Source organism: Novosphingobium oxfordense (genome assembly GCF_044029435.1).
Taxonomy (GTDB): Bacteria; Pseudomonadota; Alphaproteobacteria; order Sphingomonadales; family Sphingomonadaceae; genus Novosphingobium.
The window spans coordinates 495,001-552,671 of record NZ_CP147008.1; the positions used below are offsets into that span (position 1 = coordinate 495,001).

Below are 57,671 nucleotides of genomic sequence, written 5' to 3' on the forward strand. Positions count from 1 at the left end.
GTTCTGCATTGCCGACCTGTTCTGGCTGATCGCCGCCTTCCGTCCCGAACGCGATCCCGCGCTGATCCAGTTGTTCAACGACATGGCCTGGGTGACCTTCACCAGCCAGGTCGGCTTCCTGATCGCGCAGAGCGTGTTCCTGGCGCTGGCCATCTATCTTGACCGTCAACCCCGCCCGATCCTTCCGCGCTGGGTTGCCCACTTCAACCTGATCGTGGCCACCGGGATGATACCGGCGGCCTTCGCGCCCCTGGCCACGCACGGGCCGCTTGCATGGGATGGACTGCTCTCGTTCTGGGTGAAGAACGGCGCCATCGCTCTTTGGATCGTAGTCATGGGCGTGGTGGTGGCCCAGGCGATCCGGGATCAACGACAGGAAGCGTGCGCATGAGCACCCTCGCCGCAGAAGCGGGCGTGCAGCCTGCACCTTCCCTCATCGGAAAGATCGCCTGGAATTGGCGACACAACTCCAAGCTGGAACTCTGGCTCGCCTGGTACACGATCGTCGTTTTCTACAACATCTTCGGCATCGTGTTCTTCGTGGTGACCCGCACGCAGCCACCGCCGAAGGCATGGTGGAGCCTGCCCCAGATCGCCCAATGGTTTGCGGACAAGCATGACGGCCTGCTCGCCGGCTTCTGCGTGATCTTCATGATGGGCGCCTTCGCCACCGCATCGACCGCGCTGATCACCTATTCGATCCGGCGCATGTCGGTGAGCCCGGTTTTCGCCTATGCCTACCTCCTGCTCTATTCGCTGGCGGCGGTACCCGGAATGCTGCTGACGTGCATCGCCCTTGTCGTCGGCGCCATGCGGCCCGATCGCGATCCGCGATTGCTGGGCCTGCTTTACGATATGGGTTTCCTGTCATTCAGCGGAACGATGGGGATCTTCCTGGTCGGCTCAGTCGTCTGGGCCGTGGCCATCCTGCTCGATCGGAACGGCGTGCTGCCCAAATGGTTCGGCTACTTCAACATCTGCAACGCGCTGACCGAATTCGTGGTCGCCACCTGCTGCATCGTGAAGAGCGGCCCTTTCGCGTGGGACGGCAGCATCGCCTTCTACATCAACATGGTGGTCTTCGGCATCTACACCGGTGTGTTCATCACATACCTGAAAAAGCTGATCGAGCAGGAAGAGCCCGCGCGCGACTACCTGCCGAACCGTCCCTGATCCCATTTGCGAGACGCACCATGACGCAGCCAGCCATCTCCGCCGGATCGGCCACAAGAACACCGGGGCAGCCGGACATGTGGGTGCTCGTGATGATCGAGGCGCTTACATTCTCGGCCTATTTCGTGGTCTACACATTCTTCTATCGCCGCAGCCCGGAGGCGTTCCTGCAATCGCAGGCCCACCTCGATCTTGCGCTTGGCGTGTTGAACACAGTCATTCTGCTGACCAGTTCCTGGGCGATCGCGCGTTGCGTGGACAGGGCGCGCAATGGCGACTATGCCGCCGCGCTGCGGAACGCCTGGTTGACGGTTGCCGGCGGCCTCCTGTTCACAATGCTCAAGCTCTATGAGTGGAGCGTCGAAATCGGCAAGGGCTTCACCTTCACCACCGATGCCTTCTTCTCATTCTACTATTTCCTGACGGCGATGCACTTGCTGCACGTCCTGGTCGGCTTCATCGCGCTGGGCGTGGTGATCCACCAGATCAGGAGCCCCGCCCGCCGATCGCAGGAGATCATCGAGACCGGTGCCACCTTCTGGCACATGGTCGACTTCCTGTGGGTCATCATCTTCGCGCTGATCTATGTCATGAGGTGATCGCATGCCACTGTCCCTGCCGAACAGATTGCTCCTCTGCTGGTTTGTACTGACCGCGATCACCCTGCTCGCCTGGTGGATCGGCGCGCATCATGGGAAAGGACCGTTGAAACCCGACGCGGCGGTTGCGTTCGGTGTCATGGCGATCGCCCTGATCAAAGTGCGCGTGATCCTGCGCGAATTCATGGACGTTCGGCACGCTTCCGCCCGTCTGCGCTGGATCACCGATTCATGGCTGATCAGCTTCGCGGCCATGATGGCCGCCGCCTATCTGATCTGACGCGGATCAGTCCGACTGGGCGATAAGCTGGGCGACGAACAGGCGATCCATGATCTCTCCCACTTGTTCCGCCGAAAGCTGGCGCGCGCTGGACAGCCACCAGGTGAGCACTTCCACCGTCAGGCCGATCACCAGCGTCGTGCCCGCCCCTTCGGGCAGCCAGGCGCGCGCGGCGGGCCAGTCACCCGCGCGTTCCAGCGTATGCGCAGCGAGTGCATCGCGAACGATCCCGGCGGCGCCGCTGGTGAGCAAGGCGGACCAGACCCGGCGCTTTTCGTCGACATGGCGGCACAGCGCGATGCACGACGCGCGACTGTCTTGCGAGGACAGGAGCGGAAAGCTGAAGTCGATAAGCTCCGCCGCCTCGGTATCGGCAAGATCCGCCAACGCCGCTTCCTTGGAGGGGAAATGGCGGAAAAACGTGGTGTAGCCGATGTCGGCTTCGGCGGCGATGTCCTTGATCGTGATCTGTTCGATCGCGCCGTTCTGCAACAATGTCTGCAAGGCTTCACGGATCGCACGGCGCGTCTTGCGCATCCGACGGTCCATCGTCGCTTCACTGGCCGGTGCCGCCATCGCTGCCCTCCCTGTACGATACAACGGGCTGCGATCTAACACATATGCATCGCATCATCCATAAGGCATGCGGTGTTTCATAATGGCGCCGGTCATGCCTCAGCCGCAGTGCGCCGCACTTGATCGATCAGGTAGCGAAGGCCGCTGTCGGTAGACCGGGTGCGGTGATACTGGGCCACTTCCCACATCGTCGGAAACGCGAATGGCACTGCCGTATAGGCAATCGGCAATGCATGGCTGAGCACTTCGGCCAGCCGCTCATGCATCAAGGCCAGCCGCATAGTGCCGCGCAGCATCCAGGGCACCAGGGTGAAGGAGGACACCACCGCCTCGATCCGCCGCTCCCGCTCCAGCGATCGCATGTACTTGTCGGCGAAAGTGGTTTCGCGATGGGTGCCGATGGCGACCGCGACATGGCCGGCGGCGAAGAAATCCTCCTCCGTCATGCCGCGCGCGAAGATCGGGTTCTGGTCCCAACCGGCAACGACGATGCGCTCCTCGTACAGTTCCTCGGTCGGGTGCGTGGTCAACAAGTAGTCGCGCGGGCTGATCATCAGATCGACGGTGCCGTGCTTCAGCCGTTCCAGCGAACCTTCGTCGGGCGAAATGAACTCGAACCGCAGCAAGGGCGCCTCGTGCGCCAGCCGCTCCGCCACGCGGACCAGTACGGCGGCCACCACATAGTCCGATGCGATGATGCGAAATGTGCGCGGGGTCGCGGCCGGATCGAACGGCCGGGTGGAGGCCAGGAGCGAATCCGTCGCACTCAGGTAGACGCGAAGCGGTTCGGTCATCTGCTCCGCAAACGGCGTCGCATGCATGCGCCGGCCGTCCAGCACCAGCAGTTCGTCCCCGAAATACTGCCGCAGCCGGGCCAGCGCCGCACTGACCGCCGACTGGCTCAGGCCCAGACGATCTGCGGCGCGGCTGACGTTGCGCAGTTCGAGCAGCACGTCCAGCGCATGCAGCAGGTTGAGATCGAGACCCTTGTAACGCACCAGTCAGCCTTCCGTCCGCGTGAATAGGCGACGTTAGGCGGGCTCCGGCTGTTTGCAAACGACCTGCTGTTCAATGGCACCGAACGGCGCAGTGCCGTCGGCCGTGCGGCCTTCCATCCGGATGCTGTCGCCGAAGGCCATGAATGGGGTGCTGGGTTTGCCGTCGCGAATGATCTCGATCGCGCGGACCTCCGAAATGCAGCTGGAGCCGACTTCGGTATAGTTCGGGTTGGAGACCGTGCCCGATCCGATCACGGTTCCGGCCACCAGATCGCGGGTCAGCGCGGCATGGGCGATCAACTCGTGAAAGCCGAAGTCCATGGAGGCCGCACTCGCCGCGCCGAACCGCGCGCCGTTCCATTCGACGGCAAGCTCCATGTGGAGCCGCCCGTCGCGCCAATTGTCCCCCAGCGCGTCGGGCGTGACCGCGAAGGGCGCCATCGAACAGGGCGGCTTGGCCTGCACCCAGCCGAACCCGGTCTTCATCTCGACAGGAGCGATGGCGCGCAGAGACCAGTCGTTGATCTGGACGATCAGCTTGACGTGCCGCAGCGCGTCCTCCGCCCGTGTGCCCATCGGTACGTGATCGACGATCACTCCGAACTCGCCCTCAAAATCGATGCCATGCGCGGGATCGCCGAAAGGCACCGGATCGTTGGGGCCGTAGAAACGGTCCGACATGCCCTGGTACATCAGCGGGCGATCGCTTTCGACCGGGGGCAGGTTAAAGGCGATCTGCATCAGTTCGCCATGGGTGCCGAAGGCGGATCCATCCAGCCACTGCCACGAACGCGGCAAAGGCGCGCGCAACCGGGCGGGATCGAGATTGCCGCCGCCGCCCGCTTCCAGCACTTCCGTCAGTCGGCGCAAGTCCGGCTCCGCCACATCCCAGCGCTCGATGGCCGCCAGCAGATTGAGGCCCGGCGCGGCGAGATAGCGCGCGCCGTCGCGCGAGACGACGACCAGCTCGCCGTCCGGGCGGCCATTTTCCAACGTGGCAAGGCGCATGCTCAGTCCTCGAAGATCGCGACCGCGCGGGTCCAACCGGCCGAGGCGCCCTTGATCTTGTGCGGAAAGCACGAGACGGTGAAGCCGTGACCGGGCAGCACTTCCAGGTTGTGCAGCTTTTCGAGGTGGCAATAGCCGATGTCGCGCCCCGCCTTGTGGCCCTCCCAGATCAGCGAGGTATCGCCGGTTTCCTTCACCTTTTCGGCCGTATAGCTGAACGGCGCGTCCCACGACCAGGCGTCGGTGCCGGTCACGCGCACGCCGCGTTCGGTTAGGTACATCGTAGCCTCGTAACCCATGCCGCAGCCGCGATTGACGTAGTTGGGTTCCCCCAACGCCTTGCCGGCAGCGGTGTTGACGAGGACGATGTCGAGCGGCTTGAGGTCATGGCCGATGCGGGCGAGTTCCTCTTCAACGTCCTTCGCCGTGACGACGTAGCCATCGGGGAAGTGGCGGAAGTCCAGCTTCACGCCGGACTGGAAACACCATTCCAGCGGCACTTCGTCGATGGTGATCGAACGCTCGGGCTCTCCATCCTTGCCGTTCATGGTCGGGTGGAAGTGATAGGGCGCGTCGAGGTGCGTGCCGCTGTGGGTGGTCAGCTTCACCCATTCGGACGCGGCAAAACCGGCACCGTCGGGCGTGTCCTCGGCGGTGACGCCGGGGAAGAACATGTCCAGCTCCGGCGCGGTGTCCATGTGGGTCTGGTACGTGATCTCAGGCTTCAGGAACGGCGGATCGCTGACCACGTCGTTGCAGAGCGAGATCGAGAGGTCGACAAAGCGGCGTGTCATGCGGTTTCTCCTCCGAGCGTCTCGGCGAACCAGTCTGAAATCAGATCGCGGCCATAGGCCATGTTATCCGCGCCGACGTGCTCGACGCCGCCTTCGCGGTCCGTGAAGATCACCTTTTCGCGGCGGGGCGAGTTGACGAGCTGGTCGTAGAGATCGTCGGCGTAATCCACGCTGATCTGGCGGTCCTTGGCGCCGTGGGTGACGAGGAACGGCACCTTGACGCGATCCATGTGGCCGTTGAGGTTCATCGCTTCGGACTTCGCGAGGAAGTCCTCCTGATCCTCGGCTCCAAAGGCCCAGTGAACGTGCGCCCAGTAGTGCGGCACCGGATTCTCGCCCTCGCGCGCCATGCGCTTGTCCTGCACTTCGCGCCAGTTGTGGTTGGCGCCCCAGACCGCGCCCGAGGCGAAGCGCGGCTCATACGCCACTGCGCGCGGCGCGAAATGGCCGCCAAGCGAGATGCCGGTCATGCCGATGCGCGCCGGATCGACGTCCGCCTGCTGCTCCAGCCAATCCACTGCCTTGCTTGCCCAGCTTTCCGAATGCGGATCGACGGGCAGGTCCTGCAGGCGCAGCGCCTCACCCGATCCGGGCTGGTCAACGCAGAGCGTGGAGATGCCCCGACGCGCGAGTTCATGGGGCAGGCGCGTCCAGTAGAGCAGCTCCTTGCAGCTATCGAGGCCGTTGCAGAACACCACCACCGGCTTGCGCCCTTCTCCCGGCGCGCGGGTGAACAACGCTGGCATCGTGCCGTTTTCCAGCGGGATTTCCACGCGTTCGCGGTTCAGCTTGCCCAGCGCGGTCGATCGGTCGAAAGCATCACGCGCCCGGGCATAGGTTTCCTTGCGTCCGGGATGGCCGTGGCCCTGCATCCGCTCGGCAGTGATAAGATAGAGCGAGGCGCGCTCCAGCTTGTTCGAGGCCGAGAACTTGCGGCCCTTCGCCTCATCCTCGGCGGCAAGTTCCAGCAGCTTGTCGCCCATCGCCGCCCAGGCCTTCATGAACTGCGGCGTGCCGGCATCGGCGCCGTTCGCGGCCGCGTCACGGATCGGCTGGCACATGTCGATGATCTCACCGAGCTGCGCGCCCGATTCCATCGCGATCGATACCGAGAGGTTCCAGATGTAGTTCGGAAAGTATTCGAAGAGGGCCAAAGGGGGCTCCTGTAATCAGAAATAGGGGTGCGGATTGACGGTCTGCGTCTGGATCGGCTGGAGCACATCCCAGTGCTCGACGATCTTGCCGTCCTTCAGGCGGTAGATGTCGGCCACCGCCCCGCCCGGATTGTCCGGAGAGGGACGGCCGCGAAGGTGGATCATCGCCATGTCGCCATCGACGAGGATGCGCTTCACGTCGAACGAGGCGCCCGGCGCGGAGAACTTCGGCTCCAGCATGGCGATCGCCGCCTCCCGCCCGTCAAGAATGCCAGGATTATGCTGGATATAGTCCGCCGCGACGTAGCGCTCGAAGGCCGCGCGCACCTTGCGCTGGGTATAGAAGAGCCGGGCGAAGTCGGTCACGACCGCGCGGTTGCGCGCCGTCAGCGTTTCCGGCGTGCGCGCCGAAACCAGCGCGAGAGCGCAAGCGGCAAGCGCTGCGGCCGACAGGCCCCGCTTCATCAGGCGTCCGCCGGCTGGAACAGGCGCGCATCGGGTGCGGGATGCGGCATCGTCTGCGGGCCGCCGACGCCGATACCCCACTGGTCCATGACCTGCGGACCGGGAATATGAACCTTGTGCTGGTGCGTCTCGAAATCGACCTCTTCCAGCTCCGAGGTGTACTCGACCGCGAAGCCCGCCGGCGTCGTGAAGTAGCTGAAAGTGTTGTTGCCCGCCGTGTGGCGCCCCGGACCCCAGCGCAAGTCCGTGCCGCGCTGCTTCAGGCGATGCACACCCCGCATCATGTCGTCCACCGAGAGCATGTCATAGGCGACGTGGTTCAGGCACGGCGGCCCGGGCAGGATGGCGACGCGGTGATGCGCCTCGTTACAGCGCAGGAAGCACATGAAGTCGCCCAGCCAGTCGCTGATCTTGAAGCCCAGCACATCGGTGAAGAAGGCCACCAGCGCCGGGTGGTCGGGCGAGTGCATCACAATGTGGCTGATCTTTACGGGCACGCCTTCCCAGCGCTCCATCGCCCGCTTGTCCAGCGTCTCGACCCCCGCCGAAATCTCGAACGGCAGCCCGTCGGGCGAGAAGAAGCGGAAGGCATAGCCGCCGCCCGGCGCATCGAGTTCGCGCGGGGCGAAGATTACCTTGCAGCCGGCCGCGAGCACCTTGTCATGCAGCGCGTCCACATCCGCGCGGCTATCGGCGGCGAAGGCGATTACCTCGACGTGGTTGGCGTCCGACTTGTGGAGGCGCACGACGTGGTGCTCGTCATGCCCGTGGGTCTTGAACCAGGCGAAGTCGTCGTTTGCGTCGACTTCCACCAGCCCCCAGTCCTCGGTGTAGAACTTGCGTTCGGCGTCGAAGTTCTCGACACCATATCCGACGTAGCGGATTTCGGTTACTCGGCTCATTGCATTACGTCCTTGAATTCACGAAACTTCAGATCGGCTGGCTGACCACGGCGAACATCTCGGCAGTGGCCTTGTGATTGTCGACCGGCGGGCCCTTGCCGATCTGGCCGTGGCAGATCGCCAGCGATGCCTCCACGATGTAGCGGCACCGATCGTAGCGGCGGGCGCGGTAGGCCTCGAAGGCCTCCTCCGGATCAGCATGAGCGGAGAGTTCCTCGGCCAGCACGATCGCATCCTCGATAGCCATGCCCGCGCCCTGCCCCAGATGCGGCGTGGTGGCGTGGACAGCATCGCCCAGCAGCACCACGCGGCCCTTGTGCCACGGCCCATGCACCATCATGCCTTCCAGCGGGCGATAGACCACGCCCTCGTCATCGGTGATCGCTTCCGCCAAAGCGCGGATCTGCGGGGCTGTGGCAGCCAGCTTGCCGCGCATGGCCGCCGCGATACCCTGGGTGGGATAGCGCGGATTGTCAGGCTCCGGCGTGGTCACGTACATGTACATCGTGTCCGCCGAAATCGGCACCAGACCCGCGCCGATCGGGCCGTTGTAGACGTGCAGTGCGTCCAGATCGTCCGGCCGCGCGAAGTTGTAGCGCCACACCGCCTGGCCAGTGAATTCGGGCTGCTCCGCATCGGGCAGGATCATCGCGCGGGTCTGCGAATAGACCCCGTCCGCGCCGACGACGATATCGTAGGCGCCATCGCTGCCATCCGAAAAGCACACGTGGACGCCGCTCTGCTCCTGATCGAGCGTCGTCACGGTCAACCCCAGCCGGATTTCCACGCCCAGATCGCGCGCTCTATCGCCCAGCACTTTCTGCAAGGCGCGGCGGCCGATGCCGACATTGGACGGCTTACCCTCCACCAGTGCGGGCGTCGGAATCCGCGCAACACGGGTGCCATCGGGGATATAGATCTCCACCGCGTCGAACCCGCAGGCCGCGTCCAGAAAGGCGTCCAGCACGCCCAACTGGTCCATCGCCCGCACCACGTTCGATTGCTGGATGATGCCCACGCCGTAGACGGACCACGCAGGGTCTTTCTCGATCACCGTCACCGCATGCCCGGCCCGGCCCAATGCGATCGCCGCCGAGAGGCCCCCGATGCCGCCCCCGATGACCAGAATATTCAGCGACATTTTAGACATCTCTCCGCGCGTGCAAGCTCCCCGGCGGAAGCCCTGATCAACTGCCAGAGAGGATGGAAACCCATGCGCCGGGCCGTGCCCGACAGGTCGGATGCCGAAGCCGCGATTGTCTTCCGTGCGGCGCGTTGGAACTCCCGCGCCCGCTCCTCTCTCGATTATGCAACCCGGTCATCGTCCGGCCGGATGCCTTGAGGTCGCACAGGAGCGATCATGACGGAAGTGAATTGATATGATCGTTTTATATCAATATTAGTGATAGCTCGACGCAAGCGGCTATTGCCCCACGGCATCGATCCAGTCTCACCATGCCGGCATTATCGGGAGGGGTAGGCCGAGTAGAAGGCGTTCGGCCATACGAAGTTCGTGTGGGTGATCGTCACGCTGAAATCCAGCGACGTTACTTGATGCCACCAGCCCAGGGGGATGAACAAAGCTTCGCCGGGCTGCAGTATCACTTCATGAACCCGCAACCCGTCCAGTCCGGGAAATTTCCCAACGATGCCCGGTTCCAGTAAGTCACGAACGCGGCTGTAGACGTGGTGGTCGTTGTACAGACGCGGCGTTTCGGTGGGCGGCACCATCAGAACGCGCTTGCGGCCCGAAATCTGCAGCAGGAGGTTGTTCGTCAGGTCATGATGGAGCGGCGTAAACGTGCCCGCAGGGCCGATCCACATGAACCCGGACGGATGCCCTGCTTCGTACTTCAGCAATTTGGGGATGAAGCCAAGGTCCGGCTGAAGCGGGGCCAGCGCTTCCTGATTGGCTGCCGAATTATAGGCGGTGAGATAGCGGTCGTTCCCCGCTCCCGGCTGCGCGATGCTGTCGATGAATGCGTCGAACGGCATCGATGTGCTGTGCGCCGCCATGTTCCGCTCGAAATCGGCATCGGCGTTACGATCCACCTGTATCTGCACCGGACGCGGCCCGACTTTTTCGCGCAGATAGTCCGGCGTCCAGCGCTCCACCGCGGGCCAGCCCGCAAGTTCGCCCACCAGCAGCGCCGGCCAGTTCGCCGCATAGTGCTGGTGCAGGAACTCGTCACCGCCGATGCCTTCGCGGCGCGGGATCCTGGTCTGGGACAGGCCGCGCAGCTGTTCCAGCGAACTCATCAGCCAAGCCAGCTTTTCGGCCGGCGTATCCTGCCCGAGGGCGGGGGCGGGAGCGGGCCCGGGCGTGGATGCCGGCTCGGGCCGCTTGGCGACGGGGCATGTCGCGGGCGGCGTGCGCGTCTCCGATGGGTACGGCATCGCACCGTCGAACTCGCTCAACCGCAGTTTCGACTGGTGATCCGGTACGCCCGGCTCGCCGCGCGCGCCGACACCCCGGTAATAGAATTTCTGCCATTTGCCCGAAGGGCTTGCGGGCGGATCGGCGGCAATGCGCGCCTGGAAGGCATCGCGCGAAGCGCTCCAGTGTTCGAAACTCTCCTGAAGTTCCGGATCGTCCCCGATCGGCCGTACGTCCGGACGGATGCGCTCGATAAGGCCGCGCTCGACCGGGAAGATGAAGGCAAAGGGCTCGTTTTCCTCGAACCGGATCGGCTGGTGAGGACGGGTGAACCGCCAGTTCATGGTGAAACTGTAGGGCGACCAGTCCGTCTCGATGATGGCGCCCAGCGGGGCGATCCCGTCCTTGGCGGCATTCGGAATGCCCCCGACCCATAGATTGTAGCCGGGAGGAGTGCGGAACAGACCTTCGACATGGAAAGTCAACACGCCTTGCCCGAACAGGGCCACGGGCACCCGCTCCACGGGGCTGCCGGCATCCGGGCGAACGGTCACGTCATCGACGGCCGATCCGCCATTCCATTCCGCCTCGAAACCCACGGGGCTCAATATTTCCCAGCCATGGGCATTGGCGATGTCCAGCGGCAGGCAGCGATACGGGAAACGCTCCGGCGCGGCGTCCATCCATGTACGCCTGGGCACGCCCGGCCGCAGACGCGGCTCCCAACCGGGATAGACGTAGCAAGTCAGGTCAAGGTCCGATCGTTGCGTCACCGGCAGGCCTCCGTCTCGAAGCCCATTTCGATCCCACCGGACGTCATCTGTCAATGCGAACGGCCAAGGGGCACCATCTGCCGGATTCTCCATGATCGGGAACCGAGGCTAGCAATCGCACTTGCGCCCGCACATCGGGGAAAACCCGCGCGAACCGCCGCGCGGACGAGCGCCAGGCAAGCGACCGGCAAGGCGGAATGGGGCGGGGGAGAGTTCCGCCCCATTCCGCCGCCCGGGCGGCTACCGACAGGGACCAAGGCCCCGTCCCGCCGGCAGCGGGCCTCGGGGAATTATTCCCCTACATCGTCGGCCGAGACGAAGCCGTCGTGATTGCTGTCGTGGCGCAGGAACATCGCCCAGCCCGACGCGTCGAACTCCGCATGGGTGATCCCGCCCGACTTGTCGCTGTCGAGCACGCCGAAGCGCACTTCGGCCTGGCGCATCTGACGCGTACGCTCTTCCTCGCGTTCGGCGGCGGGCTTGGCGGCCAGTTCCTTTTCCAGCCGCTCATGATAGTCCCCGACATATTCGTCGTGCGAGAGAACGCCGTCATGGTTGCGATCCATCCGCGCGAATTCGGCGTCGCGGCCGCGCTGGTATTCGTCCTTGCTCACTTTGCCGTCACCGTCGAGGTCTTGCTCCTTGATGAAGGTTGCACGGTCGTGGGAAGCGGCGTGGGCCGTGCCGACGACGGCCAGCGATGCGGCAAGCGCAAGGGCAAACTTGCCGGTGTTGTTCAGCGTCTTCTTGGTCATGGGTTTTCTCATTCGCTAACGGAATAGGTCAGGGCGTACGTGTAGCTGCGGGCCGGATCGCTGCCGGCGGCGTTCACGCGGTGGCGCGTCATCGCGAAATAGAGGCCCGGCTGCGGCGCGGTGATGCTGAAGCGGCCCTGCGCATCGCTGGTGATCAGCGGCAGGCGGCGGTTCTCCACCTCACCCGGCCGGGCTTCCTCCACTTCCACATCGGCGTTGGCGAGCGGCTTGCCGTTGAACAGTACCTGGAATTCGGCCGGCTTTCCGGCACGGATCTGCGCCGGATGGGTGATCGCGCGATATTCGATGCCCTTGCCGGTGGGCGCCAGCGCGGCCGCCGTCGGCGTGCCGCGGCTGACGTAGGCCTCGGCCTTGGTCAGGCTCTGCATATCGACCGGTGTAACCCCGGCGGGAAGCGGGCGGCGCGGATCGATGAACTCCCACTCGCCGTCGATCAGCGCGGCTTTGGCGATGCGGCCCTGCCGTTCGCCGCTGCTGATGCGATACGTGCCGTCGGCCGGCGTCGGCACTTCCAACACCGCCAGATCGCGCAGCATCACCGGCTTCAGCGCCGTCGCCTGCCCATCGGGGCCGACCACCTGATAAGCGTCCGACGGCATGGCGATCGCGGGCACGAATACGTGCTCGCTGAAGGCAGCCTCCACCGTCACATGATCGGCCTGCCCCAGCGTAAAGGCGTTGGGCAGCAGATAAGGCGAATGCGCAAGCGCAGGTGCCGCCGCAAGCATCGGAAAGGCGCAGCCGGCCAGCATCAACGCAAGCCGGGATCGGTTGAAACGAGTCATGAAATCCATCCCCTGAAAAGCGAATGCGCGGCTCGTCTCACAAACTCTATTGCGAATCAATAGCAGTAAGATAAATGGGCCGCATTGGCGCTCTCGGGGATGCGCCTGGGGCTCTCACTTTTCGGCGGAGAACGGTCAATCGCGCCGCTCCGCCTCTTCTTATTGCTATTGCCTCGCATTCGTGGAAAGGAATCATGTGATGGATAAGGGTCTGCTGACAGGAACGAGCAAGGCGAGCATCGGCTGGGCCGCTGCCGCCATGATGCTCGCGATTCCCTGCGCCCCGGCCTTGGCCCAGACGGCCGACGCCGCGAAGGGCGATGCCGTCCGACTGGGCAGCTTTCCGGTCAAGGCGAACGCAGAAGCCGACGATGCCGATGCCGATCGCAGCAGCACCGGCAAGCCGCGCGTCCTGACCACCACGACCACCGCGGAAACCCTGCGCGAGCGTATGGTGGACAGCCTTTCGGACTATGCGCGCCGTGTCGATGCCGGTGTGAACTTCAATCCGAACAACAACTCGATCAACATTCGCGGGCTCGATTCCAACCGCGTGCTGACCACGATCGACGGTATCCGCACCCCGTGGCTGGAGGATGGCGCGCGCGGCGTTCAGGGCGGCGTGGCCTCGTTCGATTTCAACTCGCTGAGCGCGATCGACGTGGTGAGAAGCGCCGACTCCAGCTTCTTCGGCACGGGCGCGCTGGCCGGAACGCTGGCGTTGCGCACGCTCGATCCGGAAGACCTGTTGGTGGACGGCAAGACCCAGGCCGGGCTTGGCAAGGTAACCTATGACAGCGCCAGCGACAGCGTCTTCCTCAACCAGGCGGCGGCCGTGCGCAGCAAGGACACGCTGTTCCTGATCCAGGGCGGCTACCAGAACGGCAACGAGACCAAGAACCAGGGCAATACCGGCGGCACCGGCTCCACCCGCACCGATCCGAACCCGGCCAGCTACGACCAGCTCAATCTCCTGGTAAAGCTGCACCAGTACCTGCCCGGCGGCCACAAGCTGGGCCTGACCGGCGAGATTTTCTCGCGCGATTACAACGAGAACACGCTGACCAGCGTGGGTTCGACCTATTCGACTTACCTCACTGACGAGAAGACCAAGCGCAAGCGCATCTCCGGCAGCTACGACTATCAGGGCGAGGGCGGCACGATCCGCGAGGCGCATCTCGTCGGCTATTGGCAGCGCAGCAACCTGCAAACCTACACCGACGGCACTCGCAAGACCGCGCCGATCGGCCAGTACATTCGCGACAGCGACCTTCAGGTGGAAATGTATGGCCTGAACGGCAACATCACGGCGGACTTCCAGACCGGCCCGATCTCGCACGCGGTGACGGTGGCGGGCGAAGCCTATCGCACCAACACCAGCCAGTACGCCGCCGGGCAGGACAACTGCACCGCTGCGATCCGCGCCTGCAGCTACTATCATGTGAATCAATCGGACATGCCCACTGTCCACAGCACCGATCTCGGCCTTGTCATCCAGGACCGCATTGGTTTCGGCGCGGCCGAGTGGCTGCACGTGACGCCGGGCATCCGCTACGACCACTACAGCCGGTCTCCACAGGACACGCCCACCTATACAGACAACGCCGCCTATGACGGGCTGCCGGCAAAATCGTCAGATACCCACTGGTCTCCCAAGGTGCTGGTGGAGGCGCAAGTGCTGACAAAGCTCACGCTCTACGGCCAGTATTCGCAGGCCTTCCGCGCGCCCTCCGCCACCGAACTTTACCTGACATACGGCGGCACCGGCAGCTATGTCAGCATCGGCAATCCGGACCTGAAGCCCGAAACCAGCAAGGGCTACGAATTCGGCGCCCGCTTCGGCGACAACAAGCGCGGGCTCCGCGTGGCCTATTACCACAACAACTACCACAACTTCATCGACACGCAGACTTTCACTGCCACCGAGGCCGGCCTCCCGGACAACTATCCCGCGGGCGTGTTCAAGTACATGAACCTCGACCGCGTGCGCATCTACGGGATCGAGGCGAGCGGAAACTGGGAATTCTCGAAGAACTGGCGGACCTGGGCCTCTGTCGCCTATGCCAACGGCAAGAATACCGAGGACGACTATCACCTGAACTCCATCCCGCCGCTGCGCGCGGTGCTGGGCGTGGGCTACAGCCACGAGAACTTCGGGCTGGACCTCTCCGGCACGGTCGCTGCGGCACGCAACAAGGTCGAAAATCCGGCGTCGGACCTCAACAAGACGCCCAGCTATGGCATCATCGATGCAACCGCATGGATCCGTCCTGCGTTCGCGGAGGGCTTGCGCATTCAGGTCGGTGTCTACAACCTGCTGGACAAGACCTATTACAATGCGCTCGACCTGCCGGACAGCGGCAGCATCGGTAAGCTGTTCTATTCCCAACCCGGTCGCACCGTGAAGGCGACCGCCCTGATCTCGTTCTAAATTCCGTACTGAAAGGCCCGCCCAGGATCATGACCCAATCTGCTGACAACGCGCTGGCACCGACGCTGGTGCAATCGCTCCGCGCCGGTACGCACGATATGCATGATCGCCTAGACAAGGCGATCATGGCCGCAGATCCGTTCTCCAGCCTGCCGGGCTACACGCGCTTCGTGGAGATGCAGTACCTGTTCCACCGGGACATCGCTGCACTCTACGATAGCGAGGCACTGCAATATGTCCTGCCGGGCCTGGCCAAACGCCAGCGCCTGGACCTGATCGCGGCAGACCTTGCCGATCTGGGCGGCAAGCCGCCGGCGGCCGACCGGGCGCCGGCTTTCGCGCCGGGCACTCCGATCGACGTGCCGACCGCGCTCGGCTGGCTCTATGTGGCCGAAGGATCGAACATGGGCGCGGCGCTCCTGCGCAAAGAAGCGGCCAAGATCGGCCTTTCCGACCACCACGGCGCGCGCCACCTCGCCCCGGCACCGGAAGGCCCAGCGGCGCACTGGCGGGCGTTCGTGGCCGGGCTGGATGCCGCGCAGCTGACGGACGAGGAAGAGGAACGCGCCGTGGCCGGTGCCAAGGCCGCTTTCGAACGCGTCCGGGCGCTCGCCGATGCCCGCTTCGCCTGAGCGGACCGACACTACCGACGACCTGCTCAAACGCGGTCGAGCGGCGCGCATGGCCTGGCTGGTGCTGGGCCTCGCGCTGGTCGGCGTGGGCATTATCGGGATCTTCGTCCCGCTATTGCCCACGACCGACTTCATGATTCTGGCGCTGCCCTGCTTTGCGCGGTCATCGCCAAGGCTGGAAGCGTGGCTGCTCAACCACCCGCGCTTTGGCCCCGGCCTGCGTGCGTGGCGGGCGGAGCGGGCGATCCCCCGCCACGCCAAGATCGCTTCCTGGATCGGCATGACCATCGGCTTCACTTCGTTCTGCCTGCTGGCACGGCCGAGCCTGATGGTCGCGATCCCGGTCGCCGCCGTACTGCTGGGCTGCGCGATCTGGGTGGGACGGCGGCGGGAGCCGGGGCAGATGGCTGCAGAGGCGGAAGCCGAAAACGCCTAGAGCCACCCTTTCACCGCGGAGTGCTATTCGGATATTGCAGGCTTCACCGATGAAGCCCGGCAGATGCGGTCGCGGCCGGTGCGCTTGGCATCGTAGAGCGCTTCATCGGCGCGATGCAGAGCTTCTTCGATATCCTTGCCATCCCAACGGCACAGACCCGCCGAAAAGCTGATGGGCCGCCCCTGAACCATGCCGATCGGCTGCGCGCGGAATCGGGCGGCGATGCGGGAGAGGATCCATTCCGCCTCATCCTCGTTGCAATCGTGGAAAAGTACGGCGAACTCCTCGCCGCCCCAGCGCGCAACGATGTCGGCACGGCGGACCTGTAGAGACAGCCGATCGGCGAAGGCGCAAAGCACGCGGTCGCCCTCATCGTGCCCCAGCTTGTCGTTCACTTGCTTGAAGAAGTCGATATCGACGATGGCGATGCAACCGTCACGTTCGTGCGCGGATAGGCCATCGATCTTTTCCAGAAAGCCGCGCCGGTTGGCGATCCCGGTCAGCGGGTCTTCCAGAGCGGCAAGGCTCAGGTCTTGCATTTGCGCACGGGTTGCGGAGGCGGCCTGATAGACGCCTGCATACAGCGTCTGGATCACGTCTCCGACCTGCGGAAGCGCGGGGGCATCCTCCTCCCCGCTATGAAGCGCCTTGGCGAGGGCGTGGATGGGATCGAGCAGGGCGCCGATGCCGAACAGGGCGAGCGCGGTGCCGATCACCGTCGCCAGGGTCAGCAGGACGAATTCGTAGAGGGCTATCCGGCCAGTGGCGAGGCCCCAGGCGCAATAGCCAATGAGCGGCAGGTGCGTGGCTACGAAACAGAGCGCAAAGAGCCTCAGCCGTAACGATCGCGGAAAGATGAATGACGTTGCGAGGTAGAACTGCATTGGCATCCCGGATTTTGTTGAAATTTCGACAAAAAATTCGAGGGCAATTCTGAATGAGGCTTAAACCAATGTGGTTAATTTACGGTGGCAAGACGAGTCGTGCAACGTCCATGACCGGCAGTGGCAAGACCGCTCTCGGAGTGGGCGATCAGGCGGAATTGCGCGCGATGGCACTCTCCGGAAAAGCCCTTTGCGCGCATTGGGACTCCCACTGGAGGCGCGTCCCTATATCCGCTCCGCATGGAGGACATAGCGCCAGGGCCCGCGCCGGACGGCGTCAAAGGGCCAGCAGGTGACGAGCTCCAGCCGCTCGCCCGCGGCCAGTTCAGGCACGGCGTAGCCGTCCCAGCGGACCACATCCGATCCGATGACGCGATAGCGGCGTTCCAGTCCATCGCGCGTCTGGACGGTGATCACGTCGCCCTTGCGGAGATAGCGCAGGAAGCTGAAGTGCGTGTCGCGGTGGGCGGCGACGACGGCGGTTCCAGGCTCTCCGAACGCGGCGCCGCCCGGAAGCAGGGTCGGGCCGAAGGCCATGGCCTGCCCCGATCCGCTGTCCAGCACGACCCGCGTCACGCCCAGCCGGGGAGCGGAAATCCGGGCAACCGGGGTCATATCCGCCCAGGCCCAGGGCTTTTGCGGGATGCGGGTGGTGAGGCTGCGCTCGAACGCCCGATCCAGCAGCACTTGCGCCACCATCGCCTTGGCCGGGACATAGAGGCCGCGCCCGATCTCCGCCATTCCGGCAAGACACAGCGCCGTGAGCAGCAGCATGAGGAGGCCGCGCCCGCGCGCGGCCTCCCGGATACGGGTCAGAGCGTTCATGCCGCCCTCCGGCGCAGCAGGATGGCCAGACCGGCAAGGCCCGCCAGCAGCATAGCCAGCCCCTTGCCGACCAGCCCGACAAAGCCCGTGGCGGTCTGCGGCAGTTCAAGCGCATCGGCCTGCGTCGCTGCCAGATCGCTAGCGGGCTGCGCCTGCACGGCATCCTTCCCGAACAGCGTATCGAAGTCCCAGCCGGCCGGCAGGTTGATCGGCAGATCCTCCCGCGTCAGCCGCGCGCCTGCGGGACGCGAGGGCGTCTCGTCCACGGCGACAAGGCTGGTGCGGCTGGTGACGATGCCGCTTTCCATGCCGATCTTCTCGACTTCGGCGTCGGCGGCATCGTCCTCCAGCTTGCCCAGTGCGCGGTCCGCCTCGACGTCGGTGATGCGCCGGTGTGCCCAGAGCTTCTCGATCGCCGGGCTCGGCAGGGCCGAGGCAAGGTCCACGCGCCGTTCCCAGTGTTTGCCGCCGATCGTGCCGCTGACCGTCAGCGTGCCCGCGAGGTGCTCGGTCCGCCCCACCAGTACCAGCGGCCGCCCGGCATAGACATCCGGCAGGCGCGATGGCGTGAGGTCCAGCGAGCCGCCCTCCACCCGGACCGAAAGATCGCGCACCGCCGGATGGCTCAGCACGTCCAGCAGTGGCATCATCTTGGCCGCCACTTCGCCCGGCGCGCCGACATGGGTGTAGACGCCGCCGCCGATGGTGGACATGCGCTCCATCAGGTAGTCGTTCGGGGCCGATCCGATTCCGACCATGAAGACATGACTGCGCCCGGCATCCGCGCCGATCGCGGCCATCATTTCGCGCTCGTTGGAAATCTCGCCATCGGTCAGGAACACGATCTGGCGGAGCGCATCCGGTGTGCCGCCGCTACCTGCATCCTCCAGCGCGGCCTTGAGGGCTGGCAGCATCTCCGTACCGCCCTGCGCTTCCAGCGATCCGGCGAAGCGCTTGGCCAGCGCCACCTGATCGGGCGTGGCGGCAACGCTGTGTTCGAACAGGCGGGTCATGGTATCGTCGAAGCGGATCACGTTGAAGTGGTCCTGCGGACGCAAGGTGCCCAGCGCGTGGATCAGGCTGGCCTTGGCTTCGTCCATCGAATCCCCGCCCATCGATCCGCTGTTGTCGATCACGAAGACCATCTCGCGCGGGGGCGTGGGCAGGTTGGAGAGATCGGCCGGCGGCGTGACCGAGGCCATGACGTAGTCGCCCTTGTCGGTGTGCTGGGCGAAGAGACCCAGCGTGGGATCGGCCGAGGCCGAGCGCCAGTCGAGCACGAAATCGCGGTCCGCCGGAACGCTGGCGTCGGCCAGATTGATGGTGCGGTTGTCGAGCGGGCCGGTCACGTTGACCTTGTGGTAGCGGCTGATCAGGTTGGCGACGTCGAAGCCCGGAGCAAGGTGGACCGAGATCGTCGTGGGGTTCAGCCCGGCCCCCGCCTTCGGATCGAGCACCGGCGCGGCGGTCACTTCGTTCGCGTCTTCGACAGCGGCCTTCGAATCCAGCGTGTGCGCCGGGGTGTAGCGCGGGCCGACCACCAGCGGCAGGCGCAGCGAGAATGTACCGTTCGCCTGCGATACCGGCGCCTGGTACTCGATCGAGATCAGCACCGTCTCGCCGGGGCCGACATTGGCCACCATCGTCGTGAACATGTTGGGGCGCTGCTGTTCCACCAGCCCGGCCTTGCGCCCGCTGGCCTTGGCGGCCTCATAGGTCTCGCGCGCCTTTTCGCGCGGCTGGATATGACCCACGATCACGCGCTGGCCCACCACCATCTTCAGCGAATCCACCGCGCCATCCTGCGGCAGCGGATAGAGGTAGTGCGCCTCCATCCACTTGTCCGAAGTGTTGCGGAAGGCCTGCGTCACCCGCACGCGGGCGATCTGCCCGGTCACGGTCACGTCCATGTCGGTGCCCAGGCGCACGGCGGGGAGGCTCTTGGCGACGCCCTGCCCGGTCAGCATCAGCGTGCCGGCCGCCGGGCCATCGTCGCCATTGGGCTCCGAGGCGTCCGCATCGTCCGCGGCAACGGCGGCAGTGGTGTGAACGGCCAGCGCGACCGGCGCCGCCAAAGCAAGCATGGCGGCGGGGATCAGGGCGCGGCGGAAAGACAGGAAGTGCGGCATGTCAGGCTCCTTCGATAATCTGGAGCCCTCCCTCTATGCCCCGGCCGGCACGCACAGCCACGAGCAGTCTTGGCCAATTCCTGCCGCACATGTGCGGAACGTACGGGATTGCGCACCGATCACTGACAGCCATTGACGGGATGTGCGCATTTGTGCGGAAATAGGCGGGCATGATTACGCCCGAACCCGATGTCGCCGATTCCGCCCCCCTCTCCGCCGAGAATGCAGAGACTGCCCGCCTCGTGCGGGAGGAGATCGCGCGCCGCCGCATCTCGCGCCAGGCACTGGCGGACATGGCGCGGATCAGCCTATCCACGCTGGAAAAGGCGCTGGCCGGCAAGCGCCCCTTCACTTTGGCAACGCTGTTGCGGATCGAGGAGGCGCTGGGCGTCACCTTGCGGCCGGAAAGCATCGCCCCGCAACCGTCAGGCGGCGATATCGCATCGGAGACGCTGGGCGCCTATGCCCGCTCGGCCGTGACCTGGCTTGAGGGCCGCTACCTGACCCTGCGCCCCAGTTTTGGAACACCCGGCGGCCTGTTCGCCTATCTGACGACGATCCGCTGGGATGCCGCCAAGGCCTGCCTGGTCTTCGCCGAATCCGGCCGATCGGACGCACGGTTCGAACAGGCGGGCCATGTCTCGATGCCCAACCTTTCCGGGCACATCTACCTGGTGACCAACGAGCAAGGGCAGTACCGCCTTGCCATCCTCTCCCGCCCCACAATCGACGGCGCCCTGTTCGGCATTCTCACCACGCTGGAAGTGGGCAACGGATCGCAGCTCATTCCCGCCGCCGCCCCGCTTGCCCTGCGCAAGCTGGCGGAGGGAGAGGATGCCGCGCTGGGCCTGACGACGCCGGACATGGCGCATTTCGCCGAATATCGCGCCATGCTCGGCCGATCGACCGAGGGGGACTTCGCCCGGCTCCATTTACCGGCCTAGTACGGTCCGGTAGTAGCACCGGCCGATATCGGTAATTACCCGCAAGCCCTTGCACCATCACGGCATTGTCAGGCAAAAACGGTAGGTAGCTGGCCGCGCGCCCTCATCCGTTGCTCAGGACAAGAGCCCGTGATCGATCGACGCACCATGTTGTCTGCCGCAGCCATCGGCGGCGCGATGGCACTCCCGATCGTTCCCTCACGCGCCCTTCCCCCACACGCCCTTGCCGCCGAGGCCGAACGCCCGCTCGGCCTCGACGGGATCGCCCGAAAGCGATGCCTTCGCTTCGGCACGGCAGTGATGGCCGGCTATCTTGAAGAACCCGATTACCAGCACCTGCTGATGCGCGACTGTTCGGTCATCACGCCGGAAAGCGACTTCAAGTGGAAGTGGCTGGAATCGAAACGGGGCATCTACGATTACCGGCAGGCGCGGCGGATCAATGCCTTTGCCGATACCCACGGCATGACGATCCGCGGCAACACTTTCGTCTGGAACGACGATGAAAGGCTGCCCGCATGGATCGTCGCGATGGAGGAGGATCTGCGCCCGGCCGGCGGCCGCAAGCTGGTGGGCCTGATGCGCCGCCATGCCCATTTCCTGGCCAAGGCCTTTCCGCATGTAAACAGCTGGGACTGCGTGAGCCAGGCATTGCGCCCGCAGGACGGCACGCTGGCCGATTCCGTGTTCACGCGCATCCTGGGCGAAGCATTCTTAGACATTGCCTTCGGTCTGGTGAACGAATGCATGCCTTGGGCCAAGTCGGTCTACAACGCCGGCGTGAGCTGGGAGAAGGATCCCCGCCACCGCTCCGGCGTGCTGCGCCTGCTGGACGGCGCCCTTTCGCGGGGCGTGCGGATCGACGCGCTGGGTATCCAGAGCCACCTTGGCGAGACCCTCGGCCGCCCGCATGACGAGCCGGGCTGGCACGCCTTCCTGCAGGAAATCCGGGGCATGGGCCTGGAGGTCCTGATTACCGAGCTAGACTGTTCGGACCGCCTTATTGCAAGCGACGATCCGGCAACGCGCGACGCGCAAGTGGCCGCCCACGTAAAGGGCTACCTGGATCTCACGCTGGACTTCACCAATGTCCGCACGGTGGTGACCCGGGCCCTGACCGACCGGCACAGCGATATGAACCGCGCTGCCTATCCTGCCGAAAGCCGTCGCACCGACGGTTTGCAGATTCGCGGGGCGCCGTACGGAGAGGACCTTCGGGCCAAGCCGATGTACGATGCGATTGCCTCGGCACTGGAGCATGCGCCCCGGCGCTGATCGACTCAGGCCTTGCGCCACTGCAGCAAGGCGACGGTGAGCCAGGCCCCGATCGAGAGGTGCGCGCACCATGCCACCGTGCCGTATCCTCCACCGAAAGCACCGATATCGAGAACGAAGGCAGCAGTAAGAAGCAGTCCGCCGATATAGCGGGCGGCCAGAGCCCGCTCCTTTGCCAGCGTTCGCCCTGCCAGATCGCGCTGGTGACGGGTCATCGACAGGGCCAGCGCAACGAAGCCCGCCAGCGAGAGCAGGATGGCAAGAAAATGGCTCATGCCTGCATCGCCCTTTCCCCGCGAACCGGGCGATCGGAAGGTTGCCGCCGCGATCGGGCGGACAGTTTCGCGGCCCCAGTCGCAAAGGCCACCGCGAAAGCCAGCATGACCAGATCGAAGGAAACGAACAGCCAGTCGCCCCGCATCAGGCTGACCGGCATCCCCCGGTTGGTGGTGAAGGCATTCACGAAAGGCACCGCTGCATAGAGCAGGCCCGCCAGCGACAGCGATTCAATCCAGCCGCGCAGCGGCGGCCGCACCAGCGCCCAGAGCAGCACGCCCAGCCAGACCAGGAACAGGGTGTTGATTTCCCATTCCGGGCGGTCCGGAATGCCGGTGGGCAGCAGGCGATTGGCCAGGAAATAGGCCGGAATGCCCGCGCCAAGGCCGGCAATGGCGGTGATGTTCAGGCGCTCCACCAGTCGGAAACCGAAGTGCGGACGGCTCGGATCCGGCAGGCGCTGGCGCCGCTTGACGGTCCAGAGCACCAGCCCGGTTCCCACCATCGCCGTCGCGGCAAGCCCGCTGAGGAAATAGAACCAGCGCAGCGCGATTCCCGAAAAGCGGCCGGTATGCAGGCCGATCATCACGCTTTCGGTGGCCAGCGCCGCCCCCTTGGATGCGCTGGCGCCGATTTCCCGGCCGGTCGCGCCGTCGAACGTCAGGACTTCGCCGCGCGATCCCATCGCTTGGCCCGATGCACGCGTCAGTTCGATCGTGGCCGTGGCGTCACCCGGATTGTTGATCCGAACGAAGCCGACCTGGCGATCGCCCCAGCGGGCCGAAGCCGTCTTCATCAGCGGGATGAGATCGACCATCGGCGCTTTTTTCCCGCTGCGCTCCACCACCGGCGCGTCCCCGAAGACCTGCGCCTGGAACGTATCAGGCGCGGCGTAGTTCGCCAGGATGCCCCAGGGCATGTACATCGCCATCAGCGTGACCAGCCCGGTGAAGGTGATCATCAAGTGGAAAGGCAGGGCAAGCACGGCCGTCACGTTGTGCGCATCCAGCCAGGACCGCTGCCCCTTGCCGAAGCGCAGCATGAAGAAATCGGCGAAGATCTTCTTGTGCGTGATCACGCCGGACAGGATCGCCACCAGCATGAACATCGCCGCGATGCCCACCAGATAGCGCGCCCAGATCACCGGCAGGTAGTGCAGGTCGAAATGGAAGCGATAGAGGAAGTAGCCGCCCCGGGTCTCTCGCGCCGTAACCTCGCGGCCGCTTTCGTCGACCACGGCCTGCGTCCGGCTGCTGCCTTCGGCTGCAGGAGACCAGAAAAGCTGCGTGGTCGCGCTGCGGCCATTGGGAAGGGTGAGATACCAGAGCGTTGCATCCGGCGCGGTGCGCTGCAGGAACTCCACGGCGCCTTGCGCGGATTTGACCGGATCGGCATCGCCGGTGACTTCCGGCTGCATCCAGCGCGTGATCTCGTCCTGGAAATAGGCGGAAGTGCCGGTCGCGAACATCGCGAACAACAGCCAGCCCAGCACGAGACCCGACCACGTATGGACCAACGCCATCGATTGCCGCAGACTATCCTTCACAGCCGCCCTCCGGTTTCCAACGAAAACCAGAGCCAGCCCGCCATCGCCGCGCCTGAAACCGCCATCCAGAGCCACAGCCGCGCGATCGACCGCATACCGAACGCAAAGAGCGCCAGCACTGCGAAAATGGCGAACGACAGCAACGTGCCCGCCACGCTCGCTTCGGCCGGCTGCACCGAAAGACCGTGCGCCAGCAACCGGGCGATGCATGCCGTAGCCAGTGATGTCAGGGCGTAATTGGCGGGAATCGCGGCCAGCAGCCGTGCTGCCAGATTACCCTTGCCGATGCGGTTCGCTTGCGATGCCATGGCCGCGCGTGCCTAAGCCCGGCTCTGCGCAGGACGGACGAATCCGCCCACGCGCCCCGACGTACAAGACTCGCGGTCAGCGGGTGGGGCCGTGCCGGAAGCCATTGATTTCACCGCTCAAACACCCCATATTCATGCTATTGCGAACTATTCGCATTCACATCGCGTGCTAGGCCGGGCGGATTTGCGAGTCAATTGCATTCGATCGTTCCGCCGCCCGCTTCCAGTCGCAACCGGCCGTGCGCCGTCAACGCGCCGGGACGATGCCGCCGTCCGGCTTCCAGACTTGCGGCGCTTCCCCGCCACGGCTAGGAGCATGGCCGTCCGCCACCGCCCGCAAACGGGGCAGCGGCGAACAAATATCGCGCCGGTGCCCCGCAAGGGGCTTAATACGGGAACACGGTTGGAGCGGCGTTGCCGCTCGAATCCGAGGCTGTCCCTGCAACTGTAAGCGGCGAGCGCGATGCACATCGGCGGCGGAACAAGGTGTTCGCCGCAGCCACTGGGCCGGACGCTAAATCATGCGGGGCCTGGGAAGGCCGTGCATCGTGCCCTGACCCGTGAGCCAGGAGACCTGCCGGCGTCGATGTCGCTCTTGCCCGGGTCCAGGGAATGGCCAAGGCACGGTAACTCTTCCGTCTGAGCGACGTGATGCATGCGGCCGGGGCCGCAACGGCATGCCACGTCGGGCGCCCGCGCGCCTGTCCGTCGTCGCAGCCGGGCGTCGCGTTTCGGGCATCCGGACGCGGCGAGACGCTCCGCCCGCTTTCGAGTTACCGGCGCGCGGGAGAAGACCGTTGAGCAAAGTTCCCACCACCGTCATCACCGGCTTCCTGGGCGCCGGCAAGACCACGCTGATCCGCCACCTGCTGCAGAACGCCAAGGGCCGCCGCCTGGCGCTGATCATCAACGAGTTCGGCGACGTCGGCGTCGACGGAGACCTGGTGAAGGGCTGCAACGACGAAGCCTGCCCGGAAGACGACATCGTCGAACTGGCCAACGGCTGCATCTGCTGCACCGTCGCCGACGATTTCCTGCCGACCATGCAGAAGCTGCTCGACCGCGAGAATAAGCCGGATCACATCATCATCGAAACCAGCGGCCTTGCCCTGCCCAAGCCGCTGGTGAAGGCATTCCAGTGGCCCGACATCCGCACCCGCGCCACGGTGGACGGCGTGGTCGCCCTGATCGACGCCGATGCCGTGGCCGCCGGCCGCTTCGCCACCGATGAAGCCGCCCTTGCTGCCGCGCGCGCCGCTGATCCGATGCTGGATCACGAAAGCCCGCTGGAAGAACTGTTCGAGGAACAGCTGGGCTGCGCGGATATGGTCGTGCTCAACAAGACCGACCTCGTCGATGCCGAAGCTCTCGCCCATGTCGAAACGCTGGTGCTGGCCGAAACGCGCGCCGGCGTGAAGATCGTGCGTGCCAATCACGGCGCAGTCGATATCGCCGCGCTGCTGGGCATTACCGCAGCGGCCGAGGACGACCTCGATTCCCGCCCCTCGCACATCGACGGGCTGGACGAGGATCACGACCATGACGATTTCGACAGCTTCGTCGTATCCGGCGGCGATGTTGCCGATCTCGATGCACTGCTTGCGCGCCTGAAGGACCTGATCGCGGAGCATGACGTGCTGCGCGTGAAAGGCATGGTCGCGGTGGGCGGCAAGCCGAGCCGCCTTGTCGTGCAAGCCGTCGGCCCACGCATCCAGCACTTCTATGACCGCGCCTGGCTGCCGCAGGAAGCGCGCCGCACCCAACTTGTCGTCATCGGCCAGAAGGGTCTGGACCGCGCCGCCATCGAGGCGGGCCTGGCAGACGTTCTTGGTACTGTGGACGCCTGATGCACCTTCTGTCCGCCACGCCGGGGACGATCTCCAACGGCGAGGAGGCGATCGACCTCGACCAGTCTCCCGGCGACATGGTGATCCTCACCGTGGCGGACAGCGAACTTGCCTGCTTTGCCGGCGCGGCGGCGCGATTGCCGGAGGGCGCGCCCCCCAATTCTACGCCGAGCGTTCGGCTCGCCAACCTGCTGCAATTGCGCCATCCCTACTCGATCGACCTCTATGTCGAGAAAGTGATCGCGCACGCCAAATTCGTCTGCGTGATCCTGCTCGGCGGCAAGAGCTACTGGGGCTACGGCATCGACGAGATCGCCCGCGTCGCGCGCGAGAACGGCATTGCCTTCGCCGCGATAGCCGATGGGCGAGAAGCCGATCCGGCGCTCGATCGCGCGTCCACCCTGCCTGCCGAAATGCGTGAGAAATTGCGCGACTATCTGCGGCAGGGCGGCACCGCCAATGCCCTCTCCTTCCTGCGGACCGCCACACGGGCCATCGGCCATGATGCGGGAGAGCCGGACGATCCCGTGCCGGTGGCCGACGCCGGGCTCTATCTTGCAGGCACTGAGCGCGCCGGGCTTGCGGACGTGCAGGCCGATTGGGTCGAAGGCCGGCCACTGGCGCTGCTGGTGTTCTACCGCGCGCTGATGATCGCAGGCACGCTCGACGCGGTGGACGCCATGATCGCGGCGCTGCGGGAACGCGGCTTCAATGTCGCCGCCGTCCACGTCCGCGCCTTGCGTGAGCCTTTCGCGGTGGATTGGCTGGGCGGCCTGCTCGGCGAAGTGGCGCCCGATGTGATCGTCAACGCCACCAGCTTCGCCTCCTCATCCGCAGGCGACGACCGCAAGCCCGGCATCCTGGAAAAGGCGAACTGCCCGATCCTGCAAGTCGCCTTCGCGGGCGTGGAGGAAGCCGATTGGCAGGGCGCCGCGCGCGGTCTGGGCCCGCGCGATCTGGCGATGAACGTGGCGCTGCCCGAAGTGGACGGCCGCATTTTTACCCGCGCCGTCGCCTTCAAGGCGGCCGAGCGCTTCGACGAAGTGACGCAGTGCGGCATCGTCGTCCCCCGCGTCGCGCCGGACCGCGTAGCCTTCGTCGCCGACCTCGCCGCCGGCTGGGCAAGCCTGCGCACCAGCGCCCCGGCCGAACGCCGCGTGGCGCTGGTGCTGGCAAACTACCCCAACCGCGATGGGCGCATCGGCAACGGCGTAGGCCTCGACACACCGGCCAGCACCGCCGCCATCATCGCCGCGCTGGCTGAGGCCGGTTACGACATCGGACACGCCCCTCGCGACGGCGCGGCGCTGATGCGGATCATGACCGGCGGCGTCACCAACGACCTCACCTCGCTGGACCGCCCCGGCGAAGTCTCCTTGCCGCTCTCGGCCTACCAAGCCGCCTTCGCCGCAGTACCGAAAAGCGCGCGGACGGCCATGCTGGAACGCTGGGGGGAACCTTCCGCCGATCCTTTCGTCCGCGACGGCGCGTTCCGCCTGCCGGTCCATCGCTTCGGCAAGCTCGCCATCGCCGTTCAGCCCGCGCGCGGCTACAACATCGATCCCAAGGCCAGCTATCACGACCCGGCCCTACCCCCGCCGCACGCCTACCTCGCCTTCCACATCTGGCTGGCGCGGGATTTCAGGGCGCAGGCGCTTGTACACGTCGGCAAGCACGGCAATCTCGAATGGCTGCCCGGCAAGGCGATCTCGCTTTCGCGCGATTGCTTTCCGGAGATCTGCGCCGGGTCGCTGCCGCAACTCTATCCCTTCATCGTCAACGACCCCGGCGAAGGTACGCAGGCCAAGCGCCGCATCAGCGCCGTGGTGATCGACCACCTGACCCCGCCTCTCACCCGCGCGGAGACCTACGGCCCGCTCAAGCAGCTGGAAGCGCTGGTGGACGAGTACTACCTCGCCGCCGGCATGGACCCGCGCCGCCTCGATCGGCTGCGGCGCGACATTCTAGACCTTGCGCGCAGCCACGGCCTCGACCGCGACGCCGGGGCCAGCGGCGACGATGACGACGCTCTTTCGGCCATCGACAACTACTTGTGCGAACTGAAGGAATTGCAGATCCGCGACGGCCTGCATGTCTTCACCCGGTCGCCCGAGGGCCGGCTGCGGCGCGACCTGCTGGTGGCTCTGGCCCGCACGCCGCGCGGATACGATCATGCGGAACAGGCCTCGCTCCTGCGCGCCATGGCCATCGACTTGGGGCTCGACTTCGATCCGCTCGACTGCCGCATGGGCGATCGCTGGGACGGCGCGCGGCCGAAGGCGCTGGCAGCGGTTTCGGACGAGCCGTGGCGCACGCATGGCGATACCGTCGAGAGACTGGAACTCCTGGCGGCGGAACTGGTCGATACGCCGAGCGGAAACCTCGGCAGCGAAACCGCCGCCGTCCTCCACGCCATCCAGACCGACCTCGCCCTCCGCATCGACCTCTGCGGCCCGCGTGAGGCCGAAGCGCTGCTGGCGGGTCTCGACGGTCGCTTCGTGCTGCCCGGCCCCTCTGGCGCGCCGACGCGCGGACGGCCCGACGTGCTGCCGACCGGCCGCAACTTCTACTCGGTCGACACCCGCGCCGTCCCCACTGCCGTCGCATGGGAACTGGGCCGCAAGTCCGCCGACCTGCTGGTAGAGGACTACCTCCAGCGCGAGGGCGAATACCCCAAGGCCATCGCGCTTTCCGCCTGGGGCACCGCCAACATGCGCACCGGCGGCGACGACATCGCGCAGGCCCTCGCGCTGATGGGCGCACGCCCGCGCTGGGACTGGACTTCGGGCCGCGTGGTCGGCTTCGAGATCATGACCGTGGCCGAACTCGGCCGTCCGCGCGTGGACGTGACCTTGCGCGTCTCCGGATTCTTCCGCGATGCCTTCCCCGAACAGATCGACCTGATCGACAGCGCCGCGCGCGCCGTGATGGCACTGGACGAGCCGCTGGGCGACAATCCCGCCGCAGAACGCCACCGCGCCGAAGCCGCCGCACTCGTTGATGGTGGCGAGGCCGAAACGCAGGCCACCCGCCGCGCCGGCGCGCGTGTCTTCGGATCGAAGCCGGGCGCCTACGGAGCCGGGCTTCAGGCCATGATCGATGAGAAGATCTGGCATGAGCGCGGCGATCTGGCGAACGTCTATCTCGACTGGGGCAGCTACGCCTATGGCGGCGGCGTAGAAGGCGATGCCGAGCGCGGGCTGTTCGCCGCCCGCCTCGCCTCCGTCGATGCCGTAGTCCAGAACCAGGACAATCGCGAGCACGACCTGCTCGACAGCGACGACTACTACCAGTTCGAAGGCGGCATCGCCGCCGCCGTCGAGCATCTGAAGGGCCGCGCGCCACTCAGCTATCACAACGACCACAGCCGCCCGGAGCGTCCGGTCGTCCGCACCTTGGAGGACGAGATCGGCCGCATCGTGCGCGGGCGCGTCACCAATCCCAAGTGGATCGCCGGCGTGATGCGCCACGGCTACAAGGGCGCGTTCGAGATCGCCGCCTCGGTCGACTACCTCTTTGCCTTTGCCGCCACGACCCACGCGGTGAAGGACCACCACTTCGACGCCGTCCACGCCGCTTTCATAGAGGACGAGGCCGTGCGCGACTTCATGGCCGAGGCGAACCCGGCGGCCTTGCGCGAAACAGCAGCGCGCCTGGCCGAAGCGCTGGAGCGCGGCCTCTGGAAACCCCGATCGAATAGTGCGGGCCTTATGCTCGCTGAACTCTCTGGAGCATGACCATGGTGCAGCGTACCGATGAACAGCACGCCGAGAAGATGAAGAAGAAGCAGGCCGCGCATGACAAGATCATGGCCGGCAAGACGGTCGAAAAGGGCCTGTTGATCGTCCACACCGGCAAGGGCAAGGGCAAGACCACTGCTGCGCTGGGTATGGTGGTGCGCGCCATCGGCCACGGCAAGAAAGTGGGCGTCGTCCAGTTCGTGAAGGGCGCGATGACCACCGGCGAAAAGGTCGTCTTCGACGCCTTCCCCGATCAGGTGGAATTCAAGCCGATGGGCGAAGGCTTCACCTGGAACACGCAAGACCGCGCCCGCGACATCGAACTTTCGCGCGAGGCGTGGGAGGAAGTGAAGCGCATGGTCGCCGATCCCGCCTATGACATGGTGCTGGCGGACGAACTTAACATCGTGCTGCGCTACGATTACCTGCCGCTCGACGAAGTGATCCAGGTGTTGACCGGGCGCGATGAGATGAAACATGTGATCGTCACCGGCCGCAACGCGCCCGAAGGGCTGATGGAAGCCGCCGACCTCGTGACCGAGATGACGCTGGTGAAGCATCCGTTCCGCTCTGGCGTGAAGGCGCAGGCCGGCATCGAATTCTAAGAATGCCGCCCCGTTTCGGCCCCGAATTTCAGGACGAACTCACCGCGCTGCTGGCGTGGCGGCGAGACGTGCGCCATTTCCGCCGCGATCCGCTGGACGAGGACACGGTGGCCGAACTCATGGCCACCGCTCAGCTGGCGCCATCGGTGGGCAATTCGCAGCCCTGGCGCTTCGTGCGCGTGCGCTCGGCCGAACTGCGCGAGAGTTTGGCCGCGCACGCCGATGCGGAAGTCGTCCGTGCGGGCGAAGCGATGACCGACGAGCGGCGCGCGACGTACTCGTCGCTGAAGCTCCACGGCATGCGCGAAGCGCCCGAAGTGATCGCCGTGTTCTGCGACGATGCCACGCCGATCGGCGGCGGCCTGGGCGCCGCGACAATGCCGGAAACGCGGAGGTTTTCGGTGGTGCTGGCGATCCACACCCTCTGGCTGGCCGCGCGCGCCAAGGGGCTGGGGCTAGGCTGGGTCTCGGTGGTAAAGCCGGACTACATCGCCGGACTGCTGGACGTACCGCAGGACTGGCGCCTCATCGCCCTGCTCTGCCTCGGTCATCCCGTGGAGCCGGACGTGGTGCCCGAACTGGAACGACGCGGCTGGCAGGCCCGGCTGGACTGGCGCGCCAATGTCAGCGAGCGCTGATCTGCTCAGCCAGCGTCCTTGCCGCCTTGACGTAGGCCGGCCCGCCGCAGACCGTCCAGGCCTGCGGGATGGCGATCCGGGGGATGTCCGCCAGGATTGGGTGATGGATCATCTCGGTGCCCTGATCGGCAATTTTCTGCGTAGCGCTGTCCACCACGATGAAGTCGGGATGGGCCACCGCCATTTCCTCAAGGCTCATCTGCGAAAGCATGGGCTTGCCCAGTTTACCGGCAAGGTTCACGAGGCCGACGCGGGTCATCAGATCGTCCACCAGCGTCCCCGTGCCGGTCAGATAGCCCCGCCGCTGGTAATAGGCAGCCACCCTGCCACGGCCGGACTTGCGCAGACCGGCCAGTTCACCGTTCATCCGCGCAATCATCGCGTCCCCGCGCTCGGGATGGCCCACTGCGCGCGCGACATCGCGGATCGAGGCGACAATATCGTCGTAATCGTTGGCGGACTTGAGATCGAGCGAGGAATAGTGCTGGTTCTTCAGCACCGCGATGGCGGAATTGCGCCGCGCCGGCATGCCGATCACGAGGTCCGGCGCAGCCGCCAGCACTTCCTCCGCCGAACCGCCAAACACCGGCAGGCCCTTCGCGGCCAGCGCCACGTCGGACATCGCAGGGTCGGTTGCATAGCGCGTCAGGCCCGCGATCTGGCTGCGATCCGCCAGCGCCACGATCAATTGATCGGCGCAGAGATTGAGCGAGACGATCTTGTGCGGGCGCGCTTTTGCGGCCTGCGGATGCGGCACGGCGCTTTCCACTGCGGCACCCGGCACCCCAGCCAGAACGGGGGCAAGCAGCAGGCCGAAGACAAGCTGAAGATAGCGATGGATTTTTCCGATGCCCATGCCATGGGCTCCTTACCAACACGGACCCGGGACACAAGCGTGACGGGTAGCCGATCGCATGCGAGGTTATCGTGCCAAGTTTGTCGCCGCCACGCCCCTCTCCCTCTCTCCCGCCCCGCAATCGCGCGCTGATCTCGCTGCTGGCCATCGCCATGGTGCTGGTGGCCTTCGCATCGCTGGGAGTAGGGCCGGTATCGCTGGGGTGGAGCCGGATGATCGCGGCCATGGGCGGCGGAGACCATGTGGCGCGTGCGATCCTGTTCGAACTTCGCCTGCCGCGCACGCTGATCGGGCTGATGGTCGGCGCGATGCTCGGGCTCGCCGGGGCGGTGCTGCAAGGCTATCTGCGCAATCCGCTGGCTGAACCTTCTGTGCTCGGCGCCTCGAACGCTTCCGCGCTCGGCGCGGTTATCGCGCTCTATTTCGGAATTTCCGAATGGAGCCCGGTCATGCTGCCGCTGCTCGCGATCGTCACCGGGCTGGCGTCCATTGCCCTGCTCTTCACTCTGGCGGGACGGTCCGAGAGCCCGCTGAGCCTGATCCTGGCCGGTATCGCCGTCTCCACCCTGGCGGGGGCCGGGATCAGCCTTGCGCTCAACCTAGCGCCCAATCCTTTTGCGGCGATGGAGATCATGTCCTGGCTGCTCGGCTCGATCGAGAACCGAGCGATGGATCACGTATGGATCGCCCTGCCCTGCGTTGTGGTCGGCGGTGCGCTGCTGCTGGTCAATCCCCGCGCGCTCGACGCGCTGTCGCTGGGGGAGGATGGGGCGCGATCGCTGGGCGTCGATCTGCGCCGGACGCGCCGCCGGCTGATGCTGGGCGTTGCCATCGGCGTGGGCGGCGCCGTGGCGGTCTCGGGCTCGATCGGCTTCGTCGGCCTGATCGTGCCGCACCTGATCCGTCCGCTGACCGATCGCAGCCCTTCGGCCCTGCTCGTGCCCTCGCTCTTGGGCGGCGCGGTGCTACTGACCGCCGCCGACATTCTCGTGCGCCTTATCCCCACCGATGCCGAACTGAAACTGGGCGTGGTGACCGCGTTCTTGGGTGTTCCGGTCTTTCTCTTCCATCTCCTGCGGGAGCGCCGCCTGTGGTAACGATCTCCACCGAAAACCTTTCGGTCCGGCTGGGGCGCCGCGACGTCTTGCACGGCCTTTCCGCCCGGTTCGAACCCGGCACGCTGGTGGGCGTGATCGGCCCGAACGGCGCGGGCAAGTCCACGCTCGTACGGGCTCTGGTGGGCCTGATCGACGCGCAGGAGGGGACCGTCACGCTGGACGGGCAGGACCTTGCCAGCGTGCCCCCGCGCGAACGCGCCCGGCGCATCGCCTACCTTCCGCAAGGGCAGACGCTACACTGGCCGCTGACCGTGGAGCGTCTGGTTGCGCTTGGCCGCCTGCCCCATCTCGGCCCGATGTCGCGGATCGCGGAGGAAGACCTTGCCGCCATCCACGAAGCCATGGCCCGTGCCGACGTCAGCCATCTCGCCGCGCGCGTCGCCACCGAGCTTTCCGGCGGCGAACGCGCCCGCGCGCTACTTGCCCGCGCGCTTGCGGTGGGGGCGGAGGCGCTGGTGGTGGACGAGCCGCTGGCCGCGCTCGACCCCGGTCACCAGATCGACGTGATGGAAATGCTGGCGCGTGAGGCGCGCGAAGGTGCACTGGTGCTGGCCGTGCTGCACGATCTCAATCTTGCCGCGCGGCACTGCGATCGCCTGCTGGTGATCGACAAGGGCCGGCTGATCGCCGATGGAACCCCGGCCACGGTCCTGACCGACGAGATCCTGCGCGACGTCTATGGCGTTACCGGCTTCAGCCGGGAATTCGAGGGCGCTCCGCTGATCGTGCCGCTTGCGCGGCATCGCGCAAAGCCGGAGGCCATCCCGGAATAGGAGAGCAGCCGTTCACGCAGCCCGGCGCCGGCGCAACGCGCGGTCGGCCAGCAGGCCGATCGCCGCCATGGTGCCGCCGGTAAGCCCCGCCGTGCCGAGCGCGACGATGACGGGTTGCGCAAGGTCCGCATAGGGCCGTGCACGCTGGTTCAGGGTTTCGATCATCCGGGTCATCGCACCGCTCCTGCATGGGTTGCCGCTTCCTGCGGCGCACCCGCCAAATGCGCTTTTCGGAACTTCAGGAAAACCGCTATAATATTGCGGGAAACGTTCAACTAAATAGAATAGTCGTTTTCGGCGCCCGCCGGATTACAGCCCGAAAGGGAAGGTGTCCCTGCCGGCCGCGCGCGTCTCGACCGGTAGCGGATCGACCGGGCCAGTCTCATCGAACCATATCCACGCATCGTATTCCTGCGCGAGTTGCACGACCGCATAATGGCTGAGCCGCTCGCTCTCCGGCCGATAGATCACGCCGATATAGCGTTCGAGCAGCGGCTTGGAGAGCAGTTCGCGCACCGCTTCGTCGGCACGGCGCAGGTCGATCAGGAAGCGCGGGACGGCTGCATCGTGACAGAGCCGCTCGATGCTGCCTTCCGCCGACGGGGTGACCGGCTTCATCTCCATCGGCCCGCCCCAGTCGCTGGCGGCGGCCACGCGGCCCCGGTGCGTGCCCTGCCCGACGAGCCTGACTTCCGCGCCGAAACGCTCGCGCAGGAGCTGGCCCAGGTTGTGCTCTCCGCGCCGCCGCATGTCGGTATGGCGCGCATCGCCGATATGGCTGTTATGCGCCCAGACGATCGCCCGCGCATCAGGGCCATGACGCTCGGTCAGGGAGAGGAAGGTGTCGAACATATGTTCGTCGCGCAAGTTCCAGCTCTGGGCCGAACCACGGTAAAGCGCGCGATAATAGGTTTCGGCCGAGGCGATCAGCTGCGCGTTCTGACGGGCGTCGAGATAGTCCTCGCCGTCCTGCGCGGCATAGTCCCGACTGCGCGCAAAAAGGTCGCGCAGTTGGCTCAGCACTGCCTCTTCGCAAAGGGCCAGACCTTCGCCGACCGATTGGCGGCCATAAGTCGCAGGGTTGTGCTGCCAGGGCTGAAAACAGGCATAACGCTCGCGCGCAAGCGCGGCGGCGGCGGGATCGACGCCCTCCAGATAGGCAACGACCGCCCGGATCGAGGCATTGAGGCTGTAGAGGTCCAGCCCGTGCAGGGCCACGCGCTCGTCGGGGGGCAGAGCCGCGTTGTGATCGCGCAGCCAGCCGACGAATTCGGCGACTTCGCGGTTGCGCCACATCCACGTCGGGAAACGCGCGAAGGCATCCTCTTCATCGCCCCCACCGGGCCGCTGGCGCACGATCCGGTCAAGCACGGCGGCGTCCGGCCAATCCGCCTCCAGCGCCACGAAGCGGACGCCATGCCGCTCGATCAGGTGCCGCGTTATGGCGGCGCGGCTCGCATAGAATTCATGCGTGCCGTGGCTCGCCTCGCCTATGCAGACGATCCGCGCATCGCCCAGAAAGTCGAAAGCCTCGGCAAAGCGCGGCGCTGACGGCGGCGCCAGCGGCCGCGCCGCGCGGGCCAGGAGCGCCGCGGGATCAGCCGGCGCCAGCCCGTCGGGCCGCCATCCCTGGCTGCCGACCAGTGGCACGAAATGAACGCCGCCAAGTTCAGTGCAGGAATAGTCCCCGTCGCCCCGCCGTTCGATCACCAGCAAGTCCTGCATGTCGGTGCCGCCCACCGGGATGACCAGCCGGCCGCCGATGGCCAGTTGCGACCGCAAACCCTCCGGCACCGACGGAGCGCCCGCCGACACCACGATCACGTCGAACGGCGCCATTTCCACCCAGCCGACGGAGCCGTCGCCAATGCCGACCTGCACATTGTGGCAGCCGAGAGAGCGAAGCGTCCGCTCCGCCTGTTCCACAAGGTCGGGATGCCGGTCCATCGCATAGACGCGTTCGGCGATGCGGCTCATCACCGCCGCCGCGTATCCGGAGCCCAGCCCCACTTCCAGCACCCGATCCCCGGGGCGGATGCGGGCCGCCTCCAGCATTCGCGCGACCACATAAGGCTGCGAGATCGTCTGCCCCGCAGCGATCGGCAGCGGTCTATCGTCATAAGCCGCGGGTTCCAGCCCCTGCAGCACGAAGGTTTCTCGCGGCACCCTGCCCATGGCCGCCAGTACCCCTTCGTCAGCGATCCCGCGCGCGCGCAACTGGCGCTCTACCATCTCGGCCCGCCGCTGGGCATGGACGTCCACCGCTTCGCCGATCGGGCGGCCGGATTCCTCGATCTGCATCGTTTCCGCCCTCCTTCAAGCCGCATCGGCCGAAAATCCGGCAGACAGAATGCAAACGAAGTTGGCGGGCCGCCGCCATGCCGTACGAGCCGGACTCTGCGAAATTTGCGACAGCCATGCGGGATATCCGCGTTGTCCGTCGGTGAACGGCACGCCGCGGGCGTGCAGGAACGCCTCTGCGGCAGCGAATCAGGAATGCGGCTCGCCGTTGCCGTCGTGCTTCCGGATGCCCGTGACAGCGCCCGGCGGAAACGCGAAAGTCGCCATGAGGCCCGGTGCATTATCCGCCAGTAGCAGGTCCCCGCCATGCACATGCGCGATGGCGGAAACCATGCTGAGGCCCAGCCCTTCGCCGGCCATGCCAGTGGCGGCTTCGCCGCGGAAAAACTGCTCTTTCACGCGTTCGAACTCCGATGGGGCCAATCCGGGACCGTTGTCGGAAACGGTCAATGCCAGGACTTCGCCCAAGGCGGCGCTCACCACGATCCGGGAACCCGGCGGCACGTATTTCAGCGCATTGTCGAGCAGGTTGCTCATAGCCTGGAACACCAGATCGAGGTCGAGATCGGCGACCATCGGGCGCTCCGCCTCCAACACCAGCTCGATGCCGCGACGCTCCGCCTCGGGCTGGTAGAATTCGACCACGTCCTCAAGCAATTGCACAACGTCGGTATATTGCAGGCTCAGTGCATGCCGGCCGCCCTCCAGCCGCGAAATGCGGACGAGCGCCGCGAAGATCCGGCGCAGGCGGTGTGCCTCGGCAATCGCCTCCTCGATGGCGGTGCGCATCTCCGCATCCTCGCCCGCCCGTTCCTCGATCTCTTCCAGCTTGCCCACCAGCCGCGCCAGAGGCGTGCGCAGTTCGTGGGCGACATTGTCCGACACCCTGCGTACCGCCTCGAACAGCGACTGGTTGCGTGAGAGCATCAGGTTCAGCGTCTCATTCAGGCGATCGAAGTCGTCATTGGTGCCGCGCAGCGGCACGCGGCCCGAAAGGTCCCCCTCCATCACCTGCCGCGCCGCCGAAGTGACGATCTCGATCCGCGCGCCGATGGCACGGCTCATCAGCCAGCCGCCGGTCAGCCCCAGCACGACCGTGCCGCCGAACAGCCAGAAGGCCGCCATCTGCAGCAGTTCCTTCTCGCGCACGATGTCCTCCACATCGCGCCCGATCAGCAGGCGTGTGCCATCGGCAAACACATGGTCGCGCACGAGGGCGCTGTGATCGATCTCGAACCCGTCGTTGAAACTGTCCGCCTCGATCATGATCTGGCCGCCGGCGGCCTTGCGGGGCCAACTGGGCAGATTGCTCGTCAGGATTTCGCCGTCCGGCGCGATCAGCGTGTGAAAGGGCTTGCGCGTGGCCCCCGAATGCGCACGCCGGTCCAGCGCGGCGCCGGCCGCCGCGAGCCCGCGCGTCTCGATCAGCTGCGTGTACTGCCGGGCATCGTCGTCCACCGCAATCCGCGCATTGTCCAGCGGCACCGCCACACGCAGCCAGTAGACCGCGCCCATCAGCAGCGCGACCGACAGGCAGAACAGCCCCGCGTAAGCAATCGCCAACCGGAACGAGAGGCTGCGCAGCAGCCGCGTCATTCGGGCCGCATCACGTATCCGACGCCGCGGATCGTGTGGATCAGTTGCGGCTCATCGCCTTCCGACAGCTTCTGGCGCACCTTGCTGATGTGCTGATCGATGATGTTGGTCTGCGGGTCGAAGCTGTAGTCCCACACGTTTTCCAGCAGCATGGAGCGCGTCACCACCCGCCCCGCACTGCGCGCCAGATAGGCGACGATGCGGAATTCGCGCAGAGTGAGCGCGATCTTGCGCCCGCCCCGCGCCACCGTGTGCGAGGCAAGGTCGATATCGAGATCGCCGACCCGGATGTGATTGGCCGGCACCGCCACGCTGGCGCCGCGCCGGCAGAGGTTCTCCACCCGCGCCAGCAGTTCGGACATCGCCACCGGCTTCACCATGTAATCGTCGCCGCCCGCCCGCAGGCCCCGCACCCGCTCGCTGACGTCGCCCAGGGCGCTGAGGATCAGGACCGGCGTCGTATCCTCCGTGGCGCGCAGCGCGGCCAGCAGCTTCAGTCCGTCCAGCGACGGGAGCATGCGGTCAAGGACGATGACGTCGAACATCTCGCACGTCGCGCGCACCAGCCCCTCGCGCCCGTCCGCGCAATGTTCGACGATATGGCCGGCCGCACGCAGACCGTTCGCGACGTGCCTTGCAAGGCTCTCATCGTCTTCGACGAGCAGGATGTGCATGCGGCGTTCGTGGCCATCGCGCTGGAAATGATCGACAAGGCCTAGCCTCTATCCGTCGCCGCGTCGAGGCGCGCCGGCAGCGCGGTTTCGAAACATGGGCAAAAATACATGAAAGCGCCACGCTACCTAGACGCGCGGGCGACATGGCAATTGGATGTCCCTGCGAGTCGCCGCTTCCGCAAGCCTGACGCGAATATTGCCCGCCCGCTCCCCGGCCATCCGGGGCGGTGTTTCGGCAGCGTCGCGCATCCATGTGCTGGCCATTGGCGGAAGCCACCAGTTCGCGCACATCGTTCCCGTCGCTTGCGAGCTGGAGCGCCGGTTTCCCGGTGAGACAACCGTGTTCGTGCCGTCCCCCCGCGATGCCGAGGCACTGCGCGCCTTTGCCCGCTCGATCGCCCAGCCGCTTCCGGCAGTGGTGGCGATGACGCTGCCCGCATTCGGCGAAAAGGCCATTCCCGGCAGCCTGTCCAAGATCGCAAGGCTGCTGGCCTGGGCCAAAGTGATCAATCGCGCGCAAGTCCTGCTCTGCGCAGAGCGGACCTCGACCATCCTGCCGCGCCTGTTCCCCGATTGCCCGCCGGTCCTGCACATTCCGCACGGCGCCGGCGACCGCGCCGTCGGGTTCGAGCGGCGTTTTGCCCTGTTCGATCACGTTCTGGTCGCGGGCCGTAAGGATCGCGACCGGCTGGTGGAAAGCGGCGTCGTCGCCGACGAGGACTGCACGGTGACCGGCCCGATCAAGCTGTCTACCGTGATCGGACGATGCGCATCGCCCGCTCCGTTGTTCGACAACGATCGGCCGACGATCCTCTACAATCCGCATTTCTCGCCGAAGTACGGCTCTCTGGAGCACTTCGGTCGCCAGTTGGCGGAAGCGGTCGTCCGCGACGGTCGGTACAACCTGGTCATCGCCCCGCATATGCGGCTGGCGCAGGGGTGGAAGCCGGCGCGGCGCAGCGAATGGGAAAGCCTTGCTGTTCCGGGCCGCGTGATCGTCGATCTGGGGTCGGAACGCAGTTGCGACATGACCTACACGCTGGGGGCGGATCTCTACGTCGGCGACGTCAGCAGCCAGGTCTACGAGTTCCTGATCCGCCCGCGTCCCTGCCTGTTCGTCGACGCCCACGATGCCGACTGGCAGGAGAGCGAGGACTACGCAATGTGGCGGCTTGGCGAGGTCGTAAAGCCGGAATGCGATCCGATCGCCGCCATCGAGCGGGCCTTGGCCGATCACGCCACCTACCTGCCACGCCAGAAGGTGCGCATGGCTTATGCCATAGAGGGCATAGCCTGGGGTGCGGACGGCACGCCCCGATTGGAAGGGACCCCGCCCGCAAGCGTCGCCGCCACGATCGTAGCCCGGCGAGCGGGTCTGCTAGACCGCATGCCGCTGGCCGCCGTCGCCTGAACGGCAGGCATCTCCCCCACAGGGGAGAGATACGTTTTCAGGCACGCCGCTAGCAGCGCTGCTCCTGTCTGCATCGGCGCTGGCCGCAGCGGCGAGCCGCAACAGGGCATTGCGCTTTCTTGAAGCTATGGCCCTGCCGGGTACAAAGCCGGTTGTCGCAACGAAAATATCGTATACGATACCAGTCAGCACGCTATCGGGTCCTGCCATCACCTTCGAACGCGAATTGCGCTCGCCCTTCCGGGCGGGATGCAATTCGCATGGTGCGGACGCGAGGCAAGGCCACGAAAACCATGGCCAAGAAACCAAGGATTGCCTTCGATGAACTTCCCCGCCCATCGCTCCCGTCTCGCGGCCCTGTTGCTGGCCGGCGCCGCCATGCTTCCGCCGATGGCCGCCATGGCCGCGCCGACCGAGGCGGAGATCGCGCGATCGGTTTCGCTGCGGGCGGACTGGCAACACCTGACGCGCGAGATTGCCTGGCCGGCGACGTGGACGCCCGATGGCGGCGCCTTCTCCTATCGCAAGACCGTGGAAGGTGGCTTCGCGTTCGAAACCTACGACATGCAAACCAAAGCCAAGTCCGCCGCGTTCGACCAGCAGCGACTGGCCAAGGCGCTGGGCGATGCCATGGGCAAGTCGGTCGATCCGCTGCGCCTGCCGTTCGAGCAGTTCTCTTACGCCGGTGATCGCCAGACGATCGCGTTCGAGATCGATTATGCCGGCTGGACCTGCACGCTCACCGACTACCACTGCGCGGCCCAGAGCGATCCGCGCCGCCCGCGCGGCTTCGGCGTGGTGCGCGATCTCTCCGTTGCGGCCGACAACCACCCGCGCCTATCGCCCGATGGCAAGTGGGAGGCCACGGTGGAGGACAACAACCTCGTCGTCCGCGTTGCCGGTTCATTGGGGGCTGGTTCCAAGGAAGCCATCCGCCTCAGCAGCGACGGCACCGAGGGCAATTTCTACGATCCAGAGACGATCGAATGGTCGCCGGACAGCCGCCATGTGATGATCTACCGCGTGCGCCCCGGCTTCGCCCGTCACGTCCTGCGCGTCGAGGCCGCGCCGGACGGGCAGCTTCAGCCGGCGCTGCGTAGCCAACTCTATCCCAAGCCCGGCGATGCCGTCGATCAGGAGCAGCCGGTGCTGTTCGACGTGGCTGCACGGCGCCAAACCGTGGTCGATCCCGCGCTGTTCCCCAATCCTTACCAGCTTTCCGAAGCGCGCTGGCGGGCCGACAGCAAGAGCGTGGAGTTCGATTACGACAAGCGCGGCTTCGGACAAGCGCGCCTGATCGCCGTCGATGCCGAAACGGGCGCCGCCCACGCCGCCGTGACCGAGGACGCCAAGACCTTCTTCTATGCCGACCGCCGCTTCGCGCATGACGTCAACGGCCTTGGTGGCGAAATCGTCTGGGCTTCGGAGCGCGACGGCTGGAACCACCTCTACCTGATGGACGGCAAGACCGGGAAGGTGAAGAACCGCATCACCACCGGCGCCTGGGTCGTGCGCGAAGTGGTGAAGGTGGACGACAAGAAGCGGCAGATCTGGTTCGCCGCCAGCGGCATGAACGCGGGCGAAGACCCCTATTTCCGCCACTATTACCGCATCGATTTCGACGGACGGAACCTCACCCCGCTGACGCCGGAACGGGCCGACCACACCGCCCGCTTCTCACCCGACATGCAGTTCTACGTCGATACTTACTCGCGCGTGGACATGCCGACCGTCAGCGAACTCCACCGCGCTGGCGACGGCGCCGTGGTGGCGACGATCACCAAGGGCGACATCAGCCGCCTCACCGCCGCCGGCTTCCACGCGCCGGAAGTCTTCACCGCCAAGGGCCGCGACGGCAAGAGCGACATCTGGGGCCTTGTCGTGCGCCCGCACGACTATGATCCCGCCAAGAAGTACCCGGTGATCGAGAACATCTACGCAGGCCCGCACGACAGCTTCGTGCCCAAGACCTTCTGGCCCTTTGGCTACCATTCGGGCGGGGACAAGGTGATCGGCATGCAGGCGCTGGCCGATCTGGGTTTCATCGTCGTGCAGATCGACGGCATGGGCACCGCCAATCGTTCCAAGGCCTTTCAGGACGTCGCCTGGAAGAACCTGCAGGATTCGGGCTTCCCGGACCGTATCCTCTGGCACAAGGCGATGGCCGCAAAGGACCCGTCCTACGACATCAGCCGTGTCGGCATCTACGGCGCTTCGGCGGGCGGGCAATCGACGCTCAATGCCCTGCTGTTCCATCCCGATTTCTACAAGGCCGGCGTCGCCATGGCGGGCTGCTACGACAACCGCATGGACAAGATCAGCTGGAACGAACAGTGGCTCGGCTGGCCGGTCGACAAGAGCTATGCCGATGCCTCTGGCGTAGACAATGCCGCAAAGCTTCAGGGCAAGCTGTTCCTGATCGTGGGTGAGCAGGACAGCAATGTCGATCCCGCCTCCACCATGCAGGTGGTCAACGCGCTGGTGAACGCGAACAAGGATTTCGACCTCCTCGTCGTGCCCGGCGGCGAACATACCGTCGGCCGCTCCACCGGCCCGATCGACTATGTGACGCGCCGCCTTTCGACGTTCTTCGTCCGCAGCCTTCAGGGTCAGTGAACATGCGATATCTCCTTCAGGGCTGCGCGATCGGCAGCCTCGCGCTCGGCCTCTCGCTGGCACCGGCTCACGCCGAAAATACGCCGCCCGAATGGGAACAGCCCGAGGTCATCCGCCTGGGTGCGGAGCCCATGCACACGACGTTCGAGGGGTTCGAAACGCGTGCCGGCGCGCTTTCGCGCGACGTCGCAAAGTCGCGCTATCACCTCTCGCTCGATGGCGATTGGAAGTTCCACCTCTCGCCCAATCCAGAGGCGCGCCCGGCAGACTTCTTCAAGCCCGGCTTCGATGTGAGCGGGTGGCAGACGATGAAAGTCCCCGGCATCCTGCAGGCCGAAGGGCACGGCCGCCCGGTTTTCGTCGGCAGCGGCTATCCCTTCCCGCGCAACCAGCCGTGGATCGAGCATGACCTCAACGAAGTCGGCTCCTACCGCCGCGAGTTCACGGTTCCGGCCGACTGGTCCGGCCGCAAGCTGCTGCTGACCGTCGGCGCGGCGGGCGCGGCCTATTACATCTGGGTGAATGGCGAACGGGTCGGCTATTCGGAGGATTCCAAGCTTCCCGCCGAGTTCGACGTGACCCGCTTCGCCCATGCCGGCAAGAACACCGTCGCCATCGAACTCTACCGCTTTGCCGATGGCAGCTACCTGGAAGACCAGGACTTCTGGCGGGTCAACGGGATCGAGCGCAGCGTCACCCTCTACGCCGCGCCGGCAACGCATATCCGCAACCTTACGGTCGATGCCGGGCTCGAGAACGACTATCGCGACGGCACGCTGGGGCTAAAGGTCGACCTTGCCGGCCAGCCTTCCTCCATGCGCGTGCGCGCGACCGTGCTCGACGGCAAGCGAGAGGTGCTGACGCGCGAAGGCACTGCGAGCGGCTCCTCGGTCTCGCTCAATGCCAGCGTTCCCGCCGTGCGCACATGGTCGGCCGAAGACCCACAGCTCTACACGCTGCTGGTCGAACTGCTCGACGCCAAGGGCAAGCTGGTGGAGGCGACCACCCGCCGCATCGGCTTCCGCACCGTGGAGATCGCCGGCGGCGAAGTGCGCGTGAACGGCAAGCGGATCATGATCCGCGGCGTCAACCGGCACGAGCACGATCCCAAGACCTTCCACGTCGTTTCCGAAGCGACGATGCGCCGCGATATCGAGCTGATGAAGGCGGCCAACGTCAACGCCGTGCGCACGTCGCACTATCCCAACGATCCGCGCTGGTACGACCTTGCCGACGAATATGGCCTCTACGTCATGGACGAGGCCAATATCGAGAGCCATGGTTACCTCAGCCTCTCGCAAGAGCACGACAACGACCCGAAGTACCTGCTCGCCAACGATCCCAAGTGGCAGGCCGCGCACCTCGACCGCGTGGAGCGCATGGTGGAGCGTGACCGCAACCACCCGTCGATCATCTTCTGGTCGCTGGGCAATGAGAGCGGCGTGGGCGCCAATTTCGAGGCGGCGGGCAAATGGGTGCGGGCGAACGATCCCACGCGCCTTATCAACTTCCTCGGCTGGAGCATGAGCAACTGGCGCCATCCGACCAACAGCTACGTCGATATCTTCGCGCCGATGTATGACGATGTGCCGAAGCTGATCGACTACGCCAAGGATCCAGCCTTCACCCAGCCGCTGATCCTGTGCGAATACGCGCATTCGATGGGCAACAGCCTGGGCGATCTGCAAGGCTATTGGGACACCATGCGCGCCTATCCCAAGCTGCAAGGCGGCTTCATCTGGGACTGGGTGGACCAGACCATGGAGCTGAAGGACAAGGACGGCCGCACTTACTGGGGCCAGGGTCTGGACTACGATCCCGACCCCAAGGCACCCGGCGTGCATGGCGACGACAGCCCGGTGGGCGACGGCGTGATCCAGTCCGACCGCACACCCGATCCCGAATACTACGAACTGGCCAAAGTGCAGGCGCCGATCGCCTTCACGCATGACGCGAACGGCTACCGCGTGGTCAATCGCCACGACCATATCGACCTGTCACGCTTCACGCTGGACTGGACGGTCATGGAGAACGGCAAGGATGTCGCTAGCGGTACATTGGCGACACCTAGCGTGACACCGGGTGCCTCCGTGCCGCTGATCGTGCCGGTTCCGGCCGCGAAGGACGCCTCTGCCGAGCGCATCCTGGTTTTGCGCGCCCGCGCCAAGGCCGGCGCGGTGCCGACTCAGCCAGCGGGACACGTCGTCGGTTGGGAGCAGTTCGAACTTTCCGGCCCTGCGGTGGTGCCGGTCGCGGCCGGTGCCGTTGCTCCCAGCGAGACGGCTTCGACCTTGCGCCTCGCCTCCGGCGATGCCGTGCTGGAGATCGACAAGGCAAGTGGCCTCGTCACCCGCTACGAGCGTGGCGGCAAGCTGCTGCTGACCGGCGGCGCGCCGAACTTCTGGCGCTCGCCCACCGACAACGACGTCGGCTCCGGCGTGCCCAAGAGCCATGCGATGTGGCAGTATTTCTCCGGACACCGCCGTGTCGAGGCGATCGAACGCGACGGCAATGCCATCGTCGTTCATCACGACATGGGCGTGGGTTCGGTGAAGACCGAGACGCGCTGGACGATGGCCGCCGATGGTTCCGTGGGCGTCACCGTCCATTTCGAGCCGCTGCGCGACACCCTGCCCGATCCGCTGCGCGTGGGCCTGGCCTTCGAAACGCCGGCGATGCTCGATCAGGTTCGCTGGTTCGGGCGCGGGCCGCAGGAGACTTATGCCGATCGCAAGACCGGCGGCCTGATCGCCCAGTGGCAGGGCGCACTGGCGGACCAGTTCCACGACTACGCAAGGCCGCAGGAATCGGGCAACAAGACCGATGTGCGCTGGATCGAATTGACGGGGGCCAAGACCGGCTTCCGCGTCACCGGCGCGCAGCCGCTTTCGGTGAACGCGCTGGCCTTCCCTTATGCCGATCTGGCGATGAAGCCGCCATCGCAAGCGCACAGTTCGGACATTCGCCCGCACGGCAACGGCACGCTGCTGATCGATGCCGCACAGGCAGGCGTGGGCGGCGATACCGGATGGAATCTCGATGGCCGGGCGCACATGCCCTATCGCATCGCGCTGAAACCGCTGACCTATTCGTTCACCATCGGCGCGCCTTGAACGAGAAAGGGGCGGCGGTTCCGCACCGCCGCCCCTTTTTAAGCCCTTCTCGACTTTCAGCCGAACCGGCGAAGGTCGAACGGCTCCAACGGCACCGCCGGCTGCTCGCCCGCCATCATCGCAGCCATCAGCTTGCCGGTGATCGGCGCCAGGGTCAGCCCCAGATGCTGGTGCCCGAACGCATAGTAGACGTTGTCCGCCTTCACAGAACGCCCGATCGCCGGCAGGTAATCCGGCAAAGTCGGGCGGCAGCCCATCCAGCGGCGGAACGGACCGCTGACCGGCAGGCCCAGTTCGGCAACGTGACGCTCCAGCCGCTCCCACTTGCGCGGGTCGGCCGGGGCATCGACTTTGCCCAGTTCCACGAAGCTGGCCGCCTGCAGGCTGTCGCGATAGCGGGTGACGATCATCGAGCGTTCCTCGAACACCACGGGCGGCATGTCCTTGGGCCATGCGGCCGCATCGGTGCGGATGTGATAGCCGCGCTCGGCAATCATCGGCGCCTTGTGGCCCAACGCTTCCATGATCGCGCGCGAGCGCACGCCTGCGCAGACGACCACCTGGTCGGCCTCGACGCCTTCCACTTCCACGCCATTCCCGACGCGGCGAAGAGTCGCGGTCCCGGAGACCAACCTGCCACCACGCGCCGCGAAGGCCACGCGCAGCGCATCGCGCAAGTCGGCGAGATCGGCGATCTGGCCGCTACCGGCAAAGCGGATCGCCCCGGCCACCGTGAATTTGCCCAGCTTGCCCAGCGCCTCAAGCTCGCCGGGCGTGGCGGGCTTGACTTGCGCCACCCCGGTATCGGCCGATGACCACGCGGCCTTGCCGGCGATGGCCTTGCGCGGCTCGTTCCACAGCACGAAGTGCCCATCCTGCTTCAACAGGTCCGGCGCGCCAATCCGTTCCATCAGCGAGGTCCAGGCCGGCATCGCCTGCTCCATCAGCGGACGCAGCGCCGCACAGCCCTTGCGAAAGCGCGCAGGCGACGATGCCGCCAGCAGTTTGAGACCGAAGGGCAACCAAGCGCCCACGGCCGCCAGCGGAAAAGCCAGCGCGCCGCCGCGCAGGAACAGGCGCTGCGGCATCGATCGCACTGCCGCCAGCGAAGCCAGTGGCTCCACCTGCTCCACCGCGACATGCCCGGCATTGCCCCAGCTTGCCGCCTGCCCCGCTTCGTCATTATCGACCAGCACAACCGCGTGGCCGGCATCGAGCAATTCGATCCCTACCGACAGGCCGACCACCCCTCCGCCGACGACTGCTGTGCGAACCACAAAAACTCCATTGCAAAGCTTGAATACGATCGTATACGATATAAACACATCATGATTTCCACGCAAGGCGGCGCATCGCGAATGGTTCCCGTTTTCCCCGGCACGAGCAAGCAACCCCGGCAGCGCTTTGCTGCACTGCAATGCTTTGCACGGTGGACGGCGAGATTGCGGGCTTGTGACACATCATCTACCGTATACGGCAGCCAGACAGCGGCATCGCGCCGCAACATGGCGCACTATATGGAGACCCTCTGGTGACAATCGTCGTCCGCACGCTTTCCGAACGCATTTTCGACGTGATCCGCGAAAGGATCGTCGAAGGGAAGCTGCCCGTCATGGAGCCGGTCCGGCAGGATGCGCTGGCCGCCGAACTGGGCGTCAGCAAGATCCCGCTTCGCGAGGCGCTTGCCCGGCTTGAGCATGAAGGGCTGCTGACCAGCCAGGCCAATCGCGGCTGGTTCGTCCGCCCGATGTCCAGCGATCAGGCCGAAGAAATCTACCAGCTTCGCCTCTCGATCGAACCGGCCGCCGCTGCCTACGCCTCCACCCTTGCGGACGAGGATGACAAGCAGGCCGCGATCAAGGCGTTCGAAGTGCTGGACACCGCGGCATCGAGCAATCTGAACGACGTGGCCGTGCGCAACCGCGAATTCCACGTCGCGCTGGTCCGCCCGGCCAAGCGCCTGCTGACCACGCAACTGGTCGAACGCCTGGAAGTGCTGGCAGAGCGCTACGTGCTCGCCCACCTAGAGCCCGCCGGGCGCGGCGACCGCGCGCATACCGAACACCGTGACCTGCTCGACGCCTGGCTCGCCGGAGATGCGACCAAGGTGAAGGGCCTGCTTACCCAACATATCGCCAGCACGCTCGACGACTTGCGTGCCCATTTCAACGCCGATCAGACCGGCTGACCAAGCCGGTCAAAACAACCTGGGGGACCGAATGCTCGGACCGCGTAAATCCATAGAAAAACTGTCGCAACGCGATTCCGGACATTCCCTGGCCAAGACGCTGAGCTGGCCGCACCTGATCGCTCTGGGCGTCGGCGCCATCGTCGGCACCGGCATCTACACGCTGACCGGCGTGGGCGCAGAGCGCGCCGGACCGGCCGTGATCCTGGCCTTCGCAGTCGCCGGCGCGGTCTGCGCCTGTGCGGCGCTTGCCTATGCCGAAATGGCCACGCTGATCCCGGCCGCCGGCAGCGCCTATACCTTCTCCTACGCCGCGATGGGCGAAACCGTCGCCTGGGTGGTGGGTTGGAGCCTCATCCTCGAATATTCGCTGGCCTGTTCGACCGTCGCGGTCGGCTGGTCGGGCTATCTGGTCGGCTGGATCGAGTCCGCCGGTGTCCACTTGCCCCATGCCTTGCTGGTCGGCCCGCATGGAGGCGGCGTGATCAACCTGCCCGCCGTGCTCGTCGCACTGGCAGTGATGGGCATGCTGATCGCCGGCACCCGCGAAAGCGCCACGCTGAACATCGTGCTGGTCATCATCAAGCTGGTCGCCCTGTCGATCTTCGTCGCCTTTGCCGCGCCCGCCTTCACGGCCGACAACATGCACCCCTTCATGCCCTATGGCTTTGCCAGCACCGAAGTGGGCGGCATGCAGCGCGGCGTGATGGCGGCGGCGGCCATCGTGTTCTTCGCCTTCTACGGCTTCGACGCGGTTGCCACTTCGGCAGAAGAAGCCAAGAACCCCGGCCGTGACCTGACCATCGGCATCGTCGGTTCGATGGTGGTCTGCACCGTGATCTACATGGCCGTGGCCATCACGGCGATCGGCGCACTGCCGTTCCAGCAGCTTGCCAACTCGCCCGAACCGCTCGCCCTCGTGCTGCGCCAGCTGGGTCAGCCGGTCGCCGCACACCTGATCGCACTGGCCGCCGTGCTGGCGCTGCCCTCGGTCATCCTCGTCATGATGTACGGCCAGAGCCGGGTGTTCTTCGTGATGGCGCGTGACGGCCTGCTGCCGCGCAGCCTGGCCAAGATCAGCCCGCGCACCGGAGCGCCCACCCGCATCACGCTGATCACCGGCATTTCGATCGCCCTGGTCGCTGGCGTGTTCCGCCTGGACGAGATTGCGGAACTGGCCAATGCCGGCACGCTGATCGCCTTCATCTCGGTGGGCGCCTGCCTGATGATCCTGCGCCGCCGCTTCCCCGAACTGCCGCGCCTGTTCAAATGCCCGCAGCCCTACATTGTCGGCACGCTGACGATCCTGGGCTGCGCCTACCTTCTCTTCAGCCTGCCTTCGACGACCCTGGTGCGCTTCGGCATCTGGAACGTCATCGGCCTCGTCGCCTACAGCCTCTACGGCCGTACGCGCAGCGAAGCCGCCCGCGAAGCGAGCGTCGTGGCGTAAGCCACGGCGCCAGCCGCCCCCCCTTTTCCGCTCACCCTTCCCGAATGCGACACGGTCCAAGGAGATCGCGATGAAACACGCCCTGATCAAAGCCGCCGCTATCGCAGGCGCCCTGCTTGCCAGCACTTCCCCCGTCCTTGCCAAGACCGCCTATGACGGCGTCTGGCTGTTCGACGATACCCCGCCGACGCCCGGCGTGACGATGATGGAAGTCACCTCCAAGGGCGGCAAGATCGCCGGCTCGGTCACCACCAAGTGGTACGGCCCGGTCGAGATGATGAACCCGCATATCGAAGGCGGCGTGCTGAAGTTCGAGGCGCGCAACCTCAACGACCGCGATCACCTGACCCGCCAGTGGAGCGTCGCCATCGAGGACGGCCGCGCCCACCTGAAGGGCCAGATCTGGGAGTCCGAAGTCGACAGCACCGGCCGCGCCGGCACCGCGACGGATGCCAAGGCGCGCGCCTTCAAGTTCACCGCGCTGCCGCCGCTCGGCGCGCCGATCCCCAGCAAGCTGGCCGCCACGCCGCCGATGGGCTGGAGCAGCTGGAACAAGTTCGCCGATCACATCGACGACAAGACCGTGCGCGCCATGGCGGACGCCCTGGTCTCCTCCGGTCTGCGCGATGCCGGGTACATCTACATCAACATCGACGATGGCTGGCAGGGTGAGCGGGATGCCAAGGGCGTGCTGCAGCCCAACGCCAAGTTCCCGGACATGAAGGCGCTGACCGCCTATGTTCATTCGAAGGGGCTGAAGATCGGCATCTATTCCTCGCAGGGGCCCAAGACCTGCGCGGGCTACATCGGCAGCTACGGCCATGTGAAGCAGGATGCGGATACCTATGCCGACTGGGGCTTCGACTATCTGAAGTACGACCTCTGCTCGGGCGAGTGGTTCTACGCCGACGCGGACACCGTGAAGCGCAGCTATTACGAGATGGGCAAGGCCCTGCAGGAGGCCGGCAAGCGGACCGGGCGCGACATCGTGTTTTCGCTCTGCGAATATGGCCGCTTCGACGTCGGCAGCTGGGGCCGCGACGTGGGCGGCGTGCTGTGGCGCACCACCGGCGACATTACCGACGACTATCCGACGATGGCCAAGATCGGCTTCGACAAGAACGGCAATCCCGCCTGGGCCGGCCCGCATGGCTGGAACGATCCGGACATGCTGGAAATCGGCAATGGCGGCATGAGCGCGGACGAATACCGCACCCACATGTCGCTATGGGCGATGTCCGCAGCGCCGTTGATGATGGGGCATGACCTCCGCGAAATGAGCCCGGAAACGCTGGCGATGCTGACCAACCGCCGCGTCATCGCGGTCGATCAGGATGCGCTGGGCGTGCAGGGCAAGCCGGTGCGCAAGGCGGGTTCGCTGGAAGTATGGGCCAAGCCGCTGTCCGACGGCCGAGTGGCGCTGGCGCTGTTCAATCGCGGCGACAGCGCGGCACCGCTGGCGCTGTCGCCCGCCGATGCCGGCCTCGCCTCGGTGGATGGTGTTGAAGACCTGTGGAGCGGCGCGAAGGCTGGCGCCCTGCCCGCCGGTTATCAGGTGCCAGCGCGCGGCGTGGTGATGGTCGCGGTGCACGGCGCCAAGTAATGTAAGTCACGGACGGCGGGTCTGCTTGCCCCTGTCGGCAAGAGCCGCCGTCCGCCCTTTTATCCGGGACCGGGCGGTCGCATCGCTGGGCGATGGAGACCGTCCGCACCTTCTGCCGCAATTGCAGCGCCGCCTGCGCGATGGCGATCGAGGTCGATCAGGGCCGCATGATCAGCGCGCGGCCCGATGGCGCGGTATCTCCTTACGGCGCCTATCTCTGCCCCAAGGGCCTTGCTTCCGTGGAGTTCCATAACGGGGCCGAGGACCGGCTGCTGAACTGCCTTGCGCGCAGTGCCGACGGGGCGTTTGCGCCGATCGAACCCGAGGCCGCGTTAGATGCCATCGGCGCGAAGCTGGCGGCGCTGGTCGCGGAGCACGGGCCGCGTTCGGTGGCGGTCTATCACGGCACCGGCGCCTATCGCAGCACTCTGGGCGGGCTGATGGAGCGGGCCTGGGTCTCGGCGCTCGGCACGCCCAACTTCTTCTCGACGATGACCATCGACCAGTCGGCCAAGTGGGTGACGATGGCGCGCATGGGCACCTTCGCCAGCGGCCGCCATGCCATGCGCGATCTCGACGTGGCGCTGCTGGCTGGCGGCAATCCGGTCGTGACCCATCAGGGTGCGCCTTTCGCGCTGATGGAGAGCGGCGCACCTAGCCGCGCGCTGGAGACGGCCCGGGCGCGCGGGATGAAGCTGATCCTGATCGACCCGCGCCGCACTGAGACTGCCCGCCATGCCGACTTGCTGATCCAGCCCCTACCCGGCCACGACGCCGCGATCTTCGCCGCCATCGCCCACGTCCTCCTGCGCGACGGGAGCTATGACCATGCCTTCGTCGAGCGTTGGTGCGCCGGGCTGGACGACGTGCGTGCACTGGTAGCCGAAGCGACGCCCGAATGGGCCGCCAGGCGCGCCGATGTATCGGCCGCAGAGATCGAACTGGCGGCCAAGTGGCTGGGAGATGCGCGCAAGGTCGGCGTCGGCAGCGGCACAGGTCCCTCGTTCTCCGCCCATTCCAACCTTGCCGACCATATGATCGAGCTGGTGAACGTGCTCTGCGGCGGATATCGGCGCGCGGGCGACCTCGTGCGCAATCCCGGCACCTTGCGCCCGCGCAGCTTCACCGAAATGGCCGTCTCGCCCTCCCGGGGTTTCGAGCGCAAACCCAAATGCCTGAGCGCGGATACCGGGCAATTGCTAGGCGAGTTTCCCTCTGCGCTGCTGCCCGGCGAGATCACGGCGAACTCGCCCGACCGCATCCGCGCACTGATCGTCTTCGGCGGCGATCCGCTGAAGGCGATGGGCGACCCCGCCCTCGCCAGTGCGGCCTTTGCAAAGCTGGACCTGCTGGTCTCGCTCGATTCCCGTATGAACGAGACCGGCAAGCGCGCCCACTACGTGATCGCCGCCAGCCAGCCGTTCGAGCGGCATGACCTGACGCTTGCCGCCGACGCACTCTATCCCGAAGCCTTCGCGCAATATGCGCCGCCGATCGTCGCCAAGCCGCAGGGCTGCCTGCACGACTGGGAATTCTTCTGGGAAGTCTCCGCCCGCATGGGCCTGCCGCTGATCTTCAAGTCCTGGAGCTACGGCCAGCGTTTCGAGGATATTGCGCGCGGCCTGCCGCTCAGCCCGGCCGACAGACCCGATCCCGAAGCGCTCTGCCGCTTTCTGGCGGGCGAAGGCAAAGTCGAGTTCGACAGCCTCGTCGCCCATCCCGAAGGCCTGCGCCCCGACAGCGAACCGGCATTCGTGCAGCCCGCCCCGGACGCCAGCGGCAAACTGCAATTGATGCCCGCCGATGTCGCCGCCGAGTTTCACGGCTATGCCGCCGAGCCGCTGGACGATGGCTATCCGCTGCGCCTCACCTGCCGCCGCGTGCTCCATGCGCTGAACGGCGCCTTCCGCGACTCCCGCGCGGCGCGAAAGCGCCATCCCGTCAATCCGGCCTGGATGAACCCGCTCGACATGGCCGATCTGGGCCTCGGCGAAGGCGTGCTGGTGGAAATCGCCTCCCCCCACGGCGCGATCCGCGCGGTCGCGCGCGGCGAGGATCGGCTGCGGCGCGGGGTCGTATCGATGTCGCACATGTTCGGCCCCCTGGTGGGCTCCGGCGATCCCATTGCCGACGGCGGATCCAATCCCGGCGAGCTGACCTCTCTGTCCGAAGTGCTGGAGCCGATCAACTTCATGCCCCGCTTCTCGGGCATCCCGATCCGCGTTTCACCCGTCTCGGAAGCCTGATCTGAGCAGCCTAGTCCGAAAGTATTAGTCCGATGATTCGGGCCGAATTACGCAGACCCTACCCGCCTTGGGGACACCTCCACCCACGCCGCGAACCGCAGGATAGCGCGCATTCCCGCGCTATTGCGGCATTTTTGCGACAGATAACATATTTCGTATACGATATTTGACATGCGGCAAAATGTGTCGCAACCTTGGCGCATTGAACAAGGGAGTCATGCCCATGAGGGGTCGTAACCAGACACTTTATTGCGCTGCAGCAATATCGGCGATCATTGCCAGCACTGTCAGCACCACGTCGTTCGCGCAGGACGGGGCGGAAGCACCGGCGGCCGACATCGTCGTCACCGGCACGCGCATCAAGCGCCCGGACCTTTCCAGCAACAGCCCGCAGACGATCGTCGGTTCCGACGAGTTCAAGTTCCAGGGCGCGACCTCGGTCGAGCAGGTGCTCAATCGCCTGCCGCAGTTCACTGCCGACGCCAACGAGAACGTCTCGAACGGTTCGGACGGCACTTCGAAGATCAACTTGCGCAACCTCGGCTCGAACCGCGTGCTCACGCTGATCGACGGCCAGCGCATGATGCCTTCGCAGGCGGTCAACCTTGCCTTGATCCCCAGCGCCCTGATCGAGCGCGTCGACGTCATGTCGGGCGGCGCCTCGGCGGTCTACGGTTCGGACGCGCTTTCGGGCGTCGTCAACTTCGTGCTGAAGAAGGACCTCGACGGCATTCGCGTCGATGCCCAGACCGGCTTCTCGCAGCACAGCAACAACAACAGCTCGGTCCGCGCGATTCAGAGCGCCTCTGGCTACGACAACGCCCCATCGTCGGTCGCCGACGGCGGCAAGCAGGACATCACCATCGCAGCGGGCAAGAACTTCGCCGATGGTCGCGGCAATATCACCGTTTATGGCGGCTACCGCCACATCAGCCCGGTTCGCCAGTCCAGCCGCGACGTTTCCGCCTGCGCCCTGCAGGATCGCGAATCCGTTGCCGGTTCGGGCAACTTCGACCAGCTGTTCTGCGGCGGTTCGAGCAACACGCCCTACGGCTCGTTCATTCCGCTCTCTAGCCTCAGCCCCTACAAGGGCCAGACCCTCATCAACAACCGCGACGGCAGCGGCACGCTCGTGCCGTACGATTCGTCGTACGCGTACAACACGTCCCCGGACAACTACCTGCAGCGCTCTGACCAGCGTTACACGGCCGGCGGCTTCGCGCACTTCCAGTTCAGCAAGGCGGCCGAAGTCTACGGCAGCTTCATGTACATGAAGGACCAGACGTTCTCGCAGGTCGCGCCTTCGGCGGTCTGGTTCGGCACGGCCTTCGACGTTTCCTGCAACAACCCCTACGCCAGCGCCGCACAGCTTTCCGCGATCTGCGGTTCGGCTGCGGGCACCGATACCACGGCGCCCACCAACGTCGGCTATCGCGTGGTCGGCCAGCCGCGTCGCGACAACTTGCGCTTCAACGACTACCGCTACTCGGCAGGCGTGCGCGGCGATATCGGCAGCGGCTTCAGCTACGACGTCAACTACATGTACTCGCTCGTGAAGTACAAGGAGACGTACCTCAACGACGTGAACCAGGCGAAGGCCGGCCTCGCGCTCGATGCCGTCAGCGTCAACGGCGTGCCGACCTGCCGCTCGGTCATCGACGGCACCGACCCGAACTGCATTCCGATCAACGTCTTCACGCCCGGCGGCGTGACGGCGGACCAGGCCGCCTACATCTTCGGTGAGAGCAACACCGCTTCGCGCAACTCGCTGGGCGTGATCTCCGGCTCGCTCAGCGGCGACCTGGGCCAGATGGGCGTGATCCTGCCGTGGGCCGAAAAGGGCGTCGGCATCGCACTCGGCGTCGAACGCCGCCGCGAAACGCTGAACTTCACGGCTGACGAAGTCGCGCAGCAGAACGGCACCCTGCCCTCCGACGGTATCATCGCCGTGACCGAGGCCTTCGGCGAAATCGAAGTTCCGCTGATCGAGAACAAGCCGTTCTTCCGCTCGCTGACGATCAACGGCGGTCTGCGCTATTCGTCCTACGACAACAAGCAGAACTCGACCGGCCTGAAGTCGGGCTACAACGTGTGGACCTACAAGGGCGAACTGTCGTGGGCGCCGATCGACGACCTGCGCGTCCGCGCCAGCTACAACCACGCCATCCGCGCACCTAACGTGGCCGAACTCTTCGCCGCGCAGTCGGTCGGCAACGTGAACGGCACAGATCCGTGCGCGGGCGCCAACCCGACCGCCTCGTTCGAGGTCTGCCAGGCCACCGGCGTGACCCAGGCCATGTACGGCAGCATCCCCGGATGCCCGTCCGATCAGTGCTCCGCGCTTGGCGGCGGCAACGTCGCGCTGAAGCCCGAAACCGCCGATACCTACACCCTTGGCGTCGTGATCACGCCGAAGGCCATTCGTCGCCTCTCGGTCTCGGTCGACTACTACAACATCAAGGTGAAGGACTACATCGGTTCGATCGCGCCTTCGCTGATCATGGGCCAGTGCGCTTCGACCGGTGATCCGTACTACTGTGGCCTGTTCGTTCGCGATCCGCGTTCGGGCCAGGTGTTTGGCCAGAATTCGGGCTACATCATCTCGACCACGATGAACACGGGCTACCTCAAGACCTCCGGTCTCGACGTGAATGCCGATTACACGTTCAACCTCGGCAGCCACGGCAGCGTCAATCTGGGCCTGGTCGGCACCTACCTGATCGAACAGGTTTCGCAGCCGGTCCCCGGCGGCGGCTCGTACGACTGCAAGGGCCTGTTCGGTTACACCTGCGGCCAGCCGACCCCCGATTGGCGCCATGTCGCGCGCCTCTCCTGGATGGCACCCAGCGATACCACCGTCTCGCTCTCCTGGCGCTACATCGGCGGCACGAAGCTTTCGAGCCTGTCGAGCAACCCGCTGCTCTCGGCTGACCAGACGACGGTCAACCGCAAGATCAACGCCTACAACTACTTCGACCTGTCGCTGACCCAGGCGATCGACAAGAACTTCACCCTGCGTGCAGGCGTGAACAACATGTTCGACAAGGATCCGCCGATCCTCGACTCGGGCCTGTTGCAGTCGTTCGGCAACGGCAACACCTATCCGGGCGTCTACGACTCGCTCGGCCGCACGATCTTCGTCGGCTTCACCGCCAACTTCTGATCCTGTCCCGCACGGCGGCTTTTCGTCCCAGCCTGAAAGCCGCCGTTCATCCCAAGGCCCGTCCGGTCGCAAGACCGGGCGGGCCTTTTGGTATTCAATGTCAGGCGACCGCTATCAGGCGGCGAGCACCTGCCCGCTGGCTGCCACGCGAATGTCGCGCGCCAGTTCCTCCACGCGCGCCAAGTCACAGTCCCACGCGAACATGAAGCGGGCGCTGCCACCGATGAAGGTGTAGAAGCGCCAGCCGCGCTCGCGCAGGGCCTCCAGCACTTCGGCAGGTGCCTCAAGAAAGACCGAGTTCGCCTGCACCGGAAACTTGAACGACAGCCCTGGCAGATCGCCAACCAGGTCCGCCAAGCGGCGGGCGCAGGCATTGCCGTGCTCGGCATTGCGCAGCCAGGCGCCGCTCTCGATCAGGCCGATCCACGGGGCTGAGAGGAAGCGCATCTTGGAGGCGAGCTGGCCCGCCTGCTTGCAGCGATAGTCGAAGTCCGCCGCCAGTGCGCGGTCGAAGTAGATGATCGCCTCACCCACGGCCATGCCGTTCTTAGTGCCGCCAAAACAGAGCACGTCCACACCCGCCTGCCACGAGATTTCCGCCGGTGTGCAGCCCAGCGTGGCGCAAGCATGGGCGAAACGTGCGCCATCCATGTGCAGCTTCAGACCCAGTTCGCGGCAGACGGCCGAGATCGCCTTGACCTCATCGATCGAATAGACCTGCCCCGTCTCGGTCGGCTGGGTGATCGTGACCACGCGCGGCTTGGGGAAGTGAATGTCGGACCGGCTGGCGGCGAGCGCGCGGATCGCCTCCGGCGTCAGTTTCCCGTCCTCCGACTGGGCGACCAGCAGCTTGGAGCCGTTCGAGAAGAACTCCGGCGCACCGCACTCGTCGGTCTCCACGTGGGCGGAGGAGGAGCAGATCACGCTGTGGTAGGACTGACAGAGCGAGGCCAGCGCCAGCGAGTTGGCCGCCGTGCCGTTGAACACGAAGAACACCTCTCCATCGGCATCGAACAGGCGGCGGAAGCTGTTGGCGGCGCGCAAGGTCCACTCATCGTCGCCATAAGCCACGGCCGAGCCTGCGTTCGCTTCCATCATCGCGGCAAGCGCCTCGGGACAGATGCCGGCGTAGTTGTCGCTCGCGAACTGCTGGGGGTGCTGTGTCATGCTCGGTTCCTCAATGCTTCGAATGCAAGCACCGGATCGACGTATGACAGTGGCGAAAGGTCCCGTTTAGTTGCCGGCCCGGCCACATCCCTCCCTTCGGAGGCACCACCTTGCTCGGGGAGCAGGTTGGCGTCGGACGTCGGCCCGACTCTTGATGCTGGAAACAGCGATAGAGGCGATTGCCCGCAAGCGCAAGACTGTTGCGATAGGGCGCACGAAT

At 65.7% G+C, this 57,671-nt stretch carries 47 protein-coding genes and 2 riboswitches (1 of these 49 running past the window's edge); of the genes, 23 read left to right on the forward strand and 24 right to left on the reverse strand.

Translation table 11 applies throughout. The features are described from left to right. The 4 genes in view from WBP07_RS25205 to WBP07_RS25220 are tightly spaced (at most 20 nt apart) and all read left to right on the forward strand, a layout consistent with a single transcriptional unit that may run on beyond the window. Positions 1–391, forward strand: partial view of a hypothetical protein gene (locus WBP07_RS25205; RefSeq protein ID WP_395397821.1) — the 3' portion only. 365 nt of this gene lie to the left of the window's left edge; the window shows 391 of its 756 coding nt (coding positions 366–756); its start codon lies beyond the left edge, outside the window; the stop codon is at positions 389–391. Further along, entirely contained in the window at positions 388–1,173 is a 786-nt protein-coding gene (locus WBP07_RS25210) for a hypothetical protein (RefSeq protein ID WP_395397822.1), read from the forward strand. The genes WBP07_RS25205 and WBP07_RS25210 overlap by 4 nt, the downstream gene beginning before the upstream one ends. A gap of 20 nt (positions 1,174–1,193) precedes the next feature. Next, entirely contained in the window at positions 1,194–1,772 is a 579-nt protein-coding gene (locus tag WBP07_RS25215; RefSeq protein WP_395397823.1) for a cytochrome c oxidase subunit 3, read from the forward strand. Positions 1,773–1,776: 4 nt separating this feature from the next. Then, positions 1,777–2,052, forward strand: a complete 276-nt coding sequence (locus WBP07_RS25220) for a cytochrome C oxidase subunit IV family protein (RefSeq protein WP_395397824.1) — start codon at positions 1,777–1,779, stop codon at positions 2,050–2,052. Between the two features lie 6 nt (positions 2,053–2,058). Here WBP07_RS25220 and WBP07_RS25225 read toward each other — a convergent pair whose 3' ends face one another. From WBP07_RS25225 to WBP07_RS25275, 11 genes are all read right to left on the reverse strand, one after another. Next, positions 2,059–2,628 carry a TetR/AcrR family transcriptional regulator gene (locus tag WBP07_RS25225; protein WP_395397825.1) on the reverse strand — a complete coding sequence of 190 codons (570 nt, stop codon included), beginning with the start codon at positions 2,626–2,628 and terminating at the stop codon, positions 2,059–2,061. A gap of 92 nt (positions 2,629–2,720) precedes the next feature. Beyond that, complete coding sequence (locus WBP07_RS25230) at positions 2,721–3,626, reverse strand: LysR family transcriptional regulator (protein WP_395397826.1); 906 nt, start codon at positions 3,624–3,626, stop codon at positions 2,721–2,723. Between the two features lie 33 nt (positions 3,627–3,659). Further along, positions 3,660–4,634, reverse strand: coding sequence for a fumarylacetoacetate hydrolase family protein (locus tag WBP07_RS25235; protein ID WP_395397827.1), 975 nt, complete (start codon positions 4,632–4,634; stop codon positions 3,660–3,662). 2 nt (positions 4,635–4,636) lie between these two features. Further along, the gene (locus tag WBP07_RS25240) at positions 4,637–5,428 is read right to left on the reverse strand and encodes a cyclase family protein (protein WP_395397828.1); all 792 of its coding nucleotides are present in this window, start codon (positions 5,426–5,428) and stop codon (positions 4,637–4,639) included. Next, positions 5,425–6,582: an alpha/beta hydrolase family protein gene (locus WBP07_RS25245; protein WP_395397829.1), complete on the reverse strand. Its 1,158-nt coding sequence runs from the start codon at positions 6,580–6,582 to the stop codon at positions 5,425–5,427. Before WBP07_RS25245 ends, WBP07_RS25240 begins: the two co-directional genes overlap by 4 nt. A gap of 15 nt (positions 6,583–6,597) precedes the next feature. Continuing rightward, a complete protein-coding gene (locus WBP07_RS25250) occupies positions 6,598–7,047 on the reverse strand; it encodes a nuclear transport factor 2 family protein (RefSeq protein ID WP_395397830.1) in 450 nt (149 codons plus the stop codon). After that, positions 7,047–7,949, reverse strand: coding sequence for a VOC family protein (locus tag WBP07_RS25255; RefSeq protein ID WP_395397831.1), 903 nt, complete (start codon positions 7,947–7,949; stop codon positions 7,047–7,049). The genes WBP07_RS25250 and WBP07_RS25255 overlap by 1 nt, the downstream gene beginning before the upstream one ends. 28 nt (positions 7,950–7,977) lie before the next feature. Then, positions 7,978–9,090: an FAD-dependent oxidoreductase gene (locus tag WBP07_RS25260; RefSeq protein WP_395397832.1), complete on the reverse strand. Its 1,113-nt coding sequence runs from the start codon at positions 9,088–9,090 to the stop codon at positions 7,978–7,980. A gap of 323 nt (positions 9,091–9,413) precedes the next feature. Further along, positions 9,414–11,099, reverse strand: coding sequence for a DUF6065 family protein (locus WBP07_RS25265; protein ID WP_395397833.1), 1,686 nt, complete (start codon positions 11,097–11,099; stop codon positions 9,414–9,416). Positions 11,100–11,389: 290 nt separating this feature from the next. Further along, positions 11,390–11,854, reverse strand: coding sequence for an EF-hand domain-containing protein (locus WBP07_RS25270; protein ID WP_395397834.1), 465 nt, complete (start codon positions 11,852–11,854; stop codon positions 11,390–11,392). Between the two features lie 8 nt (positions 11,855–11,862). Further along, positions 11,863–12,660 (reverse strand): DUF4198 domain-containing protein, encoded by a 798-nt coding sequence (locus WBP07_RS25275; RefSeq protein WP_395397835.1) that lies wholly within the window; start codon positions 12,658–12,660, stop codon positions 11,863–11,865. A 199-nt stretch (positions 12,661–12,859) separates the two neighbouring features. Here WBP07_RS25275 and WBP07_RS25280 point away from each other — a divergent pair, with 199 nt between their 5' ends. Genes WBP07_RS25280 through WBP07_RS25290 form a run of 3 tightly spaced genes read left to right on the forward strand, consistent with a single transcriptional unit; the run spans position 12,860 to position 16,159 of the window. Next, entirely contained in the window at positions 12,860–15,091 is a 2,232-nt protein-coding gene (locus WBP07_RS25280) for a TonB-dependent hemoglobin/transferrin/lactoferrin family receptor (protein WP_395397836.1), read from the forward strand. Between the two features lie 29 nt (positions 15,092–15,120). Next, positions 15,121–15,723, forward strand: a complete 603-nt coding sequence (locus WBP07_RS25285; RefSeq protein WP_395397837.1) for a biliverdin-producing heme oxygenase — start codon at positions 15,121–15,123, stop codon at positions 15,721–15,723. Further along, positions 15,707–16,159, forward strand: a complete 453-nt coding sequence (locus tag WBP07_RS25290) for a YbaN family protein (RefSeq protein ID WP_395397838.1) — start codon at positions 15,707–15,709, stop codon at positions 16,157–16,159. The genes WBP07_RS25285 and WBP07_RS25290 overlap by 17 nt, the downstream gene beginning before the upstream one ends. Before the next feature lie 23 nt (positions 16,160–16,182). On the opposite strand, the gene WBP07_RS25295 is transcribed toward WBP07_RS25290, so the two are convergent. From WBP07_RS25295 to WBP07_RS25305, 3 genes are all read right to left on the reverse strand, one after another. Next, positions 16,183–17,043, reverse strand: coding sequence for a GGDEF domain-containing protein (locus WBP07_RS25295; protein ID WP_395397839.1), 861 nt, complete (start codon positions 17,041–17,043; stop codon positions 16,183–16,185). A gap of 225 nt (positions 17,044–17,268) precedes the next feature. Next, positions 17,269–17,868, reverse strand: a complete 600-nt coding sequence (locus WBP07_RS25300; protein WP_395397840.1) for a class GN sortase — start codon at positions 17,866–17,868, stop codon at positions 17,269–17,271. Continuing rightward, complete coding sequence (locus tag WBP07_RS25305; RefSeq protein WP_395397841.1) at positions 17,865–19,997, reverse strand: marine proteobacterial sortase target protein; 2,133 nt, start codon at positions 19,995–19,997, stop codon at positions 17,865–17,867. The genes WBP07_RS25300 and WBP07_RS25305 overlap by 4 nt, the downstream gene beginning before the upstream one ends. A gap of 170 nt (positions 19,998–20,167) precedes the next feature. Between WBP07_RS25305 and WBP07_RS25310 the strand changes: the two genes are divergently transcribed. Continuing rightward, positions 20,168–20,941, forward strand: a complete 774-nt coding sequence (locus WBP07_RS25310) for a multiprotein-bridging factor 1 family protein (protein ID WP_395397842.1) — start codon at positions 20,168–20,170, stop codon at positions 20,939–20,941. A 129-nt stretch (positions 20,942–21,070) separates the two neighbouring features. Then, positions 21,071–22,216 carry an endo-1,4-beta-xylanase gene (locus WBP07_RS25315; RefSeq protein WP_395397843.1) on the forward strand — a complete coding sequence of 382 codons (1,146 nt, stop codon included), beginning with the start codon at positions 21,071–21,073 and terminating at the stop codon, positions 22,214–22,216. A gap of 5 nt (positions 22,217–22,221) precedes the next feature. Here WBP07_RS25315 and WBP07_RS25320 read toward each other — a convergent pair whose 3' ends face one another. Genes WBP07_RS25320 through WBP07_RS25330 form a run of 3 tightly spaced genes read right to left on the reverse strand, consistent with a single transcriptional unit; the run spans position 22,222 to position 24,346 of the window. Continuing rightward, positions 22,222–22,491, reverse strand: coding sequence for a DUF3325 domain-containing protein (locus WBP07_RS25320; protein WP_395397844.1), 270 nt, complete (start codon positions 22,489–22,491; stop codon positions 22,222–22,224). Then, complete coding sequence (locus WBP07_RS25325; RefSeq protein ID WP_395397845.1) at positions 22,488–24,038, reverse strand: PepSY-associated TM helix domain-containing protein; 1,551 nt, start codon at positions 24,036–24,038, stop codon at positions 22,488–22,490. Before WBP07_RS25325 ends, WBP07_RS25320 begins: the two co-directional genes overlap by 4 nt. After that, positions 24,035–24,346: a hypothetical protein gene (locus tag WBP07_RS25330; protein ID WP_395397846.1), complete on the reverse strand. Its 312-nt coding sequence runs from the start codon at positions 24,344–24,346 to the stop codon at positions 24,035–24,037. Before WBP07_RS25330 ends, WBP07_RS25325 begins: the two co-directional genes overlap by 4 nt. A 351-nt stretch (positions 24,347–24,697) precedes the next feature. Beyond that, positions 24,698–24,943: riboswitch (cobalamin riboswitch) on the forward strand. A gap of 200 nt (positions 24,944–25,143) precedes the next feature. Here WBP07_RS25330 and cobW point away from each other — a divergent pair. The 4 genes from cobW to bluB are packed head-to-tail and all read left to right on the forward strand — an operon-like array spanning position 25,144 to position 31,176. Further along, positions 25,144–26,193, forward strand: coding sequence for a cobalamin biosynthesis protein CobW (gene cobW, locus WBP07_RS25335; RefSeq protein WP_395397847.1), 1,050 nt, complete (start codon positions 25,144–25,146; stop codon positions 26,191–26,193). Beyond that, complete coding sequence (gene cobN, locus WBP07_RS25340; protein ID WP_395397848.1) at positions 26,193–29,930, forward strand: cobaltochelatase subunit CobN; 3,738 nt, start codon at positions 26,193–26,195, stop codon at positions 29,928–29,930. The genes cobW and cobN overlap by 1 nt, the downstream gene beginning before the upstream one ends. A gap of 2 nt (positions 29,931–29,932) precedes the next feature. Beyond that, the gene (gene cobO / locus WBP07_RS25345) at positions 29,933–30,538 is read left to right on the forward strand and encodes a cob(I)yrinic acid a,c-diamide adenosyltransferase (RefSeq protein WP_395397849.1); all 606 of its coding nucleotides are present in this window, start codon (positions 29,933–29,935) and stop codon (positions 30,536–30,538) included. 2 nt (positions 30,539–30,540) lie between these two features. Next, the gene (gene bluB, locus WBP07_RS25350) at positions 30,541–31,176 is read left to right on the forward strand and encodes a 5,6-dimethylbenzimidazole synthase (RefSeq protein ID WP_395397850.1); all 636 of its coding nucleotides are present in this window, start codon (positions 30,541–30,543) and stop codon (positions 31,174–31,176) included. Here bluB and WBP07_RS25355 read toward each other — a convergent pair. Continuing rightward, positions 31,163–32,032 (reverse strand): ABC transporter substrate-binding protein, encoded by an 870-nt coding sequence (locus WBP07_RS25355; RefSeq protein ID WP_395397851.1) that lies wholly within the window; start codon positions 32,030–32,032, stop codon positions 31,163–31,165. The two genes, bluB and WBP07_RS25355, sit on opposite strands and share 14 nt — an antisense overlap. A 152-nt stretch (positions 32,033–32,184) precedes the next feature. On the opposite strand from WBP07_RS25355, the gene WBP07_RS25360 reads away from it, so the two are divergent. Together WBP07_RS25360 and WBP07_RS25365 are read left to right on the forward strand one after the other, a co-directional pair. Then, entirely contained in the window at positions 32,185–33,129 is a 945-nt protein-coding gene (locus tag WBP07_RS25360) for a FecCD family ABC transporter permease (protein WP_395398244.1), read from the forward strand. After that, positions 33,123–33,923, forward strand: a complete 801-nt coding sequence (locus WBP07_RS25365; protein ID WP_395397852.1) for an ABC transporter ATP-binding protein — start codon at positions 33,123–33,125, stop codon at positions 33,921–33,923. The genes WBP07_RS25360 and WBP07_RS25365 overlap by 7 nt, the downstream gene beginning before the upstream one ends. Before the next feature lie 12 nt (positions 33,924–33,935). Here the strand turns inward: WBP07_RS25365 and WBP07_RS25370 are convergent, their stop codons facing one another. From WBP07_RS25370 to WBP07_RS25385, 4 genes are all read right to left on the reverse strand, one after another. Next, entirely contained in the window at positions 33,936–34,097 is a 162-nt protein-coding gene (locus WBP07_RS25370) for a hypothetical protein (RefSeq protein ID WP_395397853.1), read from the reverse strand. Between the two features lie 135 nt (positions 34,098–34,232). Further along, positions 34,233–36,224 carry a protein-L-isoaspartate(D-aspartate) O-methyltransferase gene (locus WBP07_RS25375; protein ID WP_395397854.1) on the reverse strand — a complete coding sequence of 664 codons (1,992 nt, stop codon included), beginning with the start codon at positions 36,222–36,224 and terminating at the stop codon, positions 34,233–34,235. 189 nt (positions 36,225–36,413) lie between these two features. Beyond that, the gene (locus WBP07_RS25380) at positions 36,414–37,820 is read right to left on the reverse strand and encodes a sensor histidine kinase (RefSeq protein ID WP_395397855.1); all 1,407 of its coding nucleotides are present in this window, start codon (positions 37,818–37,820) and stop codon (positions 36,414–36,416) included. Beyond that, positions 37,817–38,494 (reverse strand): response regulator transcription factor, encoded by a 678-nt coding sequence (locus WBP07_RS25385; protein ID WP_395397856.1) that lies wholly within the window; start codon positions 38,492–38,494, stop codon positions 37,817–37,819. The genes WBP07_RS25380 and WBP07_RS25385 overlap by 4 nt, the downstream gene beginning before the upstream one ends. A gap of 154 nt (positions 38,495–38,648) precedes the next feature. Between WBP07_RS25385 and WBP07_RS25390 the strand changes: the two genes are divergently transcribed. The 3 genes from WBP07_RS25390 to WBP07_RS25400 all read left to right on the forward strand — a co-directional run bounded on the left by WBP07_RS25390 (position 38,649) and on the right by WBP07_RS25400 (position 45,634). After that, a complete protein-coding gene (locus tag WBP07_RS25390) occupies positions 38,649–39,905 on the forward strand; it encodes a glycosyl transferase (RefSeq protein ID WP_395397857.1) in 1,257 nt (418 codons plus the stop codon). A 321-nt stretch (positions 39,906–40,226) separates the two neighbouring features. Next, positions 40,227–42,521, forward strand: coding sequence for a DPP IV N-terminal domain-containing protein (locus tag WBP07_RS25395; protein WP_395397858.1), 2,295 nt, complete (start codon positions 40,227–40,229; stop codon positions 42,519–42,521). A gap of 2 nt (positions 42,522–42,523) precedes the next feature. Next, on the forward strand, positions 42,524–45,634 hold the full coding sequence (locus WBP07_RS25400) for a glycoside hydrolase family 2 TIM barrel-domain containing protein (protein WP_395397859.1): 3,111 nt from the start codon (positions 42,524–42,526) through the stop codon (positions 45,632–45,634). 56 nt (positions 45,635–45,690) lie between these two features. On the opposite strand, the gene WBP07_RS25405 is transcribed toward WBP07_RS25400, so the two are convergent. Next, positions 45,691–46,911, reverse strand: a complete 1,221-nt coding sequence (locus WBP07_RS25405) for an NAD(P)/FAD-dependent oxidoreductase (RefSeq protein ID WP_395397860.1) — start codon at positions 46,909–46,911, stop codon at positions 45,691–45,693. Positions 46,912–47,165: 254 nt separating this feature from the next. Between WBP07_RS25405 and WBP07_RS25410 the strand changes: the two genes are divergently transcribed. The 5 genes from WBP07_RS25410 to WBP07_RS25430 all read left to right on the forward strand — a co-directional run bounded on the left by WBP07_RS25410 (position 47,166) and on the right by WBP07_RS25430 (position 56,284). Next, positions 47,166–47,822: a GntR family transcriptional regulator gene (locus WBP07_RS25410; protein ID WP_395397861.1), complete on the forward strand. Its 657-nt coding sequence runs from the start codon at positions 47,166–47,168 to the stop codon at positions 47,820–47,822. Between the two features lie 31 nt (positions 47,823–47,853). Further along, a complete protein-coding gene (locus WBP07_RS25415) occupies positions 47,854–49,272 on the forward strand; it encodes an amino acid permease (protein WP_395397862.1) in 1,419 nt (472 codons plus the stop codon). 70 nt (positions 49,273–49,342) lie between these two features. After that, entirely contained in the window at positions 49,343–50,875 is a 1,533-nt protein-coding gene (locus WBP07_RS25420) for a glycoside hydrolase family 27 protein (protein ID WP_395397863.1), read from the forward strand. Positions 50,876–50,967: 92 nt separating this feature from the next. Then, complete coding sequence (locus WBP07_RS25425; RefSeq protein ID WP_395397864.1) at positions 50,968–53,121, forward strand: molybdopterin-dependent oxidoreductase; 2,154 nt, start codon at positions 50,968–50,970, stop codon at positions 53,119–53,121. Positions 53,122–53,344: 223 nt separating this feature from the next. Then, positions 53,345–56,284: a TonB-dependent receptor domain-containing protein gene (locus WBP07_RS25430; RefSeq protein WP_395397865.1), complete on the forward strand. Its 2,940-nt coding sequence runs from the start codon at positions 53,345–53,347 to the stop codon at positions 56,282–56,284. Positions 56,285–56,398: 114 nt separating this feature from the next. Here the strand turns inward: WBP07_RS25430 and WBP07_RS25435 are convergent, their stop codons facing one another. Then, entirely contained in the window at positions 56,399–57,451 is a 1,053-nt protein-coding gene (locus tag WBP07_RS25435; protein ID WP_395397866.1) for a threonine aldolase family protein, read from the reverse strand. A gap of 56 nt (positions 57,452–57,507) precedes the next feature. Beyond that, a riboswitch (SAM-I-IV-variant riboswitch) is annotated at positions 57,508–57,614 on the reverse strand. Between the last annotated feature and the right edge of the window lie 57 nt (positions 57,615–57,671).

Bases quoted from the DNA above. Each gene is read 5' to 3' on its own strand.
- WBP07_RS25210 (WP_395397822.1), top strand. From the start codon at position 388: ATGAGCACCCTCGCCGCAGAAGCGGGCGTGCAGCCTGCACCTTCCCTC.
- WBP07_RS25215 (WP_395397823.1), top strand. From the start codon at position 1,194: ATGACGCAGCCAGCCATCTCCGCCGGATCGGCCACAAGAACACCGGGG.
- WBP07_RS25220 (WP_395397824.1), top strand. From the start codon at position 1,777: ATGCCACTGTCCCTGCCGAACAGATTGCTCCTCTGCTGGTTTGTACTG.
- WBP07_RS25225 (WP_395397825.1), bottom strand. From the start codon at position 2,628: ATGGCGGCACCGGCCAGTGAAGCGACGATGGACCGTCGGATGCGCAAG.
- WBP07_RS25235 (WP_395397827.1), bottom strand. From the start codon at position 4,634: ATGCGCCTTGCCACGTTGGAAAATGGCCGCCCGGACGGCGAGCTGGTC.
- WBP07_RS25240 (WP_395397828.1), bottom strand. From the start codon at position 5,428: ATGACACGCCGCTTTGTCGACCTCTCGATCTCGCTCTGCAACGACGTG.
- WBP07_RS25250 (WP_395397830.1), bottom strand. From the start codon at position 7,047: ATGAAGCGGGGCCTGTCGGCCGCAGCGCTTGCCGCTTGCGCTCTCGCG.
- WBP07_RS25255 (WP_395397831.1), bottom strand. From the start codon at position 7,949: ATGAGCCGAGTAACCGAAATCCGCTACGTCGGATATGGTGTCGAGAAC.
- WBP07_RS25260 (WP_395397832.1), bottom strand. From the start codon at position 9,090: ATGTCGCTGAATATTCTGGTCATCGGGGGCGGCATCGGGGGCCTCTCG.
- WBP07_RS25270 (WP_395397834.1), bottom strand. From the start codon at position 11,854: ATGACCAAGAAGACGCTGAACAACACCGGCAAGTTTGCCCTTGCGCTT.
- WBP07_RS25275 (WP_395397835.1), bottom strand. From the start codon at position 12,660: ATGACTCGTTTCAACCGATCCCGGCTTGCGTTGATGCTGGCCGGCTGC.
- WBP07_RS25280 (WP_395397836.1), top strand. From the start codon at position 12,860: ATGGATAAGGGTCTGCTGACAGGAACGAGCAAGGCGAGCATCGGCTGG.
- WBP07_RS25285 (WP_395397837.1), top strand. From the start codon at position 15,121: ATGACCCAATCTGCTGACAACGCGCTGGCACCGACGCTGGTGCAATCG.
- WBP07_RS25290 (WP_395397838.1), top strand. From the start codon at position 15,707: ATGCCCGCTTCGCCTGAGCGGACCGACACTACCGACGACCTGCTCAAA.
- WBP07_RS25295 (WP_395397839.1), bottom strand. From the start codon at position 17,043: ATGCAGTTCTACCTCGCAACGTCATTCATCTTTCCGCGATCGTTACGG.
- WBP07_RS25300 (WP_395397840.1), bottom strand. From the start codon at position 17,868: ATGAACGCTCTGACCCGTATCCGGGAGGCCGCGCGCGGGCGCGGCCTC.
- WBP07_RS25305 (WP_395397841.1), bottom strand. From the start codon at position 19,997: ATGCCGCACTTCCTGTCTTTCCGCCGCGCCCTGATCCCCGCCGCCATG.
- WBP07_RS25310 (WP_395397842.1), top strand. From the start codon at position 20,168: ATGATTACGCCCGAACCCGATGTCGCCGATTCCGCCCCCCTCTCCGCC.
- WBP07_RS25320 (WP_395397844.1), bottom strand. From the start codon at position 22,491: ATGAGCCATTTTCTTGCCATCCTGCTCTCGCTGGCGGGCTTCGTTGCG.
- WBP07_RS25330 (WP_395397846.1), bottom strand. From the start codon at position 24,346: ATGGCATCGCAAGCGAACCGCATCGGCAAGGGTAATCTGGCAGCACGG.
- cobN (WP_395397848.1), top strand. From the start codon at position 26,193: ATGCACCTTCTGTCCGCCACGCCGGGGACGATCTCCAACGGCGAGGAG.
- cobO (WP_395397849.1), top strand. From the start codon at position 29,933: ATGGTGCAGCGTACCGATGAACAGCACGCCGAGAAGATGAAGAAGAAG.
- bluB (WP_395397850.1), top strand. From the start codon at position 30,541: ATGCCGCCCCGTTTCGGCCCCGAATTTCAGGACGAACTCACCGCGCTG.
- WBP07_RS25355 (WP_395397851.1), bottom strand. From the start codon at position 32,032: ATGGGCATCGGAAAAATCCATCGCTATCTTCAGCTTGTCTTCGGCCTG.
- WBP07_RS25360 (WP_395398244.1), top strand. From the start codon at position 32,185: ATGGTGCTGGTGGCCTTCGCATCGCTGGGAGTAGGGCCGGTATCGCTG.
- WBP07_RS25370 (WP_395397853.1), bottom strand. From the start codon at position 34,097: ATGACCCGGATGATCGAAACCCTGAACCAGCGTGCACGGCCCTATGCG.
- WBP07_RS25375 (WP_395397854.1), bottom strand. From the start codon at position 36,224: ATGCAGATCGAGGAATCCGGCCGCCCGATCGGCGAAGCGGTGGACGTC.
- WBP07_RS25380 (WP_395397855.1), bottom strand. From the start codon at position 37,820: ATGACGCGGCTGCTGCGCAGCCTCTCGTTCCGGTTGGCGATTGCTTAC.
- WBP07_RS25385 (WP_395397856.1), bottom strand. From the start codon at position 38,494: ATGCACATCCTGCTCGTCGAAGACGATGAGAGCCTTGCAAGGCACGTC.
- WBP07_RS25390 (WP_395397857.1), top strand. From the start codon at position 38,649: ATGTCCCTGCGAGTCGCCGCTTCCGCAAGCCTGACGCGAATATTGCCC.
- WBP07_RS25395 (WP_395397858.1), top strand. From the start codon at position 40,227: ATGAACTTCCCCGCCCATCGCTCCCGTCTCGCGGCCCTGTTGCTGGCC.
- WBP07_RS25400 (WP_395397859.1), top strand. From the start codon at position 42,524: ATGCGATATCTCCTTCAGGGCTGCGCGATCGGCAGCCTCGCGCTCGGC.
- WBP07_RS25415 (WP_395397862.1), top strand. From the start codon at position 47,854: ATGCTCGGACCGCGTAAATCCATAGAAAAACTGTCGCAACGCGATTCC.
- WBP07_RS25420 (WP_395397863.1), top strand. From the start codon at position 49,343: ATGAAACACGCCCTGATCAAAGCCGCCGCTATCGCAGGCGCCCTGCTT.
- WBP07_RS25425 (WP_395397864.1), top strand. From the start codon at position 50,968: ATGGAGACCGTCCGCACCTTCTGCCGCAATTGCAGCGCCGCCTGCGCG.
- WBP07_RS25430 (WP_395397865.1), top strand. From the start codon at position 53,345: ATGAGGGGTCGTAACCAGACACTTTATTGCGCTGCAGCAATATCGGCG.
- WBP07_RS25435 (WP_395397866.1), bottom strand. From the start codon at position 57,451: ATGACACAGCACCCCCAGCAGTTCGCGAGCGACAACTACGCCGGCATC.